Source organism: Paraburkholderia sp. Ac-20342 (assembly GCF_017104985.1).
Taxonomy (GTDB): domain Bacteria; phylum Pseudomonadota; class Gammaproteobacteria; order Burkholderiales; family Burkholderiaceae; genus Paraburkholderia.
Genome location: NZ_JAAGPQ010000044.1, coordinates 1 through 57,671 on the forward strand (window position 1 = coordinate 1; position 57,671 = coordinate 57,671).

Annotated in this window: 46 protein-coding genes, 3 tRNA genes and 1 pseudogene (1 of these 50 running past the window's edge); 21 read left to right on the plus strand and 29 right to left on the minus strand. The window is 64.7% G+C overall.

Features of this window, described 5'->3' with window-relative positions; translation table 11 throughout:
• Positions 1-28: 28 nt before the first annotated feature.
• Positions 29-214 (plus strand): annotated as a pseudogene (locus tag G3N58_RS19345) (glucose-6-phosphate isomerase); the annotation flags it as partial.
• Between the two features lie 122 nt (positions 215-336).
• Positions 337-1,959, plus strand: a complete 1,623-nt coding sequence (pgi, locus tag G3N58_RS19350) for a glucose-6-phosphate isomerase (protein WP_205999954.1) — start codon at positions 337-339, stop codon at positions 1,957-1,959.
• 200 nt (positions 1,960-2,159) lie between these two features.
• Here the strand turns inward: pgi and G3N58_RS19355 are convergent, their stop codons facing one another.
• The gene (locus G3N58_RS19355) at positions 2,160-2,846 is read right to left on the minus strand and encodes an ABC transporter ATP-binding protein (protein WP_167038264.1); all 687 of its coding nucleotides are present in this window, start codon (positions 2,844-2,846) and stop codon (positions 2,160-2,162) included.
• Between G3N58_RS19355 and G3N58_RS19360 the strand changes: the two genes are divergently transcribed.
• Together G3N58_RS19360 and G3N58_RS19365 are read left to right on the plus strand one after the other, a co-directional pair.
• Positions 2,845-3,549 carry an arylesterase gene (locus G3N58_RS19360; RefSeq protein WP_167282885.1) on the plus strand — a complete coding sequence of 235 codons (705 nt, stop codon included), beginning with the start codon at positions 2,845-2,847 and terminating at the stop codon, positions 3,547-3,549. The two genes, G3N58_RS19355 and G3N58_RS19360, sit on opposite strands and share 2 nt — an antisense overlap.
• A 117-nt stretch (positions 3,550-3,666) precedes the next feature.
• Complete coding sequence (locus tag G3N58_RS19365) at positions 3,667-4,008, plus strand: hypothetical protein (protein WP_167282886.1); 342 nt, start codon at positions 3,667-3,669, stop codon at positions 4,006-4,008.
• Between the two features lie 183 nt (positions 4,009-4,191).
• Here the strand turns inward: G3N58_RS19365 and G3N58_RS19370 are convergent, their stop codons facing one another.
• The 8 genes from G3N58_RS19370 to tig all read right to left on the minus strand — a co-directional run bounded on the left by G3N58_RS19370 (position 4,192) and on the right by tig (position 13,463).
• Complete coding sequence (locus tag G3N58_RS19370) at positions 4,192-6,126, minus strand: SurA N-terminal domain-containing protein (RefSeq protein ID WP_205999955.1); 1,935 nt, start codon at positions 6,124-6,126, stop codon at positions 4,192-4,194.
• 86 nt (positions 6,127-6,212) lie between these two features.
• Positions 6,213-6,289: transfer RNA gene (locus tag G3N58_RS19375), tRNA-Asp, on the minus strand.
• A gap of 57 nt (positions 6,290-6,346) precedes the next feature.
• A tRNA-Val gene (locus G3N58_RS19380) sits at positions 6,347-6,422 on the minus strand.
• Between the two features lie 114 nt (positions 6,423-6,536).
• A complete protein-coding gene (locus G3N58_RS19385; RefSeq protein WP_167038272.1) occupies positions 6,537-6,809 on the minus strand; it encodes an HU family DNA-binding protein in 273 nt (90 codons plus the stop codon).
• 372 nt (positions 6,810-7,181) lie between these two features.
• Positions 7,182-9,602, minus strand: coding sequence for an endopeptidase La (gene lon / locus G3N58_RS19390; protein WP_167038274.1), 2,421 nt, complete (start codon positions 9,600-9,602; stop codon positions 7,182-7,184).
• 200 nt (positions 9,603-9,802) lie between these two features.
• Positions 9,803-11,074, minus strand: coding sequence for an ATP-dependent Clp protease ATP-binding subunit ClpX (clpX, locus tag G3N58_RS19395; protein WP_085481416.1), 1,272 nt, complete (start codon positions 11,072-11,074; stop codon positions 9,803-9,805).
• Between the two features lie 197 nt (positions 11,075-11,271).
• On the minus strand, positions 11,272-11,925 hold the full coding sequence (gene clpP, locus G3N58_RS19400; protein WP_167038277.1) for an ATP-dependent Clp endopeptidase proteolytic subunit ClpP: 654 nt from the start codon (positions 11,923-11,925) through the stop codon (positions 11,272-11,274).
• A gap of 191 nt (positions 11,926-12,116) precedes the next feature.
• Entirely contained in the window at positions 12,117-13,463 is a 1,347-nt protein-coding gene (tig, locus tag G3N58_RS19405) for a trigger factor (RefSeq protein WP_167038279.1), read from the minus strand.
• A gap of 521 nt (positions 13,464-13,984) precedes the next feature.
• On the opposite strand from tig, the gene G3N58_RS19410 reads away from it, so the two are divergent.
• The 3 genes from G3N58_RS19410 (at position 13,985) to G3N58_RS19420 (ending at position 16,071) form a co-directional block, all read left to right on the plus strand.
• A complete protein-coding gene (locus G3N58_RS19410) occupies positions 13,985-15,130 on the plus strand; it encodes a glycerate kinase (protein WP_167282887.1) in 1,146 nt (381 codons plus the stop codon).
• 63 nt (positions 15,131-15,193) lie between these two features.
• Positions 15,194-15,643 (plus strand): MarR family transcriptional regulator, encoded by a 450-nt coding sequence (locus G3N58_RS19415; RefSeq protein WP_167038283.1) that lies wholly within the window; start codon positions 15,194-15,196, stop codon positions 15,641-15,643.
• A gap of 140 nt (positions 15,644-15,783) precedes the next feature.
• Positions 15,784-16,071, plus strand: a complete 288-nt coding sequence (locus tag G3N58_RS19420) for a hypothetical protein (RefSeq protein ID WP_167038285.1) — start codon at positions 15,784-15,786, stop codon at positions 16,069-16,071.
• Positions 16,072-16,244: 173 nt separating this feature from the next.
• Here the strand turns inward: G3N58_RS19420 and G3N58_RS19425 are convergent.
• A tRNA-Leu gene (locus G3N58_RS19425) sits at positions 16,245-16,331 on the minus strand.
• Positions 16,332-16,561: 230 nt separating this feature from the next.
• On the opposite strand from G3N58_RS19425, the gene G3N58_RS19430 reads away from it, so the two are divergent.
• On the plus strand, positions 16,562-17,395 hold the full coding sequence (locus G3N58_RS19430; RefSeq protein ID WP_167038381.1) for a squalene/phytoene synthase family protein: 834 nt from the start codon (positions 16,562-16,564) through the stop codon (positions 17,393-17,395).
• Positions 17,396-17,585: 190 nt separating this feature from the next.
• Here the strand turns inward: G3N58_RS19430 and G3N58_RS19435 are convergent, their stop codons facing one another.
• From G3N58_RS19435 to G3N58_RS19445, 3 genes are all read right to left on the minus strand, one after another.
• Positions 17,586-18,848, minus strand: coding sequence for a DUF1501 domain-containing protein (locus tag G3N58_RS19435; protein WP_167038383.1), 1,263 nt, complete (start codon positions 18,846-18,848; stop codon positions 17,586-17,588).
• A gap of 111 nt (positions 18,849-18,959) precedes the next feature.
• On the minus strand, positions 18,960-20,594 hold the full coding sequence (locus tag G3N58_RS19440; RefSeq protein WP_205999956.1) for a DUF1800 domain-containing protein: 1,635 nt from the start codon (positions 20,592-20,594) through the stop codon (positions 18,960-18,962).
• Between the two features lie 301 nt (positions 20,595-20,895).
• The gene (locus G3N58_RS19445) at positions 20,896-21,222 is read right to left on the minus strand and encodes a hypothetical protein (protein WP_167038688.1); all 327 of its coding nucleotides are present in this window, start codon (positions 21,220-21,222) and stop codon (positions 20,896-20,898) included.
• Between the two features lie 236 nt (positions 21,223-21,458).
• On the opposite strand from G3N58_RS19445, the gene ompR reads away from it, so the two are divergent.
• The 3 genes from ompR to G3N58_RS19460 all read left to right on the plus strand — a co-directional run bounded on the left by ompR (position 21,459) and on the right by G3N58_RS19460 (position 24,556).
• A complete protein-coding gene (gene ompR / locus G3N58_RS19450) occupies positions 21,459-22,184 on the plus strand; it encodes a two-component system response regulator OmpR (protein WP_033379433.1) in 726 nt (241 codons plus the stop codon).
• Between the two features lie 262 nt (positions 22,185-22,446).
• Complete coding sequence (locus tag G3N58_RS19455; protein WP_167038387.1) at positions 22,447-23,796, plus strand: ATP-binding protein; 1,350 nt, start codon at positions 22,447-22,449, stop codon at positions 23,794-23,796.
• Positions 23,797-24,007: 211 nt separating this feature from the next.
• On the plus strand, positions 24,008-24,556 hold the full coding sequence (locus G3N58_RS19460) for a peroxiredoxin (RefSeq protein ID WP_205999957.1): 549 nt from the start codon (positions 24,008-24,010) through the stop codon (positions 24,554-24,556).
• Positions 24,557-24,747: 191 nt separating this feature from the next.
• Here G3N58_RS19460 and ispF read toward each other — a convergent pair whose 3' ends face one another.
• Both ispF and ispD read right to left on the minus strand, forming a co-directional pair.
• Positions 24,748-25,227, minus strand: a complete 480-nt coding sequence (gene ispF / locus G3N58_RS19465) for a 2-C-methyl-D-erythritol 2,4-cyclodiphosphate synthase (RefSeq protein ID WP_167038391.1) — start codon at positions 25,225-25,227, stop codon at positions 24,748-24,750.
• Positions 25,228-25,333: 106 nt separating this feature from the next.
• On the minus strand, positions 25,334-26,047 hold the full coding sequence (ispD, locus tag G3N58_RS19470; protein WP_205999958.1) for a 2-C-methyl-D-erythritol 4-phosphate cytidylyltransferase: 714 nt from the start codon (positions 26,045-26,047) through the stop codon (positions 25,334-25,336).
• 122 nt (positions 26,048-26,169) lie between these two features.
• On the opposite strand from ispD, the gene mfd reads away from it, so the two are divergent.
• The 4 genes from mfd (at position 26,170) to mscL (ending at position 32,894) form a co-directional block, all read left to right on the plus strand.
• Positions 26,170-29,652: a transcription-repair coupling factor gene (mfd, locus tag G3N58_RS19475; RefSeq protein ID WP_167284521.1), complete on the plus strand. Its 3,483-nt coding sequence runs from the start codon at positions 26,170-26,172 to the stop codon at positions 29,650-29,652.
• A gap of 280 nt (positions 29,653-29,932) precedes the next feature.
• Positions 29,933-31,156 carry an acetylornithine deacetylase gene (gene argE / locus G3N58_RS19480; protein WP_205999959.1) on the plus strand — a complete coding sequence of 408 codons (1,224 nt, stop codon included), beginning with the start codon at positions 29,933-29,935 and terminating at the stop codon, positions 31,154-31,156.
• 155 nt (positions 31,157-31,311) lie between these two features.
• Entirely contained in the window at positions 31,312-32,346 is a 1,035-nt protein-coding gene (locus G3N58_RS19485) for a pyridoxal-phosphate dependent enzyme (protein ID WP_205999960.1), read from the plus strand.
• Positions 32,347-32,447: 101 nt separating this feature from the next.
• Positions 32,448-32,894, plus strand: coding sequence for a large conductance mechanosensitive channel protein MscL (mscL, locus tag G3N58_RS19490; protein WP_205999961.1), 447 nt, complete (start codon positions 32,448-32,450; stop codon positions 32,892-32,894).
• Positions 32,895-33,111: 217 nt separating this feature from the next.
• Here mscL and G3N58_RS19495 read toward each other — a convergent pair whose 3' ends face one another.
• The 3 genes from G3N58_RS19495 to G3N58_RS19505 all read right to left on the minus strand — a co-directional run bounded on the left by G3N58_RS19495 (position 33,112) and on the right by G3N58_RS19505 (position 37,422).
• Positions 33,112-35,088 (minus strand): response regulator, encoded by a 1,977-nt coding sequence (locus G3N58_RS19495; protein WP_167038403.1) that lies wholly within the window; start codon positions 35,086-35,088, stop codon positions 33,112-33,114.
• Between the two features lie 113 nt (positions 35,089-35,201).
• Entirely contained in the window at positions 35,202-35,702 is a 501-nt protein-coding gene (locus G3N58_RS19500; protein WP_167038405.1) for a response regulator, read from the minus strand.
• 109 nt (positions 35,703-35,811) lie between these two features.
• Entirely contained in the window at positions 35,812-37,422 is a 1,611-nt protein-coding gene (locus G3N58_RS19505) for an ATP-binding protein (RefSeq protein ID WP_205999962.1), read from the minus strand.
• 372 nt (positions 37,423-37,794) lie between these two features.
• On the opposite strand from G3N58_RS19505, the gene G3N58_RS19510 reads away from it, so the two are divergent.
• Positions 37,795-38,286 carry a hypothetical protein gene (locus G3N58_RS19510; protein ID WP_167038409.1) on the plus strand — a complete coding sequence of 164 codons (492 nt, stop codon included), beginning with the start codon at positions 37,795-37,797 and terminating at the stop codon, positions 38,284-38,286.
• Between the two features lie 390 nt (positions 38,287-38,676).
• Here G3N58_RS19510 and G3N58_RS19515 read toward each other — a convergent pair whose 3' ends face one another.
• A complete protein-coding gene (locus G3N58_RS19515; RefSeq protein ID WP_205999963.1) occupies positions 38,677-41,223 on the minus strand; it encodes an AsmA family protein in 2,547 nt (848 codons plus the stop codon).
• 318 nt (positions 41,224-41,541) lie between these two features.
• Between G3N58_RS19515 and G3N58_RS19520 the strand changes: the two genes are divergently transcribed.
• Both G3N58_RS19520 and fetB read left to right on the plus strand, forming a co-directional pair.
• Positions 41,542-42,243, plus strand: a complete 702-nt coding sequence (locus tag G3N58_RS19520; RefSeq protein WP_205999964.1) for an ATP-binding cassette domain-containing protein — start codon at positions 41,542-41,544, stop codon at positions 42,241-42,243.
• Positions 42,240-43,043: an iron export ABC transporter permease subunit FetB gene (gene fetB, locus G3N58_RS19525; RefSeq protein ID WP_205999965.1), complete on the plus strand. Its 804-nt coding sequence runs from the start codon at positions 42,240-42,242 to the stop codon at positions 43,041-43,043. Before G3N58_RS19520 ends, fetB begins: the two co-directional genes overlap by 4 nt.
• A 104-nt stretch (positions 43,044-43,147) precedes the next feature.
• Here the strand turns inward: fetB and G3N58_RS19530 are convergent, their stop codons facing one another.
• Entirely contained in the window at positions 43,148-43,696 is a 549-nt protein-coding gene (locus G3N58_RS19530) for a DUF6013 family protein (RefSeq protein WP_205999966.1), read from the minus strand.
• A 304-nt stretch (positions 43,697-44,000) separates the two neighbouring features.
• Positions 44,001-45,017, minus strand: a complete 1,017-nt coding sequence (locus G3N58_RS19535; RefSeq protein WP_205999967.1) for a zinc-binding alcohol dehydrogenase family protein — start codon at positions 45,015-45,017, stop codon at positions 44,001-44,003.
• Between the two features lie 215 nt (positions 45,018-45,232).
• Between G3N58_RS19535 and G3N58_RS19540 the strand changes: the two genes are divergently transcribed.
• Positions 45,233-46,195: a LysR family transcriptional regulator gene (locus G3N58_RS19540; RefSeq protein WP_205999968.1), complete on the plus strand. Its 963-nt coding sequence runs from the start codon at positions 45,233-45,235 to the stop codon at positions 46,193-46,195.
• 333 nt (positions 46,196-46,528) lie between these two features.
• Complete coding sequence (locus G3N58_RS19545) at positions 46,529-48,232, plus strand: alkaline phosphatase family protein (protein ID WP_205999969.1); 1,704 nt, start codon at positions 46,529-46,531, stop codon at positions 48,230-48,232.
• Between the two features lie 283 nt (positions 48,233-48,515).
• Here G3N58_RS19545 and G3N58_RS19550 read toward each other — a convergent pair whose 3' ends face one another.
• Positions 48,516-49,751 carry a cytochrome P450 gene (locus tag G3N58_RS19550; RefSeq protein WP_205999970.1) on the minus strand — a complete coding sequence of 412 codons (1,236 nt, stop codon included), beginning with the start codon at positions 49,749-49,751 and terminating at the stop codon, positions 48,516-48,518.
• Positions 49,752-50,197: 446 nt separating this feature from the next.
• Between G3N58_RS19550 and serB the strand changes: the two genes are divergently transcribed.
• Positions 50,198-51,037, plus strand: coding sequence for a phosphoserine phosphatase SerB (gene serB, locus G3N58_RS19555; RefSeq protein ID WP_205990489.1), 840 nt, complete (start codon positions 50,198-50,200; stop codon positions 51,035-51,037).
• Between the two features lie 108 nt (positions 51,038-51,145).
• On the opposite strand, the gene G3N58_RS34525 is transcribed toward serB, so the two are convergent.
• The 7 genes from G3N58_RS34525 to rimO all read right to left on the minus strand — a co-directional run.
• Entirely contained in the window at positions 51,146-51,277 is a 132-nt protein-coding gene (locus G3N58_RS34525; protein ID WP_275691476.1) for a hypothetical protein, read from the minus strand.
• A 42-nt stretch (positions 51,278-51,319) separates the two neighbouring features.
• Positions 51,320-51,778: a hypothetical protein gene (locus tag G3N58_RS19560; protein ID WP_205999971.1), complete on the minus strand. Its 459-nt coding sequence runs from the start codon at positions 51,776-51,778 to the stop codon at positions 51,320-51,322.
• Between the two features lie 194 nt (positions 51,779-51,972).
• Entirely contained in the window at positions 51,973-53,157 is a 1,185-nt protein-coding gene (locus tag G3N58_RS19565; RefSeq protein WP_167038431.1) for a cystathionine beta-lyase, read from the minus strand.
• A 220-nt stretch (positions 53,158-53,377) separates the two neighbouring features.
• Positions 53,378-54,028: a hypothetical protein gene (locus tag G3N58_RS19570; RefSeq protein WP_205999972.1), complete on the minus strand. Its 651-nt coding sequence runs from the start codon at positions 54,026-54,028 to the stop codon at positions 53,378-53,380.
• A 102-nt stretch (positions 54,029-54,130) separates the two neighbouring features.
• Positions 54,131-55,315: a beta-ketothiolase BktB gene (gene bktB / locus G3N58_RS19575; RefSeq protein WP_205999973.1), complete on the minus strand. Its 1,185-nt coding sequence runs from the start codon at positions 55,313-55,315 to the stop codon at positions 54,131-54,133.
• 142 nt (positions 55,316-55,457) lie between these two features.
• Positions 55,458-56,399: a sugar kinase gene (locus tag G3N58_RS19580; RefSeq protein WP_205999974.1), complete on the minus strand. Its 942-nt coding sequence runs from the start codon at positions 56,397-56,399 to the stop codon at positions 55,458-55,460.
• Between the two features lie 3 nt (positions 56,400-56,402).
• On the minus strand, positions 56,403-57,671 hold the 3' portion of the coding sequence (gene rimO / locus G3N58_RS19585) for a 30S ribosomal protein S12 methylthiotransferase RimO (protein WP_205999975.1). 117 nt of this gene lie beyond the right edge of the window; 1,269 of the gene's 1,386 nt are visible here — the last part of the coding sequence; the start codon falls outside the window, past its right edge; it ends in the stop codon at positions 56,403-56,405.

Consider the following 57,671-nt stretch of genomic DNA (forward strand, 5'->3'; position numbering starts at 1 on the left):
CCTCGTGCCCCTTGGTTAGACGGACGCTATGACCCAGAACTCGCTCCCCTCCTGGTCCTCGCTGCAGACGCATTACGAGAAGATTCGCGATGCGCATCTGCGCGACTGGTTCGCCCCCGAGAACGATTCCGCCCCCACTCTCGCCGAGCGCCTCACGTTCGGCGGCGGCGGTCTCGCGGCCGATTTCTCGAAACACCCCACTACCGACAAATCCGACGTGTGCTCTTCCGATCCGAACCCGGCCGCGCGGCATCGCTCTGACTGCATCGTCGCATCACTCTCGGCCGCGCTTCAGGCGCGCGCCTTTTCCTCGTGCCCCTTGGTTAGACGGACGCTATGACCCAGAACTCGCTCCCCTCCTGGTCCTCGCTGCAGACGCATTACGAGAAGATTCGCGATGCGCATCTGCGCGACTGGTTCGCCCCCGAGAACGATCCCGCCCCCACTCGCGCCGAGCGCCTCACGTTCGGCGGCGGCGGTCTCGCGGCCGATTTCTCGAAACACCGCATCACCGACGAAACCCTGAAGCTGCTCGTGCAGCTCGCGCGCGAAGCCGGCGTTGAAAAGCGCCGCGACGCGATGTTCGCGGGCGAGGTGGTGAACCCCACCGAAGGCCGCGCCGCGCTGCACACCGCCTTGCGCGCCACCGATCCGAACGCGCCGTTCTTCGCCGAGGTACAGGCCGAGCGCGCCAAAATGGCCGCGTTCGCCGAACAGGTGCGCAACGGCCAGTGGACCGGCTCTACCGGCAAGCGGATTCGCCACGTCGTGAACATCGGCATCGGCGGCTCGGACCTCGGACCGAAGATGGTCGTGCACGCGCTGCATCATCTCGCGACGCCCGAGATCGACACGCACTTCGTGTCGAACGTCGACGGCGCCGACCTCTACAACGTGATGCAGCAGATCGATCCCGAAGAAACGCTCGCGATCATCGTCTCCAAGACCTTCACGACGCTCGAAACGATGACCAACGCGCGCTCGCTGCGCGACTGGTTCGTCGAGAAAGGCTGCCCGGAAAGCGCGCTTGCGAAGCACTTCGTCGGCGTGTCGGCCAATACGGCGGAAGTGGTCAGGTTCGGCATCGCGAAAGAGAACGTGTTCTCGATGTGGGACTGGGTCGGCGGCCGCTATTCGCTATGGTCGGCCGTGGGTCTGTCGATCATGATCGCGGTCGGCCCGCGGCAGTTCGACGAACTGCTCGCCGGCGCCAACGAGATGGACCAGCATTTCCGCAGCGCACCGCTCGAAAAGAACCTGCCGGTGCTGCTCGGCATGATCGGCATCTGGTATCGCAACTTCTTCGGCTCGCAAAGCTACCTCGTTGCGCCGTATTCGGAAGCGCTGCATTTCCTGCCCTCGTATCTGCAGCAGCTCGAAATGGAAAGCAACGGCAAGTCCGCGCGGCTCGACGGCGCGATGGTCGACTATCCGACCTCGGCCGTCACGTGGGGCGAGCCGGGCACGAACGGTCAGCACGCGTTCTTCCAGATGCTGCACCAGGGCCCGACGATCGTGCCGATCGATTTCATCGCGGTGTTGACGCCCGAGCATCCGCTTGCGAGCCATCATCCGAAACTGCTCGCGAACTGCTTCGCGCAGAGCGAAGCGCTGATGCTCGGCCGTACGCTCGACGAAGCGAAGAAGGTGGCCGGCCCGGACAAGCCCGAACTCGCGCCGCACCTCACGTTCCCCGGCAACCGTCCGACCGCGACGCTGCTCGTCGATGCGCTCACCGCGCGCACGCTCGGCGCGTTGATCGCGCTCTACGAGCATAAGGTGCTCGTGCAGGCCTCGGTGTGGAACATCAATCCGTTCGATCAGTGGGGCGTCGAGCTGGGCAAGATTCTCGGCAAGGTCGTCGAGGCCGATCTGGGCGCGGCGAGCGCCGACGTGAAGCAGCATGATTCGTCGACGTCGGAGTTGATCGCACGGGCGCGCGCGGCGTTGAAGCGCTGAAGCATCGGGCGTGGATGGCGTGGGGTTCGGTGCGGGTTCGAGTGCGAGTGCGAGTGCGAGTGCGAGTGCGAACATCATGCGCTCGGGCCACGCGCCGCGAAGCGGATACACGTCCTGAAGCGGAATAACAAAGCGGGCTGCTATAGCCCGCTTTGTTTTTGCATCGACCGCCTTCGGGTCCGGTTACGCCGATGCGCGGCTCACGCCAGCCGCCCCGCTTCGATCGTCACCGTCGTGTCGCAACGGCGCGCGAGTTCGATATCGTGCGTGACGAGCACGAGCGTCGCGCCGTTCGCGCGATTCATCTCGAACATCAGATCGATCACCGCGTGGCCGGTGGCGGCGTCGAGGCTGCCGGTCGGTTCGTCGGCGAACAGGATGGCCGGATGCGTGACGAACGCGCGCGCGAGCGCGACGCGCTGCTGCTCGCCGCCCGACAGGAGCTTCGGATAATGACCGGTACGCTGCCCGAGCCCTACCTGTTCGAGCAGATGACGCGCACGCGCCGCGGCCTCGCGCGTGCCGATGCCGCCTTGCAGTTCGAGCGGCAACGTGACGTTTTCGAGCGCGGTCAGATGCGGCATCAACTGGAATGACTGGAACACGAAACCGACCGAGCCGCTGCGCAGCGCGGCGCGCTCGTCCTCGCTCAATTCGGTGAGTTCGCGGCCAAGCAGCCGAACCGAGCCCGAACTCGCGCTGTCCAATCCCGCGAGCAAGCCGAGCAGCGTAGACTTGCCCGAGCCGGATGCACCGACGATCGCCACGCTGCTGCCGGCGTCGATGGCAAGATCGATGTCGTCGAGAATCGTCAGTTCGCCCGTCGCATCCTTAACCCTCTTGCACAAACCCCGCACTTCAATGACTGGATCAGTTCTGTTTGGCATGGTGAAGCGTAGGTTGAAAGTGCGCGCCATCGCCCCTCGCGCCGCGGCGCTGACTGCGGCATTCGGCGCGACCCTGATGGCTGCCGCCGTGTTTTCGATGTCCTCGCCGGCGCATGCGGCCAATGCGCCGGAACCCGCGAAGCCCGTGATCGTCGTGCTCGGCGACAGCATCTCCGCCGAATACGGCCTGCCTCGCGACACGGGCTGGGTTGCGTTGATGCGCCAGCGGCTCGCCGAAAAGCGCATCGATTATAGCGTTGCCAATGCAAGCATCAGCGGCGACACCACGAGCGGTGGACGGGCGCGCATGCCCGAGCTGATGCTGCGTCTGAAGCCGAGCATCGTGATCGTCGAGCTCGGCGCCAACGACGCCTTGCGCGGCGTGCCGCTCTCCACGACCGCGGACAACCTGCGCACGATCATCGAACAGGCGCAGCAGGGTCACGCGAAGGTCGTGCTGATCGGCATGTACGTCCCACCCAATTACGGCCCCGACTACACGCAGAAGTTCCATGGTCTGTACGGCCAGCTGTCGAAGGAGTTTAACGTGCCGCTCGTGCCGTTTTTGCTCGCCGGCATCGCGGACAAACCGGAGATGTTCCAGGCCGACCAGATTCATCCGGCGGTGCAGGCACAGCCCCTGCTACTCAACAACGTGTGGCCCGCTGTCAAGCCACTCCTTCGCACAAGTTCGCCGCACTGAAAACTGCCAACGACTTGTTTCCGGAACTTGGGGAACACGGATCGCCGGAGTCGTCCCGATACTCCCGCAATCCCGTGCGACCCGGCTCGCTTCCCGAGCGACTCCTGAGGAGATAACGTGAAATATCTACCGTTAATCGCTTTGACCGTTGCCCTTTCGGCCTGTGCCGCCCAACCGCCGGCCGGCGTTCAATCCGTCGGCCAAAGCCAGCAGCCGCCCGGCGCCGTCGCCAGCTGCATCGCGCAGAAATGGGCGGACGCTTCGCAACAACAGGTGGTCTCGCAGAACACCCTCGCCAACGACCAGGCCGTGGACGTCTACGTGCCGGGCCAGCAGCCGCCTAACGGCGCGGCCGCGGTGGTGCGTCCGTCGTACAGCGGCAAGGGCACGTGGGTCGGTTTCCGCTCCAATGGCGCGGCCGGCAGCGAGGCCACCGGCGCGATCAGCGGATGTTTGTGAGGTGAGGCTGTGAGGTGACGCTATGAAGCGGGGATGAGGCCGCGCGTTGCGTGACTCACCGTGCATGCTTCCCGCGCTATCGGCCAATGAAAAAGCCCCGCGATTGCGGGGCTTTTTTGTAGGTGCAAAACGCTGCGGGGCGCTTTGCTGTGCTTCGTTTTGCTCTGCCCTGGCGAGCGCCGCTTACTGGTCGCCCGTCTGCGCGCTGCTGTCGAGCGAGCCGTAGTACTTCACCTTCGAGCGCTCGCGCAGCGCCTTCACGAAGGCTTCCGACTGCGACTGCGCGTCGATCTGCGCGATCTGCTGCTGCGCCGCGGCAAGACGCTGCGGATCGGCCGGCGCGGCGGCCACGACCTGGTTGACGCGATAGATCGCATAGCCATCGTCGCCGAGATCGACACCGACGTAGGCCGGCAATTTCTGCGCATCCGCCTTGTAGATTGCACTCAGTGCGGCGGGCGGCACGCCCTGCGAGTCGTTGCGCGACACCTTCAGCGGCGAGGAGAAACCCGCCGTCGTCTTCGACTTCTCGAACTCGGCCAGCTTCGCGGCGCCATCCTTGTGCGCGGCCTCGTTCGACTGGACCGCGATCACCTTCTGGCGCACCGCATCCTTGACGACATCGAATGCCGGCACCGCGGCGGGCTTGTAGTCGGTGACGTGCGCGGCGATCAGCGTGTTGCCGCCGACGTCGATCGCCTGTGTGTTGTTGTGTGCGGACACCGAATCGCTCGCGAACACGGCTGCGAGGAACTTCGCGTTGTTCAGCGGGCTGTCGGGCGGCAGCTTCGGGTCCGGCTGCGGCGTGACCGTCGCGGTCTGTACCTGCAGCTTGTACTTGTCGGCGGCCGGCTGCAGGCTCTTCGCCTTTTCGTAGACGAGCGACGTGAAGCCTTCCGAGTTGTCGGTGAACACCTTGGCCGCCAGTTGCGTCTTCAGCTCGCCGGCGATCTGGTCCTTCACTTCGTCGAACGGCTTCGTGACCGCCGGCTTCACGTCCGTCACCTTGACGATGTGGAAACCGAAATCGGTCTGCACGATGCCGCTGATCTCGTCTTTCTTCAGCGCGAACACCGCATCGTCGAACGCCTGGCCACCCGCGATCATGCCGCGGCCGAAGTAGCCGAGATCGCCGCCCTTCGCTGCCGAGCCCGGGTCCTGCGAGTTCTGTTGGGCGATCTGCGCGAACTGGTCGGGATGCGCCTTGACTTGTGCGAGCAACTCTTCGGCCTTCTGCTTCGCCTTGGCCTTGTCGGCCGCGCTCGCGTCTTTCGGCGCCGCGATCAGGATATGGCTCGCACGCACTTCGCCTTCGGTGCGGAAGTGCGCGATGTTGTCGTCGTAGTATTTCTTCAGGTCCGCGTCGCTCGGTTGTGCCGATGCGCTGAGCGCGGCCGGCGACATCACGATGTACTGGATCGTCGCGGTGGCCGGCGTCGCGAAATCGTTACGATGCGCGTCGTAATACGCCTGCAGTTGCGCGTCGGTCGGCTGGATCTGCGCGGCATAGTCACGCGGATGGAACGCGATGCCCTGCACTTCACGCTGCTGCTCGGCCAGCTCGGTCAGATGCTGCGCGAGCGTCTTCGAGGTGAACGAGCTTGCCTGAATGCTCGCGGGCAGCTGCTGCATCGACAGGCTGTAGCGCACGCGCTCGTCGTACTGGTCGGGCGTCATGCCCTGCATCGCGAGCAGTTGCTTGTAGCGGTCGAGGTCGATCGAGCCGTCGGGATTCTTCAGCGACGAAATCACCGGGTCGGCCAGCAACGCGCGGCGCACGGCTTCATCCGATGCGGTCAGGTGCAGGCGCTGCGTTTCGTCGGCTAGCACGCGCTGCTCGATCATGCCGTCGAGCATCTCGCGACGGCGCTCCGGCGTATCGAACGCCTTCATGTCGAACTGCGCGCCGAGCATCTGACGCGCGCGGTCGAGCTGCTGACGCATCGCGTCGTCGTACTCCACGCGAGTGATCTTGTGACCGTTGACGCTTGCGACGTTCGTGCTCTCGTCAAAGAAGCCGCGGAAACCCTGAATACCCACAAAACCCAGCCCCGGCAGAATGACGAGGACGAGCATGAACATCATCAGGCGTTGGTGGTTGCGGAAGAAATCGAGCATGCGTGAGGGGGGCCAAAAACAGAACGCCCGATCTTACAACAGCGGGCAATAAAAAAGGCGAACCGGAGTTCGCCTTTCGTGGATACTGGCGGAGTGGACGGGACTCGAACCCGCGACCCCCGGCGTGACAGGCCGGTATTCTAACCGACTGAACTACCACTCCTTATACTGCGCTTTTGCTGCATTCGCTGCCTGAAATACGGCTGCCGAATCATGAAACTGGTGGGTGCTGAGAGGCTCGAACTCCCGACCTACGCCTTGTAAGGGCGCCGCTCTACCAACTGAGCTAAGCACCCGTTTCGTGATTCAGTGCTTCATTCCTTGCTGCCGATGTTTATGCCGATTTACGCGCCCGATCCGCGATCCGATCAAGCAACCTATTTCAGGCGATTCCTCAAGCAGCAAGCCGGTTAGTTTAGCGCATCCTTCAGCGCTTTGCCAGGCCTAAATTTGGGAACTTTCGCGGCCTTGATGTTGATCTCGGCGCCAGTGCGCGGATTCCGACCGGTGCGCGCAATACGCCTGCCGACTGCGAACGTGCCAAAACCGACCAGCGTCACCGAATCGCCCTTCTTCAACGTACCTTTGACGCCGGTAATCACGGCATCGAGTGCACGGCCTGCCGCAGCTTTCGAAATATCGGCCTGCTGCGCAATGTGATCGATCAATTCCGTCTTGTTCATTCCTGTCCCCCGAGAATGTGTATGGAATCGTGATGGCGCTTTCCAGCGCCTGCTTCACGCGACCGGCGGCAATGCCGGGCCGGCTCATTAGAATTAGCCGAAACCCTCGTGTCAAGCGGGGTTGAGCCGGATGAGCGCTGTTTGGGAAGGGCTTTTCGATCAGCCGATATTGCGACGGCTGGCTCGATGGCGTGCGTGTTTGCGATGAATCGCTGTTCGCGCTTTCAGCGTCTCTTTGAGGTGAGCGTGCAAGACACTCACGGGACTTTATGAACTTCACGCAGGCAATAAAAAACCCGCGGCCGTAACCGCGGGTTTTTTGCTTCAGCCGAGCACTTCGCAACCGAATGCTTTAGCGCGTTCTCGCGAGCGTCAGTGCTTCACGACTTCCGTTGCGGAATCCTTGCCTGGCTCGGCCGCGACAGGCGCTGCCGGCTTCGGCTCTTCTTCTGGCAACGGTTGCGGCACACGTTCGAGCGCCAGTTCGAGCACCTTGTCGATCCAGCGGACCGGCACGATTTCGATCGCGTTCTTCACGTTGTCCGGAATCTCGGTCAAGTCCTTGACGTTCTCCTCCGGAATCAGCACGAGCTTGATGCCGCCGCGATGCGCCGCGAGCAGCTTCTCCTTCAGGCCGCCGATCGGCAGCACTTCGCCACGCAACGTGATTTCACCCGTCATCGCGACATCGGCACGCACCGGAATACCGGTCAGCACCGACACCAGCGCGGTCGTCATCGCGATACCGGCCGAAGGACCATCTTTCGGCGTCGCGCCTTCCGGCACGTGGATGTGAATGTCCTGCTTCTCGAACGCTTCGTCCTTGATGCCAAGACGACGCGAACGCGAACGCACAACCGAGCGCGCCGCTTCGACGGATTCCTTCATCACGTCGCCGAGCGAACCCGTGCGGATCACATTGCCCTTGCCCGGCATCACTGCGGCTTCGATGGTCAGCAGATCGCCGCCCACTTCCGTCCACGCGAGACCCGTGACCTGGCCCACCTGATTTTCCTTCGCGGCCAGACCGAAGTCGTACTTGCGCACGCCGAGGAAGGTGTCGAGGTTACTGCCGTCGACCTTCACCGCGCCTTCGGCCTTCTTCAGCAGAAGCATCTTCACGACCTTGCGACAGATCTTCGACACCTCACGCTCGAGCGAACGCACGCCCGCTTCACGCGTGTAGTAGCGAATGATGTCGCGGATCGCGGTTTCCGTCACTTCTATCTCGCCATCCTTGAGACCGTTGTTCTTCTTCTGCTTCGGCAACAGGTAACGCTGCGCGATGCTGACCTTCTCGTCTTCCGTATAACCCGACAGACGGATCACTTCCATCCGGTCGAGCAGCGGCGGAGGAATGTTCAGCGAGTTCGACGTCGCCACGAACATCACGTCCGACAGATCGAAGTCGACCTCGACGTAGTGATCGGCGAACGTGTGGTTCTGTTCCGGATCGAGCACTTCGAGCAGCGCCGACGACGGATCGCCGCGGAAATCCTGGCCCATCTTGTCGACTTCGTCGAGCAGGAAGAGCGGATTGCGCACGCCGACCTTGGTCAGGCTCTGCAGGATCTTGCCCGGCATCGAGCCGATGTACGTACGACGATGGCCACGAATCTCGGCTTCGTCACGCACGCCGCCCAACGCCATGCGCACGAACTTGCGGTTCGTCGCGCGCGCGATCGACTGGCCGAGCGAAGTCTTGCCCACGCCCGGGGGCCCGACGAGGCACAGGATCGGCGCCTTGACCTTGTCGACACGTTGCTGGACCGCGAGATATTCGAGAATGCGTTCCTTCACCTTCTCGAGACCGAAGTGGTCTTCGTCGAGCACGCGTTCTGCATTCGAGAGGTCGTTGTTGACCTTGCTCTTCTTGCGCCACGGCAAGCCGATCAGCGTGTCGATATAGTTGCGCACGACGGTCGCTTCCGCCGACATCGGCGACATCAGCTTGAGCTTCTTCAGCTCGGCGTCGGCCTTCTTCTTCGCTTCCTTCGGCATGCGCGCGGCCGTGATGCGTTTCTCGAGTTCTTCGAGGTCCGCACCTTCCTCGCCTTCGCCGAGTTCCTTCTGGATCGCCTTGACCTGTTCGTTCAGGTAGTACTCGCGCTGGCTCTTCTCCATCTGACGCTTCACGCGCCCGCGGATGCGCTTTTCGACCTGCAGGATGTCGATCTCGGCTTCGAGTTGCGCGAGCAGATGCTCGAGCCGCTCGATCACCGGGAACATCTCGAGGATGTGCTGCTTCTGGTCGAGCTTGAGCGGCAGGTGCGCCGCGATCGTGTCGGCAAGACGCCCGGCCTCGTCGATGCCCGACAGCGAGGTCAGGATCTCCGGCGGGATCTTCTTGTTCAGCTTCACATACTGGTCGAACTGCGACACGATCGCGCGGCGCAGCGCTTCGGTTTCAGCGCTGTCGGCGTGGTCGGGTTCGAGCGGCATGACTTCGCACGAGAATTGCGTTTCCTGCTCTTCGATGGAAAGCGTCTTCGCGCGCTGCAAGCCTTCGACGAGCACCTTCACGGTGCCGTCGGGCAGCTTCAACATCTGCAGGATGTTGGCAACACACCCTACTTCGTACATGTCCTTTTCGGTCGGCTCGTCTTTCGCAGCCGTTTTCTGGGCGACGAGCATGATGTGCTTGCCGCCTTCCATCGCTGCTTCGAGAGCCTTGATCGACTTCGGGCGGCCTACGAAGAGCGGAATCACCATGTGCGGGAAAACGACTACGTCGCGCAGCGGGAGCAGCGGCAGCGTAATGCGTTCCGGCGGGAGGAGTTGGGTTCCTGACATTTCATTTCCCCATGAGTGGAATCAGTTCGTTCGATAGGTGAGGCCAGCAGAAAATATTGCAAGCCTTCGCGTGTGGGAAAAGTTCAGAGACTCCGAAGATTCAATGACTCCATAGTGAAAACAATCAGCCTGACCACACGATAAACGAAAAAGCCGTTCACGTCGCCATGAACGGCCTTTTTGCAGAACTCTAAAGCCGATCAGTTCGAACCCGCGACCTTCGGCGCGTCTTCGTAAATCAGCAGCGGTTTGCCGTCGCCATCGATGACGTTGTCGTCGATGATGACCTTGCTGACGCCTTTCATTTGCGGCAGGTCGTACATCACGTCGAGCAACGCCTGTTCCAGAATGGAGCGCAGACCCCGCGCGCCCGTCTTGCGGCGGATCGCCTTGCGCGCCACGGCCTGCAGCGCGGCGGGCCGGATCTCGAGTTCGACACGCTCCATGTTGAAGAGCTTGTGATACTGCTTGACCAGCGCGTTCTTCGGTTCGACGAGAATTTTCATCAGCGCCGCTTCGTCGAGCTTGCCGAGCGTGGCAACCACCGGCAGACGGCCGATCAGCTCGGGAATCAGACCGAACTTGATCAGGTCTTCCGGTTCCACTTCGCGCAGCACTTCGCCGGCGTCGCGGTCCTGCTTGCTCTTCACGCTGGCGCCGAAGCCGATGCCGGTCTTCTCGGTGCGATCGACAATGACCTTCTCGAGGCCGTCGAACGCGCCGCCGCAGATGAACAGAATGTTCGTCGTGTCGACCTGGATGAAGTCCTGGTTCGGATGCTTACGGCCACCTTGCGGCGGCACCGATGCCATCGTGCCTTCGACCAGCTTCAGCAGAGCCTGCTGCACGCCCTCGCCCGACACGTCGCGCGTGATGGACGGGTTGTCGGACTTGCGGCTGATCTTGTCGATTTCGTCGATGTAGACAATGCCGCGCTGCGCCTTGTCCACTTCGTAATTGCAGTTTTGCAGCAGCTTCTGAATGATGTTCTCGACGTCTTCGCCGACGTAGCCGGCCTCCGTCAGCGTGGTTGCGTCGGCAATCACGAACGGGACGTTCAGAAGGCGTGCCAGCGTCTGCGCGAGCAGCGTCTTGCCGGAGCCGGTCGGGCCAATCAGCAAGATGTTGCTCTTCGAGAGTTCGATCTCGTCTTTCTTGTCGAGATGCTTGAGACGCTTGTAGTGGTTGTAGACCGCGACGGCGAGAATCTTCTTCGCGCGCTCCTGGCCGATCACGTATTGATCGAGAATTTCGCGAATTTCCTGCGGAGTCGGCAGGTCGGACTTCGACAAGCCCGCCTCGATTCCCGCACCCGCCGCTTCGTCGCGAATGATCTCGTTGCACAGGTCGATACATTCATCGCAGATGAACACCGACGGGCCAGCAATCAGTTTCTTTACCTCATGCTGGCTCTTGCCGCAAAACGAGCAATACAACAGCTTTTCGCTGTTAGAACCTTTCTTGTCCGCCATAGATGTGTGAGCCTCCGGACACCGGATTACATGATACGCCGTTTGCCCCCGCCTCGCAGTTCGGGCAAGACAGGGCTAGTGAGCAAGATAACGGCGTTTGCCGCAGACGCCCGGACGGATGTTGACCATTTCACAACCGAGCCGATGACGTTTTTGCCCCAATTCTGGACAAAACAGCGGAGCAAAACCGTACCAGATCAAGGACGCTTGTGCGCGACCTGATCGACGAGACCGTAGGCTTGCGCATCATCGCCGGACATGAAATTGTCGCGATCCGTGTCGCGCGCGATGCGCTCCACGGGTTGACCCGTATGGTGCGCGAGCAGATGATTCAGCCGATCCTTCAAATACAGAATCTCGCGTGCCTGGATTTCGATGTCCGACGCCTGGCCGCGCGCGCCGCCGAGCGGCTGGTGAATCATCACGCGCGAATTCGGCAGCGCAAAGCGCTTACCCTTCGCGCCGGCTGCCAGCAGGAACGCGCCCATGCTCGCCGCGAGCCCCATGCACAGCGTCGACACGTCGGGCTTGATGAATTGCATCGTATCGTAGATCGCCATACCCGCCGACACGGAGCCGCCGGGGCTGTTGATGTAGAACGAGATGTCCTTGTCCGGATTCTCGCTTTCGAGAAACAGCATCTGCGCGACGACGAGATTGGCCGTCTGGTCGTTCACTTCGCCCACGAGGAACACGATGCGTTCCTTCAGCAGACGCGAATAGATATCGTACGAGCGCTCGCCCCGGCCGCTCGTTTCCACGACGATCGGCACCAGACCGAGTGCCTGCGCTTCGAGATCCCGGGACGACTGGGAGGTCAACGTGTCCAGCATTTGGGCGCGAAAGGTCATGCAATGGATCCTTGTCTGGAAATATTCTGGATGTAGATGCTAGACAGGTTGGTGCGACGAGCCCGTATTCAAGTGCACGATCGGTGCGTGCGCGCCGCGCGATCGCATGCGGCACTACGCATCTTCACAGCACAAAAAAACGGCGTGCGGGCCGTCGCTCCGACAGCCGGCACGCCGCGTTGCAGCGACGCTTAAGCTTGCGCCGTTGCGTTTGCCAGTTCTTCGAAGCTCACCACCTTGTCCGTTACCTTGGCCTTGCCGAGGACGAAATCGACGACGTTGGCTTCAACGACGTACGCTTCCATTTCAGCAAGACGTTGCTGGTTGGAATAATACCAGCGGACGACTTCCTTCGGGTCTTCGTAGCTTTTCGCGAATTCGTCGACTTCGGCGCGGATCTGCTCCGGCTTCGCCTGCAGTTCGTTAGCCTTCACGAGTTCGGCCAGCACGAGGCCCAGCTTGACGCGACGCTCTGCCTGCTCCTTGAACATCGCGGCCGGGATCGGCGCGTCCTTCGCGTTCGGCACGCCGCGCTGCTCCAGATCCTGGCGAGCCATCGCCACGAGGCGCTCCTGATCCTGTTCGATCAGCGCGTTCGGCACGTCGAGTTCCGAGATCTTCAGCAGCGCGTCCATCACCTGGTTCTTGACGATGGCTTGCGTGCGACGCTTCGCTTCGCGTTCGAGGTTGTCCTTGATTTCGGTGCGCATCTTGGTCAGATCGCCGTCTTCGATGCCGAGCGACTTCGCGAATTCAGCGTCGACTTCCGGCAGGTGCGCCCACTCGATCTTCTTCATCGTGACCGTGAATTGCGCCGTCTTGCCCGCCACGTCCTTGCCGTGGTAGTCGTCCGGGAACTTCAGGTCGAATTCCTTCGCCTCGCCGACCTTCAGGCCGAGCGCCGCCGTTTCGAACTCCGGCAGCATGCGGCCTTCGCCGAGCACGAATGCGAAGTCTTCGGCGCTGCCGCCCTGGAATGCTTCGCCGTCGAGCTTGCCGACGAAGTCGACCGTCACGCGGTCGCCGTCTTTAGCCGCCGTGTCCGCGCCGCCGTCGCCGTGCTCGCCGGCTTCGCCGCGAGCGTGGAAGTGCACGCGCTGCTTGCGCAGGATGTCCAGCGTGCGGTCGATTTCTTCTTCGCTGATCGTGGTCGTGGTGCGCTCGATTTCAGCCTCGGCGACGTCGCCCAGCTTCACTTCCGGATACACCTCGAAGGTCGCGTCGAACGCGTAGCTGCCTTCCACGGCCTCGGCCTTCGGCGCGAAGCTCGGCTGGCCCGCGACGCGCAGGTTCTCCGTGCGGCTGATGTCGAAGAATTCCTTGCCGACCTTGTCGCTCAGCACTTCGGCTTCCACCTGACCCGAATACTGTTGCGTCACCATTTTGAGCGGCACCTTGCCCGGGCGGAAACCCGGCATGCGCACGTTCTTCGCGAGTTGACGGATACGCGAATCCACTTCCTTCTGCACGGCATCCTTCGGCAGGGAAATCGTCACGCGGCGTTCGAGCTTGCCGAGGTTTTCAACAACGTTTGCCATGGCTTCAATCGTCCTAAAATTATTCGAGCGAATCAGTTATATCTTCTCCGTGCCGCTGCTCGATGTCGCTTCGCGCCGATTGCGCCGCGATTGCATCGATCTCGCGCCTGCGCCGCGGGCTGCAGGCCGCCAGCAGCACGGTTGAGTCCAAAGAGCCGAATATTTTAGCAAACTATTTGCGCGCTTAGCCGGGATTCGATGATTGCATCGATTTTTCCCCGCATTCAGGCCGCTTTGCGGGCCATTTCGCGGTGTTTTTCGCCTGCATGGCGCCGTTTTTCGAATGCCCTCCTGATGTCGCCGAGCAAGCCCCTCGTACTCGTGCGCGAGCGCTTGACGAACTTGCGTTCGAGCGCATGTGGCCGCCGTGTCTTTCCGGCCGATTCCGCCTATGCCGTTCGACATATTCAGCCGACGCGCCCATGCTGCTAAGCTAACGACCTCGGTTGGGCCTGCCCATCGCCGACTCGCTTCACCCGCCGCGCCATTGCTCACAACGACTCAAATTTTTCAGAGACACCATGCCGAACTCGTCGCCCTCGCCCGTCGTCGTCATCGCTCCCGATTCATTCAAAGGCTCGCTCAGCGCAGAACAGGTCGCGCAGGCGATTGCATCCGGCATCCAGCGCGCGCGCGCCGACGCCAGCGTGCGCATCTGCCCGATGGCCGACGGCGGCGAAGGCACGCTCGACGCCATGCTCGCGAGCGGCGGCGAACGCCGCTCGCTGAGTGTGCGCGGCGCGGCGGGCCCCTTGCGTGAAGCGCTTACGGGCTTGCTCGCGGACGGCAGCGCGATCGTCGAAACGGCCGAGATCGTCGGCATTACGGACCCCGTGGGAATGGGCGTGCCCGTCGAGGCGCGCAGCACCTACGGCATGGGTGAAGCGATTCGCGCGCTGCTCGATGCCGGCGTGCGGCGCTTTTTCGTTGCGCTGGGCGGCAGCAGCACGAACGACGGCGGCGCGGGTCTCCTGACCGGCCTCGGCCTGAAGCTGTTCGACGCGCAGGACAACGAGCTCGAGGGTACGCCCGAACAGCTCGCCCATGTGGCGCGCGTCGACGTTTCGCAACTCGACGCGCGGCTCGCCGACACGAACTTCGTCGGCATGTCGGACGTGGACAATCCGCTGACCGGCGAGCACGGCGCAACCGCCGTCTTCGGCCCACAGAAAGGCGTCAAACCGGAACAGGTCGCACCGATCAACGCCGCGCTCGCGCGTTTTGCCGATCTGCTCGAAGCCGCGCTCGGGCGCACCGCGCGCGATCAGCCGGGCGCGGGCGCGGCCGGCGGCCTGGGCTTCGCACTGCACATGCTCGGCGCGCAGTTCGAGCCCGGCGCGGAAACGGTCGCGCGGCAACTCGGGCTCGATGCCGCGCTCGCGGGCGCCGACTGGCTAATTACGGGCGAAGGCCGCTCGGACGTGCAAACGCTGCACGGCAAGGCGCCCTTCATCGCCTGCGCCCATGCACGTGCCGCGGGTGTGCCCGCCACGCTGCTCTCGGGCGCCGTCGATCCCGCCGCGTTGCCGCGCCTTGCCGAACACTTCAGCGGCTGCTTTTCGCCGGCACCGGGGCCGATCACGCTCGACGTGGCGATTCGCGATGCGGCACGCCTGCTCGCCAACGAAGCTGAACAGCTGACCCGATTGAAATACGGCGTGCGTTGACCCGCGCAACGGCTGCGGCAACAATCACGACGCCACGACCGCTCCACTCACTACGGGACGACCATGAAGGACTCCGTTAAAGCCGGGCTCGAGCAGTTCCTCACGTACCGTCTGCATGTGCTGACCAAACTGGCCGAGCGCGGCATCGGCGAGCGCTATCAGGCGAAGCTCGGCGTGACGCTGCCCGAGGCGCGCGTGATTGCGTCGGTGGGCTCGTTCGGGCCGTTCTCGATCATGGAACTGGCGCGGCACGCCAATCTCGACAAAAGCCAGGCGAGCCGCGCCGCCGAAGCGCTGATCCGCCAGGGGCTCGTGCAACGGCAGCCGAGCGCCGACGATGGCCGCGTCGTGCTGGTGTCGCTCACGCCCGAGGGCCGCGCGCTGTATCGCAAGGTGATGCCGATCGCGCGCAGGTGGAACGGCGATATGTTCGCCTGTCTCGACGACGACGAGAAAGCCGCGTTCGGCACCGCACTCGACAAGGTCATCGATGCGATGCTAGCGCGCGAGTAGCGCTTGCACGACGCGCGGCGAGTGCAAGTGCAAATGCAAGCGCGGGCATAACGCGCCACCGCGCGACAACCGGCCACGCATGTCAGAATCCGGCCTTGGCCAGCGCGCCTTCATTCGTTTTTTCATCCAGGGAAGTTGTAGTGGACATCAACAAACAGCTCGCGGCACTCACCGCGTCAGAACTCCAGACCGCCGGCGCGAGCCAGGCGACAGCGATCGCGCTCAGCGTCGTGCTGCGTCATCTTCGTTCGCCCGAACTGGCGAAACTGCTGTCGTCGGCATTCGAAAACCATCAGGCAGTCATGCTGCAAACGCCGTGGCCGGATCAGATGCTGCAGGCTTTCGAATCGACGCGCCGTTTCCTCGAAGGCGCCGCTCAGGCGGAGTTGCCAGGCTCGCAGCAGCAGCCGGGAACGCCGGACGCCTGAATCGCGCCTGCAGCGCTCGCTCGGCGCCAGCGGCCACCTGGCACAGCGCCCGCGCCCGCATGCATGCAACCGCGGGCAGAGGCCGTGTGACAAGCCAGGCACAAAAAGCCTGAACGCAAAACAAAAAACCCCGTCGGTCCAAAGACTTGACGGGGTTTTTCGCTACAGATAAATGGTGCGAGGGAGGGGACTCGAACCCCTACACCCTTGCGGGCGTCAGGACCTAAACCTGGTGCGTCTACCAATTTCGCCACCCTCGCAGCCGGGCACGCCGCGATGCGTCTTGCCCGCTTGTCCTGTTCGCTCAAAAGCACGCACAAGGCGCGCCCAAAAGCGTAAGCGCGAGATTCTAACCGATTGATTCGCGCTTGTCTGCCCCTGCCGATATCTGCGCGAGCGGCGCCGATGCTACAATTTTCGGCTCGATGCAAAGGCGCCGCGACATCCGCCGAGCACTCTTCCCGTCAGTCCTTCCTCACACGCCAAGCCAGTGAATTTCGACGAATACTGCCAGCAGAAAGCGGCGCCGCCAGGATCGGGCACCTACTATGCGCTTCGCCAGGCGCGCGCGGCCAGTCAGCCGCTGTTGACGGCGCTCTTCGCATTGCGCCGCGAGTTCGAGGAGACGGTCAAGGAAACGAGCGACCCCACCATCGGCCGCACGAAGCTCGCCTGGTGGCAAAACGAAATCGCCGCGCTGGCCGGAGGCTCGCCGTCGCATCCGGTATCGAAGGCGCTGGCTGCGTATCTGCCCGATGTGAAGATGGAATATCCGGCATTGCAGGAACTGCTCGGCGGCTTCGAGATGGACCTCGACCAGGCACGCTATCTCGACTATCCGAATCTGCGGCGCTACGTGCGCGGCGTCGGCGGCAGCTTTGCGGCGCTGGTTTCACGCGCCGCGGCGCCTGCCGCCCACGACGCCGCACCGGATTCGAACTGGGCCGCGCCGCTCGGCGAGGCGCTGATGCTTGCGCAGTTCGTCGCGGAAACGGGCAACGACGCACGCCACGGGCGCATCTACATTCCGATCGACGAGATGCAGCGCTTCAACGTCACCGCGGCCGATCTGATCAACCGCAAATACACCGACGCGTTCACGGAGCTGATGCGCTTCGAAACGAGCCGCGCGCGCGATGCGGTGCAGACCGCGCTCGCCGCAGTGCCCGCCGGCGCGCGCCGCGCGCAGCGCACGCTGCTCGCGCTGGCCGCGCTCGCCCTGGCGTTGCTCGACGAGATCGAACGGGACGGCTATCACGTGCTGCATCAACGCATCGCGTTGACGCCGATCCGCAAGCTCTGGATCGCCTGGCGCGCCAAATAGGCTCCAGTCAGCACCAATCAACATCAATCAGCACGAACGGTCATGGCGAACTCGCAGCGGCGACTCGATAAAACCGCAATAAGCCCGCGATAACGCCGCAATCAGAACGCCACCGCAACGCAACACCGGCACGCAGCATCGAGGTGCGTCGGATCGCGCGCAAAACCCGAACGGCCCCGACCGCGCCAACTCAAACGCGCAGCAGCGGCAGCGGCTCGAATCGCTGCTGCAGAATCGCCGGCGCATCGAGCCCCCACCAGGGGCCGAGCACCGTCGCATAAAGCTCGCGAAAATCGACGCCGACCGGCAGATTGCCGTTGCCATCGAGCCGCGCCAGCATCGGCGGCACGCCATACAGGCCGCCGCGCACACGGCCGCCCGTCACGAAATGCGGTGCCACCGTGCCGTGGTCGGTGCCGTTGCTCTGGTTCTCTCGTGGACGGCGCCCGAACTCCGCATACGTCATCACGAGCGTATCGTTCCAGCGGCCCAGTTCGACGAGCGCCGCCTGCATCGCCGCGAGTCCTTCCGCGAACTGCCTGAGCAGCGCGGCCTGCTGACCCGGCTGGTTCTGATGCGTATCGAAACCGTTCAGCGTCAGGCGGATCACGGCCACGCCCTGCCCGCCCCGTGGCTGCCGTCGCGGCGTGCCGGCAGGGGGCACCGGCTGCGCCGCCTCGCTCGCGGCGAGCACCTGCATCGCCGTTCTGATCGAACTGCCGAACGCGCCGCCCGGAAACGCGGTCTTCAATGGCGGCTGCCCCTGCACTGGACGCAGGCGGTCCGCGGCTTTCACGATGTCGTTTTCGACGTCGAGAATATGCGCGAGCTCCGGATTGCGCTCGTGCAGGGACACCGGCACCGCGAGCCGCGACGCCCTGACGAATTGCACAGGATTGACGAGCGCAATCGCGCGCGCGCCATTTGCGAGCGGCCCCATTTCGGCGCTGCCGATCACCACGCCATCGGCTGCAAAACCGGCCGGCACCGGCTTCATCGCGAACGCGCGCGTGAGCCAGCCGTCGCGCAGATATTGATCGGAGCGCGAAGCCGTGTCCCAGATCTCGATCGAGCGGAAATGCGAAAGATTCGGCTGCGCGTAGCTCACGCCCTGCACGATCGCGAGCTGGCCGCCGCGCCACAGCGGCATGAGCGGCTGCAACGCGGGGTGCAGCGCAGTGCGCTCGTCGAGTTGAATCGCCTGCTCGCGCCGGATGGCGATGTTCTTGCGCAGCGCGTAGTAGGTGGGATCGGCGAACGGAATCACAGTGTTCAAGCCGTCGTTGCCGCCTTTCAGCTCAATCAGGATCAGCAGATTGTCGTAGCCGCGCCCCGTCGAAGCCGGCGCGCTCGCGACATTCGGCGCATCGGAGAACCCCGCGCCGAACGCGCGCGGCAGCCATAGCGAGGCACTCGCTGCCGCGCTCATCGAAAGAAAGCTGCGTCGTTTCATGCTGCACCTCGTCGTGATTGTGCCGGCGCGAGTTTCACCGCCGCGCGGCCGGCGCCGACAATCTCCAGGCACCGCTCGCTTGAACTCCTGCTTCAATTCCTGCTTCAACGCTTACTTCAGCTGATAGGCCGGGTCCATCAGCAACGCTTCGAGATACGCGCTCGCAGTCGAATCGGTTGCGATCGCATCCACCGGCGTGAACGGCAGCACCGCGTGCTGCAACTGCAATTCGGCCGACAGCCCGAGCTTCACGGTCGGTGAAGTGTTGTAGTGCGCAAGCCAGCTCGCGATGTCAAAGCGTACGCCACCCTGCCCCTTGCGCGCCATCGACATCGTGCGTGGCGGCGTCGCGCTTACCTGACTGGCTGCCGCTGTCCGCGCGCCGCGCGCCTCGTTCTTCGCGCTCGCCGGGGCGCTCATGCGCGCGGGCATCGCGGTTTCGGTCGCGCGAAACAGTTGCTCGACGAACTGCTTGCGCGCAAGCAGCGTCGAGCTATTGATCCACGTCGTGCCACCCGGCCAGCCTCTGACGTTCGGCGGATAGAACAGGTTCTCGCCGAGCGTGCGAACCTGCGCGGCGAACGGCTCGGTGTTGTCGTAGCCGATATCGAATGCGCGCAGCGTGCCGACCACGAACTCGACCGGCGACTTCACGAGCACGCCGCGATTGTCGTCGCTCCAGAACGCGTCGCTCAGAAAGAGCCCGCGCAGCGCGACCTTGATGTCGTAGCGGCTCGCGCGAAACTGCACAGCAATCGGCTCGATGAGCGCGGGGTCGGGCGTGTCGGAGACGAATTCGCGCCAGAGCTTCGTGGTGACGAACGTCGCCGTTTCGGGCTGTGCAAGCAGGATGTCGAGCACCTGATCGCCGTCGAACGTACCGGTTTGCCCGAGCACGGTCTTCTCGCCGTCGTCATGCTGGTTGGCGCGCCACACGTACGTCTGCGTATCGGGATCGAGACTCCAGCCCGTGTAGGCGCGCGCGGCTTGCGCGACGTCGCGCTGCGTGTAATGCCCCTCGCCGAGCGTGAACAGCTCCATCACTTCGCGCGCGAAATTTTCGTTGGGATTGCCTTTGCGATTGCTCGCGCCATCGAGGTATTGCAGCATGGCCGGGTCTTTCGCGACATCGTGCAGCAGCTCGCCGAAATGACCGAGCGCGTGACGACGCAACAACATGTTTTGCTGCGCCATCTGCTGCGGAAACTGCACCTTGTCCAGCCCCGACGTGAAGTGGTTGTGCCAGAAAAGCGTCATGCGTTCGGTCAGCGGCGAAGGGGTGTTCAGCATCTCGCGCAGCCACCATGCTCGTAATAGTTCGTAACGCTGGGTACGCAGGCGTTGTTGCTCGATGCGCTGTTCCGGCGTCCATGCCTGACGTTCGGCTCGGGTCGGAATCGGTTCGGCGATCCAGTCGGGAGGCGGCACGAGCGCTTCGCTTCGGGTTCTCGCGAGCAGCTTGTCGACGGCCTGCTCACGCGTGAGTCCCGCGTATTGAGCGAGCTCGGCGTTATCGGGCGCGAAGCCGACACGCGTCAGAAAAAAGCGCGCGTCGTCGGGATCGAGAATGCTTTGCGCGCTTCCGGCCGCGGGCAATGCGGTCGCCGCGGCCGCCGGCGCGCGATGCGCGCCGTGCACGACGCGCTGCTGCGCGAGCGCGTCCGTTGCACCGTAGGTCAATGCGGCCAGTGCCGTCGTCGAAACGAAAAACCACGGCTTGCAGCCAACACGTCGAAGAAGTTTCATGATCGCTGATCCGTGTTTTCACGACGTCACGCGTCGAGGCTTTCGCGCAAACGTGCAGGCGAAATGGGCCATGCACTGACGGCTCAACGGCACAACGGAACAGGAAGTTGACGCTGAAGATGCAACAGGATTTTTCAGGCGGCGCGATTCGTATCGGGCGGATATCACGCAGGCATCAAGCCGGCATGGCCGGAAGCATCGCTTGACACAAGCACCTTGAAACACACCGGTACGCGAACGTTTGCGTGGATGGAAAATGCCTCTGCGCAGGCACAAACCGGGCACCCACGCCCGCGCTCGGCTAGCGCTTATACAGCTCGCGCACGGCGTCTTCGATATGCTGACGTAGCAGACGCCGCTCTTCGGGCGTCATATGGCCGTCGCGACGGCGTTGATCGAGATCGGGGGGAACCACGGTGCGCATCATCACGTCTGATGCAGGATGATCGATGGCCATGTTGTGGTGATTGGCTCGGCCATTGCCCGGGTGGGGCGCGCGTTCACTCGCGGCTCTGTCGGCGAGCGGCTGCGCATGGGCGAGCGTCGGGCTCAGTGATCCTGCGAGCGTACCGGCTACCGCCAGTGCAATCACGCTCAGGCGCACATTTGGCCAAACCCCTCCCTTCATGTTGTTCCCTTCGTGGCGCGGCAACCGGCTACCTCAGATGCGTGTACAAACCCCGGTAACAGCCGGGTACGAAAGTTTTGTCGAGTGAAGTATCCACCGAACGGCCGCCTTCAGTAAAGAAGTCTAAACGCCCCTACTTTACGTCGTGCCACACCGCGGGTAAATTTTGTAACTGACTGTAACCCCAGAAATGGTGTAACCGCGCACCACTTTCTAATCGCGCTAAGATGCCGACCATGGAAACCAAAAACCCTTCGAAAATCCTCGTCGTCGACGACGATCCACGCCTGCGCGATCTGCTGCGCCGCTATCTCGGCGAACAAGGCTTCAATGTCTACGTCGCCGAAAACGCGCCGTCGATGAACAAGCTGTGGGTACGCGAGCGCTTCGATCTGCTGGTGCTCGATCTGATGCTGCCCGGCGAGGACGGCCTGTCGATCTGCCGCCGTCTGCGCGGCAGCAACGACCGCACGCCGATCATCATGCTGACGGCCAAGGGTGAGGATGTCGATCGCATCGTCGGCCTTGAAATGGGCGCGGACGATTATCTGCCCAAGCCGTTCAATCCGCGCGAGCTGGTCGCGCGCATTCACGCGGTACTGCGTCGCCAGTCGCCGTCCGAATTGCCGGGTGCGCCCTCGGAGACGACCGAAGTATTCGAGTTCGGCGAATTCGCGCTCAATCTCGCGACCCGCACGCTCACGAAGGCCGGCCAGGAAATTCCGTTGACCACGGGCGAATTTTCGGTGCTCAAGGTGTTCGCGCGTCATCCACGTCAACCGCTTTCGCGTGAAAAGCTCATGGAGCTCGCACGCGGCCGCGAATACGAAGTTTTCGACCGCAGCCTCGACGTGCAGATCTCGCGTTTGCGCAAGCTGATCGAACCCGATCCGGGCAGCCCGCGCTTCATTCAGACCGTGTGGGGTCTGGGCTACGTGTTCATCCCCGACGGTGCAGCCTGACCATGCACCCCACGGCGGTGTCGATCAGAGTTGGCGCTTCAGCGCCTACTCTGATCCCATGCGCTTTGTCGCGGTCGACCGGAGTTGGCGCTTCAGCGCCTACTCTGATCCCATGCGCTTTGTCGCGGTCGATCAGAGCTGGCGCGTCAGCGCCTACTCTGATCCCATGCGCCCCGCCGCACTCGACCGGAGCAAGTGCAAAGCACCCGCTCCGATCTCACACAAAATAGTTGCTGTCCTTGATCTCTCATAAGAAGGGCCCATGCGGATCGACCGGCGCCTCCTGACGCTCGCGTTCGGCGGCCTTTTCTGGCGGACTTTTCTGCTGATCGCGCTGTTGATCGCAGTCAGTCTCGCCGCGTGGTTCCAGAGCTTTCGCGTGATCGAGCGCGAGCCGCGCGCGCAGCGCGTAGCTTTGCAACTCGTCGCGATCGTCAAGCTCACGCGCACCGCACTCCTCTATTCCGACCCCGACCTGCGGCGCGCGCTGCTGCAGGATCTGGAGAGCAATGAAGGGGTGCGCGTGTATCCGCGCGAAGCCACCGACAAATACAAGCTCCAGCCCGACGAATCGCTGAACCGCCTGATCGAGCACGACATTCGCGGCCGTCTCGGCGACGACACCGTGATCGCGCAAAGCGTGAACGACATCAACGGCGTATGGATCAGCTTCAAGATCGACGACGACGACTACTGGGTCGCGCTCGACCGCGATCAGCTCGACAATGCCACGGGCCTGCAATGGGCCGGCTGGGGCGTGTTCGCGCTGGCGCTGTCGCTGTTCGGCGCGGCCTTCATCACGAGTCTCGTGAACCGGCCGTTCGCGCGTCTCGCGATGGCCGCGCGCAAGGTCGGCTCGGGGCAGTCGCCCGAGCCGCTGCCGGAGCGCGGCATGGGCGTGGCCGCCGAAACCAATCGCAGCTTCAACCAGATGGTGCGCGACCTCGAACAGCTCGAAGCCGACCGCGCGCTGATGCTCGCGGGCATCTCGCACGACCTGCGCACGCCGCTCGCGCGGTTGCGCCTCGAAACCGAAATGAGCCCGTCCGATCAGAGCACGAAGGACGCGATGGTCGACGACATCGAGCAGATGGACATGATCATCGGCCGCTTCCTCGATTACGCGCGGCCGGTGCAGCGCGTGCCGGAGCCCGTCGATCTCTCCGTGATCGCGGGCGAGATCGCCGCGCGCATGCAGAGCGAGGACAGTATGCGGCTCATCACGCGGCTCGCGCCGTCGGCGGTGATCGAGGCCGACGAAACCGATATGCGGCGCGTGGTCGGCAACCTGCTTGAGAATGCGCGCAAATACGGCAGCAGCGACGAGGACGGCATTCCGCACGTGATTCTCGAAACGCGTGTCTCGCATTCGCGGGTGGAACTGTCGGTCGTCGACGAAGGCCCCGGCATCCCCGAAGACCAGCTCGCGCTCGTCACACGGCCGTTCTATCGCGTCAATTCGGCGCGCACCCAGGCCAACGGCACGGGCCTCGGCATGGCGATCGTGCAACGGCTCGTCGCGCGCTATCGCGGCGCCTTGCGGCTGCGCAATCGCACGCCCGGACCGGGGCTCGAAGTCACGATCGAATTTCCGCTCGCGAAAGGCGCCTGAGCCGACGCGCGCGCGGCGCCATGCCGCCCCGGCATGAAACCCGAATCGCGCGCAATGCGGCTCGACGCCCGCCGCCGCGTACCGATTCGTCGGCAGCCGGCTCTTGAAGCGACGGCCCGATAAATCTAGAGTGAACCCGGTGGCACCCGCCGCGCGGGATGGCCCGTGAACTTCCAGGCATGCCGTTGTCGACTTCCGAAGGAGCACCCGCATGAAAACCGTTGGCGATAAACTCGAAGCGTTCACGGTCACTGCCGCCAAGCCGGGCTTCAATCATCACGAGGAACACGGCGTCTCGGCGTTCGAGGACATCACCGAGCAGTCGTTTCCAGGCAAGTGGAAAATCATCTACTTCTATCCGAAGGATTTCTCGCTGGTCTGCCCGACGGAAATCGTCGAGTTCGGCAAGCTGGTGAGGGAATTCGAGGACCGCGAGGCGGTGCTGCTCGGCGGCAGCGTCGACAATGAATTCGTGAAGCTCGCGTGGCGCCGCGAGAACGAGGAGCTCGACCGGCTGAACCACTACTCGTTCGGCGACGTGAAGGGCGAACTGATCGACCAGCTCGGCGTGCGCGACCAGGAAGCGGGCGTCGCGCTGCGCGCAACCTTCATCGTCGATCCGGACAACACGATCCAGCATGTGTCGGTCAATAATCTGAACGTCGGCCGTAGCCCCATGGAAGTGCTGCGGATTCTCGACGGCCTGCTCACGGACGAATTGTGTCCGAGCAACCGGACGATCGGCGGCGCAACGCTGTAAGTGCTGCCGCCGGCCGCACAGCACGACATGACAAAGGCCCACCGGTCTGCAATAACGGTGGGCCTCTTTATCCATTCCCCTGGCGGGAAAAAATCTCGGGCGAGTTGCGCCTGATGACAGGCACGCGCGCTCGTGTTGTCGCTCGTGCTGTATTTCCCGGCAGCGCGCGATGCCGCTGCCGGCAGACCCGCTCACTTCCTGACCAGCAGCACCGCGGCCTGCGCCTCGATCCCCTCGCCCCTGCCGAGGTAGCCGAGCTTCTCGTTCGTCTTCGCCTTGACGTTGACGAGCTCGATCGGCAAACCGAGATCGGCCGCGATATTCGCGCGCATGCCGTCGATATGCGGCGCAAGCTTCGGCGCCTGGGCGATCACGCTGCTGTCGACGTTGCCGATCGAAAAGCCCGCCGCCCTCACGCGCGCCACGCATTCGCGCAGCAGCACGCGGCTGTCCGCGCCGGCGAACTGCGCGTCGGTGTCGGAGAAATGGCGGCCGATATCGCCGAGCGCGGCCGCGCCGAACAGCGCGTCGGTGATCGCATGCAGCAGCACGTCCGCATCCGAGTGGCCGAGCAGCCCGCGCTCGTACGGAATCGTCACGCCGCCGATAATCAACGCGCGCCCCGGCACCAGCGCATGCACGTCATAGCCCTGCCCAATCCTGAAATCCATTTGCGTCACATCCTCAAGTACTGAAGCTTTAAAGCTTTTTTGAATCGTCGTCGATGCCGGCCGGCGAACCGCCGACCCGGCACCGATCCAACGCCGACGAGCAATCTCACGACGCCGCGCCGCGGCTCAGAATCGCCTCGGCCAGCTCGAAATCCTCGGGATACGTCACCTTGAAATTGCGCAGGCTGCCTTGCACGAGCTTCGGCGCATGGCCCGACCATTCGATCGCGCTGGCCTCGTCGGTCAGATCGTGGCCCTCGGCCTGGGCGCGCAGGATCGCCTCGCGCAGCATGCCGATGCGGAACATCTGCGGCGTCTGTGCCTGCCACAGCCCGCCGCGCGCTTCGGTGCGGGCGATGCGGCCATCGTGGGACGCGCCGTCGATGCGCTTCAGCGTATCGGCGACCGGCAGCGCCATGATGCCGCCGACCGCGTCGTCCTTGAGCGAGCCGATCAGCGTGCGGATCAGCGCGGGCGTGATGCCGGGACGCGCGGCGTCATGCACGAGCACCCAGTCGTCGTCGTGAGCGCCGAATTCGGCGAGCGCATGGAGGCCGTTGAGCACCGACGCCTGGCGCGACGCACCGCCCGCGCGGCGCACCGCGAAACGCAGGCCGCCGAAGCGGCGCGCGTCGAAATGCTGGTCGTCGGGCGCGATCACGACGAGGGTCTGGGTGAATTCGCTGCACGCATCGAACGCGGCGAGCGAGTAATGGAGCATGTCGCGACCGGCGACAGTGCGATATTGTTTCGGCATCGCGGCGCCGGAACGGCTGCCGGTGCCTGCGCACGGAATCAGGGCGAAGAGACGGGAAGTCACGAGTGCGGATGCCGCGAAGTCAAAGTAAAGGACGGATTTTATAATAGGTCCTTCGCCATCCATGCTCCGACACGCGTAAACTTGGCCGTTCGTGTGAGACCGAGCCGCTTTTTCTCTTCTTTATGTCAGACATCGCCGCATCCTCGCAGTCCTCCCCGCCCGTCGCGCTCGTCAAGGCCGGCCAGCGTTTCGCCTTCGACGGCACGCGCGGCTCGTCCGACGCGCTGCTGATCGCCCGCTACCATCTCGCCTATCGCGAGAAGATGCCGCTGCTGGCCGTCGTCTGCGAAAGCGCGGTCGATGCGCAGCGGCTCTCGCAGGAAATAGGCTTCTTCGCACCTGAAGCGCGCGTGCGTCTGCTGCCCGACTGGGAGACGCTGCCTTACGATACGTTTTCACCGCACCAGGACCTCGTCTCCGAGCGCCTCGCGACGCTGCACGATCTCGGCGAGGGCCGCTGCGACATCCTGCTCGTGCCGGCCACGACCGCCCTGTACCGCATGCCGCCCGCCTCGTTCCTCGCGGCCTACACGTTCTCGTTCTCGCAAGGCGAACGCCTCGACGAGGCAAAGCTGAAGGCGCAACTGACGCTCGCCGGCTACGAGCACGTGAGCCAGGTCGTGCGGCCCGGCGAATACTGCGTGCGCGGCTCGCTGCTCGATCTGTTTCCGATGGGCTCGCCGCTGCCGTACCGGATCGACCTGTTCGACGACCAGGTCGACTCGATCCGCGCGTTCGATCCCGACACGCAGCGCAGCCTCTATCCGGTCAAGGACGTGCGCCTGCTGCCGGGCCGCGAATTCCCGTTCGACGAAGCCGCGCGCACCGCATTCCGCAGCCGCTGGCGCGAGACCTTCGAGGGCGATCCGAGCCGCGCGTCGATCTATAAGGACATCGGCAACGGCGTGCCGTCGGCGGGCATCGAATACTATCTGCCGCTGTTTTTCGACGACACGGCCACGCTCTTCCACTATCTGCCCGACGGCTCGCAGCTTGCGTTCATCGGCGATCTCGACGCGGCGATCCGGCGCTTCACCAACGACACGAAGCAGCGCTTCAATTTCCTCGCGCACGATCGTGACCGGCCGATTCTCGAACCGCAGAAGCTGTTTCTGTCGGACGAGGATTTCTTCACGCTCGCCAAGCCGTTCGGGCGGCTCGTGCTGCCCATCAACGGCGGCGGCGCCTGGTCGGTCGCGCTGCCGAACCTCGCGATCGACCGCCACGCCGACGACCCCGTCGCGGCCTTGCGCGCGTATCTGGGCACGACGCCGAACCGCGTGCTGTTCGCCGCCGAATCGGCGGGCCGCCGCGAAACGCTGCTGCAGCTGCTCGCCGACAATCATCTGAAGCCCGCCTCGGCCGACAGCTTCCAGGACTGGCTCACCGGCGACGCGCACTTCTCGCTCGGCGTCGCGCCGCTCGCGAACGGCTTCGCGCTGCCCGGCGACGGCCTCGCGATCATCACCGAAACCGAGCTGTACGGGCCGCTCGCGCGCCGCGCGGGACGCCGCCGCCAGGAACAGGCGAGCAACGTCGATTCGATGGTGCGCGACCTGTCCGAGCTGAAGGTCGGCGATCCGGTCGTGCATTCGCAGCACGGCATCGGCCGCTATATGGGCCTCGTGACGATGGACCTCGGCGAAGGCGAAACCGAGTTCCTGCACCTCGAATACGCGGGCGACAGCAAGCTCTACGTGCCGGTCGCGCAGTTGCACGTGATCTCGCGCTACAGCGGCGCCGATCCCGAAAGCGCGCCGCTGCACTCGCTCGGCTCCGGCCAGTGGGAAAAGGCCAAGCGCAAGGCCGCGCAGCAGATTCGCGACACCGCGGCCGAACTGCTCAATCTCTACGCGCGCCGCGCCGCCCGCTCGGGCCACGCATTCGGGCTCGAACCGAAAGACTACGTGAAGTTCGCCGAGAGCTTCGGCTTCGAGGAAACGCCGGACCAGGCCGCCGCGATCGCGGCCGTGATCGGCGACATGACGAGCGGCAAACCGATGGACCGGCTCGTGTGCGGCGACGTCGGCTTCGGCAAGACCGAGGTCGCCTTGCGCGCGGCCTTTATCGCGGTGATGGGCGGCAAGCAGGTCGCGCTGCTCTCGCCCACCACGCTGCTCGCCGAGCAGCACACGCAGACTTTCAGCGACCGCTTCTCCGACTGGCCCGTGCGCATCGCCGAACTGTCGCGCTTCAAGTCGGCCAAGGAAGTCAACGCGGCGATCCAGCAGATCAACGAAGGCTCGGTCGACATCGTGATCGGCACGCACAAGCTGCTCTCGTCGGACGTGCAGTTCAAGCGGCTCGGGCTCGTCATCATCGACGAGGAGCATCGCTTCGGCGTGCGCCAGAAGGAAGCGCTGAAGGCGCTGCGCGCCGAGGTCGACGTGCTGACGCTGACCGCGACGCCGATCCCGCGCACGCTCGGCATGGCGCTCGAAGGCCTGCGCGATTTCTCGGTCATCGCGACCGCGCCGCAAAAGCGCCTCGCGATCAAGACCTTCGTGCGCCGCGAGGAAGACAGCGTGATTCGCGAGGCGATGCTGCGCGAACTGAAGCGCGGCGGCCAGGTGTACTTCCTGCACAACGAGGTCGAGACGATCGAGAATCGCCGGCAGATGCTCGAAGCGCTCGTGCCCGAAGCGCGCATCGCGGTCGCGCACGGCCAGATGCACGAGCGCGAACTCGAACGCGTGATGCGCGATTTCGTCGCGCAGCGCGCGAACGTGCTGCTGTGCACGACGATCATCGAAACCGGCATCGACGTGCCGAGCGCGAACACGATCCTGATCCATCGCGCCGACAAGTTCGGGCTCGCGCAATTGCACCAGTTGCGCGGCCGCGTCGGGCGCTCGCATCACCAGGCGTATTCGTATCTGCTCGTGCACGATCCGCAGGGGCTCACCAAGCAGGCACAGCGCCGCCTCGAAGCGATCCAGCAGATGGAAGAACTCGGCTCGGGTTTCTATCTCGCGATGCACGACCTCGAAATTCGCGGCACGGGCGAAGTGCTCGGCGACAAGCAATCGGGCGAGATTCACGAGATCGGCTTCCAGCTGTATACCGACATGCTCAACGACGCGGTCAAGGCGCTCAAGAACGGCAAGGAGCCTGACCTCACCGCGCCGCTTGCCGCGACCACCGAGATCAACCTGCACACGCCGGCAATCCTGCCGTCGGACTATTGCGGCGACGTGCAGGAGCGTCTGTCGCTCTACAAGCGGCTCGCGAACTGCGAACACAACGATTCGATCGACGGCATCCAGGAAGAATTGATCGACCGTTTCGGCAAGTTGCCGCCGCCGGCACATGCGCTCGTGGAAACGCACCGTCTGCGGCTCGCCGCGAAGCCGCTCGGCATTTCGAAGATCGATGCGGGCGAAGCGGTGATCGGGCTGCAGTTCATCCCCAATCCACCGGTCGACGCGATGCGGATCATCGAGATGGTGCAGAAGCACAAGCACATCAAGCTCGCGGGTCAGGACAAGCTGCGCATCGAAACGCGCAGCCCCGATCTCGCAGTGCGCGTCGCGACCGTCAAGGAGACCTTGCGCGCGCTCGGTTCGCCGAGCCGCGATACGGCAGCCGCCACGGCTGCGCGTTGAGGCGCCGGGGTGTGCGCAGGCATGGTGCGCACATGGCCGATGCGTCAAGTTGAGTTGAGTCGAGTCGAGTCGCGCATGAGAGGCGGATCGTGCAACGAAGCATATCGCTCACGCACGCCGCATTACGTACGCCACGTACGGACGATGCAGAAAACGGGGGACGTCCCCCCGTTTTCTGCCTGTCGATGCTGCGCTGCGCCAATGCCGCTTCAGCTGACGAATGCGCTTGCCCGCTTTCGTTTGGGATATGATCGACAGACTAAAATGCCGGAGTCCAGTCATGTCTCATGCCGCTGAAGCAGCGCAATCCTCCACGTCTTCTGCTCCCGCTTCGCCGATTTCCCTCCCCTGGGTCACCCGCCTCGTCTCGATGGACACCGTGAGCCGCAACCCGAATCTCGGCCTCATCGAAACCGTGCGCGACGCATTGCGCACGGCCGGCATCGACGCGACGCTCACGCACGGCAAGGGCGGCAAGTGGGCCAATCTGTTCGCGACGATTCCCGCGCACGATGGCGAAACGAATGGCGGCGTGGTGCTGTCGGGCCACACCGACGTGGTGCCGGTGGACGGCCAGCAGTGGGACAGCGATCCGTTCAAGCCCGAGATTCGCGGCAACAAGCTCTATGGCCGCGGCACCTGCGACATGAAAGGCTTTATCGGCGCGGCGCTCGCACTCGTGCCGGACATGCAGCGCACGAAGCTCGCGAAGCCGATTCACTTCGCGCTGTCGTTCGACGAGGAAGTCGGCTGCGTCGGCGTGCCGCTGTTGATCGCCGATCTGATGAAGCGCGGCGTGAAGCCGGACGGCTGCATTGTCGGCGAACCGACCAGCATGCGCCCGATCATCGCGCACAAAGGCATCAACGCGTATCAGTGCTGCGTGCGCGGCCAGGCCGCGCATTCATCGCTGACGCCCAAGGGCTTGAACGCGATCGAGTACGCCGCGCGCCTGATCTGCTATATCCGCGACATGGCGGACCAGTTCCGCGAGCAAGGCCCGTTCGACGAACTGTACGACGTGCCGTTCAGCACCGCGCAAACCAGCACGATCTCGGGCGGCAACGCGATCAACACGGTACCGGCCGAATGCCAGTTCCAGTTCGAGTTCCGCAATCTGCCGACGCTCGATCCCGAGCAGATTTTCGCGCGCATCGAGACCTACGCGCGCGACACGCTGCTGCCGAAAATGCTGCGCGAGCATCCGTCGGCCGCGATCGAGATCACGAAGATCGCCGCGGCGCCCGGACTCGATTCGTCTGAACAGGCCGCGATCACGCAGCTCGTGCGCGCGCTCACCGCCGATCAGGACAAGCGCAAGGTCGCCTACGGCACCGAAGCCGGACTGTTTTCTAACGCGGGCATTCCGAGCATCGTGTGCGGCCCCGGCGACATCCAGCAGGCGCACAAGGCCAACGAATTCGTCGAACTCGAACAGCTCGCGGCCTGCGAGCGTTTTCTCGGCAAGTTCATTCATAGCATGTCGGTCGAGGCGGCTCGATGAGACGCGCGAAGTAGCGGTGCGCGCAGCAACGGTGCACAAGACAGCGCGGCAAGGCAACGCCGGGCGGCACAAAGTCGTGAGGCAAGGCCCGTCGCACTGAAACTGCACGCCGCGAAACGGGTCTCAGCCATATCGACGACGCCGGAGCTCACGCCATGTCAAGCGCCATGCCGCAGCACACGGATCACACGATCGACGGCGAACCGATCCCCACGCTCGACGAAATCGCCGCGCAGCACTTTGCGTTGACGCCGTGGGTCGTGCGCACGCCAGTATTCGACCGGCTCGATTTTGCATCGCTGCAAGGCACGCCGGTGAATTTCAAGTTCGAACTGTTGCAGGCGGGCGGCAGCTTCAAGGCGCGTGGCGTATTCACGAACCTGCTCGCGCTCGACGATACGCAAAAGAGCGCGGGCGTGACCTGCGTGTCGGGCGGCAATCATGCGGTGGCGGTGGCGTACGCGGCGATGCGTCTTGGCATCGGCGCGAAGGTCGTGCTGTTCAGCGCGGCGAATTCGGCGCGCGTCGCGCTATGCCGCGAGTACGGCGCCGACATCGTCTATGCGGAAGATCTCGCCGAGGCATTCGAACTGGTGCGCCGCATCGAAGCCGAGGAAGGCCGCTATTTCGTGCATCCGTTCAACGGCTATCGCACGGTGCTCGGTTCGGCCACGCTCGGCTACGAATGGGCGACGCAAACGCCCGACCTCGAAGCGGCGATCGTGCCGGTCGGCGGCGGCGGGCTCGCCGCCGGTGTCGCCACGGCGCTGCGGCTCGCGAACCCGAACATCCACGTGTACGGCGTCGAACCCGAAGGCGCGGACGTGATGAGCAAGAGCTTCGCCGCCAACCATACGGTCAGAATGGGCCATATGCACAGCATTGCCGACTCATTGATGTCGCCGCATACCGAGCAATTCAGCTATGAACTCTGCCGCCGTCATATCGATCGGCTCGTCACCGTTTCCGACGATCAATTGCGCGCGGCGATGCTGATTCTCTTCCAGCAACTGAAGCTCGCCGTCGAACCCGCTTGCGCCGCCGCCACGGCGGCATTGCTCGGACCATTGCGCGAACCGTTGCATGGCCGGCGCGTCGGCGTCCTGCTGTGCGGCACCAACACAGACCCGGTCAGTTTTGCCGCGCATCTCGAACGCGCGCGTCATAGCGCGTCACAGTTTCCGCACTAGCGCGTGCCATCTGAAAGCGTTGCTCGTATTGCGGCTAAAACACTAGCCTATCCGCCTCAGATTGGTATTATTCGGCTATTCATATCTGGGGAGGTACTTCTATGAGCATAGTTAAAGAATTTAAAGAATTTGCCCTCAAGGGCAATGTGATGGATCTCGCTGTTGGTGTGATTATCGGCGGCGCTTTTTCCAGCATTGTTAATTCGGTCGTCAAAGACCTGATCATGCCGATCGTCGGGCTCGCTACCGGCGGCCTCGACTTCTCCAATATGTTCATTCGCCTCGGCGATATTCCGGCAACCTATAAAGGCAGCCCCGGTTCGTACAAGGACCTGCAAACGGCCGGCGTCGCGGTGATCGGCTATGGTTCGTTCATCACGGTGTTGATCAACTTCATCATCCTCGCGTTCATCATTTTCCTGATGGTCAAGTTCATCAACAATCTGCGCAAGCCGGACGAAGCCGCACCGGAAGAACCGCCGGCGACGCCCGAAGACGTGCTGCTGCTGCGCGAGATTCGCGATTCGCTGAAGAATCAACAGCATTGAAGAGGCAGTGAAACTCCGGTTCGCGGTTTAAAGACTGAAAGCCGGAGTCGAAGCAATACAAACACAAAGGCCTGTTGCGATTGCCGTCGCAACAGGCCTTTGTGTTTTTCCCGATTTTTTCTGCACGAAGCAGCCGGTATGCACCAGCCGTCGCGCCACGCGTACGCCAGCGCATGCCGAAACGTTAAACGTTACGTCAGATCAAAGCACGGACCCCTCAGCCGTCCTTGCGCGCCTTCAACTGCGCCGCGCTGTCGATCATCGTTTCGAGCTGGCCGAAATTGACAGGCTTGGTCAGATGCGAGGTAAAGCCCGCGCTCAGGCAGCGGCGCACGTCCTCGTCGGTGCCGAAGCCGGTCAGCGCCACGGCCGGCGCATCCGAATGCTCGCGGAACGCCTTGACGAAATCGAGGCCGGTGCCGTCGGGCAAGCCGACATCGCTGACGATCAGATCGAAGCGCTGCAATTGCGTCGCGGCGAGCGCGTCATCGACGCGTCCGACCACCGTCACCTCATGGCCGAGGCTGTGGATGAGCTGCGCCATCACCTCGGCGGTATCCGCGTGATCTTCGATCAGCAGCACGGTCAGCGGACTCGCCGGCTGCACGGTGCTCGGCACCACCACGGGCCGCGCCGCGGCGGGCGCGGCCGCGGTCGGCAGCGTGATCGTGAAGGTCGCGCCGCAGTGCGGGCCGGGGCTCTGCGCGATCACGCTGCCGCCATGCACGTCGGTCAGCGCCTTGGTGATCGCGAGGCCGAGACCGAGGCCGCCGAATTGCCGCGTCATATTCTGGTCGCCCTGCTCGAACGCATTGAACAGCTTGCCGATCTGCTCCGGCTCGATGCCGATGCCGGTATCCTCGACCGAGATCTGCACGTGCATGCGCTCGTCGCGCGTGCGCACGTAGATGTGGCCGCCGTCCGGCGTGAACTTCGCGGCATTGCGAATCAGGTTCCACAGCATCTGTTGCAGACGCGCGCGATCGGCGAGCACGTAGTGATGCGCCGCGTGCTTGTCGATATGCACGTCCTGCTGCTTGACCTGAATCTCGCTGCGAAAGAGCTCGAGCACGCTGTCGATCACTTCGTGGACGTCGACGGTTTCGAGCGACAGCCGCAGCTTGCCGTTCGCGACGCGCGTGAGATCGAGCAGATCGTCGATGAGCCGTGCCTCGAGTTCGACGTTGCGGCGAATCATGCGCACGCTGCCGCGCGCCTGGTCGGGCAGATCGGGGATCATCTCGAGCACGCTCGCGCCCGCGAGCACCGGCGTGAGCGGCGTGCGCAATTCGTGCGACAGCATCGCGAGAAAGCGGTCTTTGGCGCGGTTCGCTTCCTCGGCGGCCTGGCGCGCGGCCTGCTCCGACGCGAGCAGCCGCTCGCGCTCCTCGATCGCCTCGCGCTGCGAATGAATGTCCGTGCAACTGCCGAACCATTTGCTGACGTTGTGCTCGGCGTCGCGCATCGCCACCACGCGCACGTCGAACCAGCGGTACTCGCCATCGTGACGGCGAATCCGCATCTCGTGGCGATAGTCGCCGCTCTGGCTGGCGACGGCCTTGAGCCAGCTGCAGCGAATCTCCTCGCGATCGTCGGGATGCACCGCGTCGAGCCATGCGAGACCGTGAGCGGGACAGGGCTCGGCCATGCCCGTGTAGTCGTACCACTGCTTCGAGAGGAAATCGCAATCGCCGGCCGCGTTGCAGGTCAGCACCAGATGCGGCAGCGCCTCGGACAGCGTGCGGTAATGCAGCTCGCGATCGCGCAACAACCACGCTTCGTCCGAGGCGCGTTGCAGCCGCACCTGCGACAGCACGCGCTCGACGGCCTCGGGCAGATAGTCGAGATAGTCGCCGGACTTCGGCACCACGTCGGACACCCCGGCGCGCAGCGCTTCGATCACGCGCGATTCGTCGGTGAAGCCGGTCACGAGGATCGCCGGAATGCGCACGCCTTCCGCGCGCAGGCGGCGGAAGAAATCGAGCCCGGTCTCCGGCCCGCTCAGCTGATAGTCGAGCACCAGCAGATCGGGGGCGCCGTTCGCGAGCCGGTCGCGCGCGGCCTCGATGCCGGCGCAGATGGCCACCCGGCAGCCGGCGCGTTCGAGCGACTTGCGCGCGAGCCGCAGGATACCTTCGTCGTCGTCGACGACGAGCACATAGGCGGCATGCGGCGTGGATACTTCGTCGGTCATGCAGGTCTTCTCTGGCTAGGTTCGGTGCTTATCTTGTCACGAATGGCTTTCGGTCAGCTTCATGCGGCCTGTCCACGGACTTGTCCCATAGACCGTGGGCGCCGGCGGCCGGGTCAGGACGGCGCCAACCGATGCCCCGGCGGCAGCTTGACCACTTGCAGGAAAAAGCCGAGCCGGCGTACCGCTTCGATGAACACGTCGTATTCGACCGGCTTGCAGATGTAGACGTTGCAACCGAGCTCGTAGCAGCGCGCGATTTCGCGCGGATCGTCGGTCGTGGTCAGCACGATCACCGGCACCGCAGCGGTTTCGGGCGCTTCCTTCAGACGCCGCAAGACCTCGAAGCCGTCCACGCGCGGCATTTTCAGATCGAGCAGCACGACGAGGTTTTCGAGCGTTTCGTGCGGCGGAAAAGGATTGCCGTCGGTATCGCGCGGGGCGCCCGCGGATGCCGGGCCGAAAAAATAATCGAGTGCCTGCTGGCCGTCGCGAAAGCGCACGAAACCGTTCGAAATGCCGGCGCGACGCAAATTACGCTCGACGAGCGTCGCATGGCCGTCGTCATCTTCGATCAGCACGATGCTGACCGTTTGCGCGTGACTCGCGTGACTCATATGCTCTCCCTGCTGAACCGTGCCGGCGACCGGTCAGGCTGACTGCTGCCGACGTTCGCATCGCTTCTGTGCTGCGTTTGTGCAACATTTGTGCTGCGTTCGTTCTGCCTCAAAGCCGTATCGGCTGCTCGGGCAGCACCACGAAAAACGTCGAGCCCGCGCCTTCGGCCGACTCGACCCATACGCTCCCGCCATGCCGCTCGACCGTGCGCCGCACCACCGCGAGGCCGATGCCCTCGCCGCTCGCCACGTCGCCATGCAGACGCTGGAACGCGCGAAACACCTTCGACAGATACGCCGCCGGAATGCCGAGCCCGTTATCGCGGACGTAATACGTGCGCATGCGCACCGCGCGCGGCTCGCTGGCGTCGACGGGTTCGAGTTCGAGCGCGCCGATCTCGATGCGCCCGCGCCGCGCCGGGTCCAGAAAATTCAGCGCATTGCCGATGAGATTGCCGAAGATCTGCTCGACCGCCGCCGGATCGCCCCACGCGGGCGGCAGATCGCGCACCGTGACGACCGCCTCGCGCTGACTGATCGTCCCCTGCAGCGCCTCGACGACCCGGTCCACCGCACGCCCGACGCTCACGCGCTGCCACTGGTATTCGAGCCGGCCCGCGCGCGAAATGCGCAGCAGCGCGTCGATGATCGACGCCGCGCGCGCCACCGCGGTGCGCAGATAGTACAGCGACTCGCGCACGTCGCCATCGAGAATGTGCTTCATGCGGTGCTCTTCGCTCGCGGGCAGTCTGGCGCTCGCGACGATGCCGTCCAGCTCGTCGCACGAGACGTGCAGCTCCTTCGAAAAACCTTGCAGGTTCACGAGCGGCGAGCGCAGATCGTGCGACACGCTGTAGATGAACATTTCGTTGTCTTGCGTTTCCTGGCGCAACTCGTCATTGACCGCCGCCAGTTCGTGCGCGCGCGCTTCGAGTTGCGCCTTCAGCGCAGCCTGCTCGGCCTCGGCCTCGCGCAGACGCGCCTCGGTCTGATGCAGCACGACGTCGAGCGCGGCGATTTCGTCGCTGCCCGAGAGCGGCGCCGCGAGCGGCCGCCCACTGCCGAGACGCTCGGCATTATCGGTCAGCACTTCGAGACGCCGGCCGATGCTGCGCGCGAACACGATCGCGGTGGCCGCCCAGATCAGCATCGAGCCGAACACGGCGGCGATCAGCGCGTATTGCTGGCTCTCGCGCCGCTGCGCGAGCGCGATCGAGCGCTCGACGTCGAGCCGCGACGCCTCGGCGCCGAACGCGGCCAGCTCGTCGCGAAACCCGGCGACCTGCTGCGGCAATGGGCCGCTTTCGAGCGCGAGGTAGGGGCTCAGACTGCGGCGCTCGTGCAGCGCCTGCGAGATCGCGACGCTCTGCTCGCGGTAGGCGTCGATCGCGCGCCGCATGTTATGCACGCGCTCGGCCTGCTGCGGCGTGTCGGCGACCAGCGTGTCGAGCTTCGCGAGCCGGTCGCTGAGGTCGACCCACACCGCGCGGCGGTCGATCAACGAAGCGTCGCCGGTCACCATGGCCGTGCGCACGCGCGCCGCCTGGCGCAGCAGCGGATCGACGATGGCCGACGACTGGTAAAGAATCTGCTTGCTGTTATCGACCCATTGCGCGGCCTGCGCGGTCTGCTCCTGCGTATCGAAGACGATGCCGAGCAGCGCGAGTTCGACCACGCTCGGCACCGCAATCAGCAGCAGACCCTTGGTGAATAGTTTCATGTTCCCGCAAGCGCGTTCAGACGGCCGTTTAAACCGTGGCGGCTCGCGCGCGCCCGTCGCGCCCGCGATGCTGGCGCAGCGCGACCAGACGGGCCATTATCGACGTGAATTCGAGATATTTCAACGTAGCGTCAAGAAGCGCTCTCGCACACAAAAATGACTTTTTTATTGGCACGGGATGTTTTTTCGGCGCCTCGTGAGTCTATGATGGAGAGAACATGTGCTGGGAAGCGAAAGCGCGCAGCAAGGCGATTCGGCATGATTCGTGCGGGAAACGGTGAGGCGACGCAGGCAGTCGAATCATCGTGAATCCGGCCTTCTCGTATGCTATAAAAGATCGACGTGCGGCGCGCGAAAGCCGGGAGTGGTCGCATGAGGACGCAGCGTTTCTTGCAATTCTTTTTCAGGCGAATTTTTATGTCCTTCCCGAAAAAGCGTAGGCGCGCGAAGGTGGACGGCGACGAGTCGTTCCTCGCGGTCCTACGGCATTTCAAGCCGTTCGGTCAGCTCGACACCAAGATTGCGCGTGCCCGCTCGCAAGACGAGCCGGTTCTCTATGCGCATGTGCTGCCCGGGCTCGACGTGCTTCTGTGCAGCGTACGCGGCGCGCAGCCGCCCTATCCCGCGCCGGCCGAATTGCGGCGGCGCTGCATCGAATCGATCACCAACGCACTGGAACAGCCGCTCGACGGGCTCGAGAACGGCGGCTACTGGTACGAGGCGGATGGCTTCGGCTTCCTCGTGTTTGCCAGCCGCGCGCGCAGCAAGATCCTGACCGAATTCGGCGCGACGCGGGCCGGCACCCGGCGCGGCGTGCGGCGCCTCGATGCGGCGGGAGACGCCACGCCGCGTTCGCTCAGGTAGCGTGCTCGGGTAGCGTCTTTAGCGCGACACGTCAGCCAACACTTCGGGCTGGCGAAGGTCAGGGCTACCGGCGTGGCGCGGCCGGCTGTTGCGTGCTGGGGTTTTCCCGCGTTGCCGTTTCTCTTATCGTTCCTCTTCGAGCAAGGCCGCCGTGTCGAACACCGCGGCCTTGTTTTTCTCTTTCGCTGTGCTCTGTGTCCTGCGCCGCAGCCTCCGGCCGAAACCGTGACGGTGCCATCCGATAGCCGTGCGTCCCTTGCTCGCTCATGGCATCATCGACATGATCGCGCGCGGACGGCACGCTGATCGGCCACGGAAACACGACACCACGCCCACCGCCCACGCTCCATCTCAACCCGTGCGCGGGCCAACTGCATAGCAGCGACGCCATCAGCTGCCCTTGTATTCGGCGGCGGTCGCGGGCGGCAGCGTCACGGGCTTGCGATCCGCGCCCCGCTGCGAGCGCGGTGCGGCCGGCGCCGCCGCACCGCCCGGGGACTTGCCGGCCGGCGCGCCATCGAGCGAAAGCGGCGCCTTCGGCTGCTGGCGGACACCCGGCGGCGGCGCGGTCGGCCGCTGCCTGACCTGCGCGAGCAGTTCGCCGCACGGCAACGGCTTGTTGTTGCTCGGCGCGAGCAGCGGAATCAGCGCCGCAAACGGGTTGATGAGCCCGAGGCCGATCGCCGCGCCGCCGCGCAACGCGAGCGCGGCCGCGTCCACACCCACGTGCGGGTCCTTGAAGGTGCCCTTCACGTACAGCGGCGAGCGCAGCGAAAAGACCCGGAAACCCTTCGTATGCGGATGCACGCCGAGGTCCAGCGTCTCGTCGCGCAAGCTCACGTGACCGTCGATGTTGATGACCGCGTCGTCGGTATCGAGCGCGAACACGCGCGGTTCGAGCACGCCATTGGTCGCGACGAAATCGGCGGCCGCGCAGTTGATCTTCACGTCGCGATTGCCGAACAGCTTTTCATAGACGACATTCGCGACATTGAGCCCCGCCGCTTCCATCAAGAGACGGCTCACGGTGCCGTCGGTGACGAGCGCCTTCACCTCGCCGTTCGAGGTCGCTGCGAGCGCCGCCGGCGAGTTGCCGGTCGCGGACAGCGAGGCATCGCCGTTGACCTCGCCGAGCGCGTTCTGCATCGTCTTGAAGTCCGGGAACAATTGCTTGAGCTTCAGATGCCGCGCCGAGGTCGAGAAGCGGCCCTTCAGCGGCGTCGCGCTGCCGTCCAGATGAATGTCCGAGGCGAGCGAGCCGCCTGCGACGCCGAACTTCAGCGGTTCGAGCGACAGCACGCCGTTGCTAAGCACGACGTGCGTGTAGAGGTCCGTGATCGGCAGCTTCGAACTCTTGACGATGCGCCGGCCCGTGAACTTGACGTCGGCGTCGATGGCCTTCCAGCGGTCGGTGCGGAATTCCTCGACCGGCAACACGCGGCCGCCCGGCTGCGCGGTGGCGTCGCCGCGCTTCGCCTTGCTCGCATTCGAATCGGCGCCGATCACGGGCGCGAGATCGGCGAACTGCAACAGATGCGAGACGAGTTCGCCCTGCAGCAGCGGACGCGGTTCGCGCGCCGTATAGGTCAGCGAGCCGTTCAGATCGCTGCCGCCCACCCGGCCCGTAAAATTTTCGTAGGTAAAGACGTTGCCGCCCGACCTGAAGTGGCCGATCAGATGTCCTTCGGTCGCATACGGCGGCGTGTCGGGCAAGGTCACGCCGGTCAGCGCATAGAGCCGCGCCATGCTGTTGCCTTGCAGCCAGAGGCGCAGATCGAGCGCGGCGAGATGCGCGGGATCGCTGATCGTGCCGACGAACGCGACGTGCAGATCGCCGGCCTTCACGTCGGCCTGCACCGGGAACGGCCGGTCCGCGTCCTGCAGCGCGAGCACGCCGCCGACCTTGCCGCTGCCCGACACCGGCGTCTTGTTGTAGCTGCCTTTGACGGTCCACGCGATCGCGTAGAGCGGCGTCGCGCGCGGGGCGGCGGGGACGCTCGCGGCTGAGTTTGTTTCGGCTGTCGCTACACTAGCGCCTGCGCTTGTGCTTGTACCCGCACCGACACCCGCACTCGCGCCACCGCTCGCCCCGGTCGCCAAGGCACCGCTCTCGGCGGGCGCGCCAGAAGTCGCGGACGTGGCCGCCGCGCCCGCTGCCCCGTCAGCCCCCGATACCGCCGACGCATTCGCCGCAGCCGCCGAAGCCGCCGCCTCGGACGCCGCCTTCGCTTCCGACGCCGCCTGCGCCTCGGCCTGCGCAGCGAGCCTGCTCGCGCCGGCCTTGCCGATCGCCTGCGCCGACGCGCTGCGCGACGCCGCTTCCTGCTGCTTCAAGGCCTCGCCGAGCGGAATCGGCTGACCGAGCGTATCGACGGCCATCCGCAACTCGACCTTCATCTGCTGATCGGACAGCGCGATATTGCCCTTCGCGAACGCGATGTCGTGCAGATCGAGCGTCCATTCGGACGGCCCGCTCGAGGACGGCAGCTTGAAGGTCCAGTTGTTGCGCCCGTCGAGCATGCGTTCGAGATCGACGGACGGATTCACGAGATTGATCGCCGGGATCACGATGTCGTGCGCGAGCAGCGGCAGCACCTCGACCTCGAAGTCGATCTCGTCGAGCGTCGCGAATTGCGGCTGTTTGGCCCAGTCGGGATTGCCGAGCGTGATGTTGGCCGCCGAGAAGCGCGGCCAGGGCACCCAGCCGCGCCAGCCCGTTTCGCCGGCCGGCTTCTGCCAGCCCACCTTCAGATCGCCGTTGATCGCGAACGGCCGGCCGATCGCCTGCGTCACCTTGTCGTTGATGTAGGGCCGGGCGCGATTCCAGTCGAAGCTCAGAATGAAGATGACGAGTGCGGCAATCAGGATGACGAGCGCCGCCAGCAGCCATGCGATGATTTTTCCGATCCGTCGTCCGATGCTGCTCGACACTGCCATTGAGAGGCTCCGCGTGTTGTTCTATGTTGTCGGGCAGCAGATAGCGTGCCCGGACGTGAGCGATGAGTCGCCCTGTCTGTCGCCTTGTCTATCGCGGCGCATGCGTCTGAGCCGGCACTTGTGTTCGTTCTCGTGCCTGCGTTTTCGCTTGTGTTTGCGTTTGCGTTTGCGTTCGACCTTGCCGTTTTATCATGGCGCACGGTTCGGCGACAGATTGCTCTGCAGATTGCCGCTCGCGCCAGCCACAACGCACCACGCACACTTCAAGCACACATCAAATAACGCATCGTGCCTCACGCTCCCCACCCCGATCCAACCATGCCCGACGTTCCCCTCGTTCTCGCCGACGGCATCGCGCGGCGCGATGCGCAGCGCGCGCAGACGCTGTTGCAGCCGACCACCTTCGCGCTGCGCGCCGGCGAGCGCGTCGCGATCACCGGGCCGTCCGGCTCGGGCAAGAGCGTGTTCCTGCGCGCGCTCGCGCTGCTCGATCCGCTCGATGCCGGGCGCATCCTGTGGCATGGCGCGCCGCTCGGGCGCGCCGCGCTTCCGCGCTACCGGCGCAACGTCGCGTATATCCGCCAGCGGCCCGCGCTCGTCGACGGCAGCGTCGAGGACAATCTGCGCTATCCGTTCGAGCTCGGCGTCTATCGCGACGTGCGCTTCGATCGCGAACGCGCCGCCCTGCTCGCCGAACAGGCCGGCCGCGGCAGCGACTTTCTCGGCAAGCCCGCGAGCGAGCTGTCGGGCGGCGAAGCGCAGATCGCCGCGCTGATCCGCGTGCTGCAACTCGCGCCCGAAGTACTGCTGCTCGACGAGCCGACCGCTGCGCTCGATCCCGCGTCGTCGCTCGCGATCGAAGCGCTCGTGGAAGCCTGGTTCGAGGCCGCACCGGGACGTCACGCGTCGGTGTGGGTCTCGCACGATCTCGCGCAGGCCGCGCGCATGAGCGGCCGGCATCTGACGATGCGCGCCGGCGTGCTCGAAGAAGCCACCTCGCCCGAGGAGTCGCCTCGATGAGCCTGCAGAATCTGGGTTTGTGGGACGTCGCGATCGCGGCGCTGCTGATCGTCGTGAACGGCGCGGTGTCGGTGTCGCTGAAGCTCGATCTCGAACGCAAGCTCGCGTGGGCCGCGGTGCGGACCGTGGTGCAACTGCTCGCGATCGGCTATGTGCTCGGCTGGGTGTTCCAGTACGACCGCTGGTACGTCGTGCTGCCGCTCATGATCGTGATGACGCTGATCGCCGGCTTTGCCGGCGCGCAGCGCGGCAGCCGCACCTATGCCGGGCAACGCGCGGACAGCGTGCTGTCGATCTGGGTCAGTTCGTGGCTCGTCGCGGCCGTGGGGCTCTTCGTCGTGATCCGCATTCACCCGTGGTACGAGCCGCAATACGCGATTCCGATTCTCGGCATGATCCTCGGCAATACGCTGACCGGCGTCTCGCTCGGCATCGAACGCATGACCGAGGAGCTGACCGCGCGGCGCGATCGCGTCGAGATGGCGCTCGCGCTCGGCGCGACGCGCTGGGAAGCGGCTCAGGGGCCCGCGCGCCAGGCGGTGCGCGCCGGCATGATGCCGACCCTGAACCAGATGGCGGTGGTCGGCGTCGTGAGCCTGCCCGGCATGATGACGGGCCAGGTGCTGGCCGGCCAGTCGCCGTTGCAGGCGGTGCGGTATCAGATCGTCATCATGTTTCTGATCGCCGCGTCGTCGGCGTTGGGCACGGTGGGCGCGGTGCTGCTCACGTACCGGAGGCTCTTTTCGGCGGAACACCAGTTTCTGCCGGCGCGGCTCGTGGAGCGCGCGGCGAAGCGTTAGGCGAAACGTTGGGCGAAGCGGTACACGAAGCGGCACGCGCGGGCCGAGGCGGACCCGCGTTTGCGGTTCACGCGGTCAGCCCCCGCTCCAACCCGCGAAGCCGATCAGCGCTTGGCGCTGATCGCCACTTCGGTGCCGTCGCTGAGCGTCAGCGTTTTCGTGGTGCCGTTGACCGGCATCGTGAAACGCACGATCTGGCTCATGCGGACATCGTTCGGACACTTGAGCGTCTTGCCGCCGCTCGTCACGCTCTTGACACCGCGCGGCGTCTGCGCCTGGAAGCTCAGCTGCACGTTCGCGGTGCCGTCCTTGGCGACGACCGGCGCGAAGCGGATCTGCGTCTGCCGGATCATCGCGCCGTTCGCGTCGAGCGCCAGCGACGCATAGTTCGGGCACGTATCGGTCGCGGCCACGGGACCGCCCGGCGGCACGGTCTTCCAGGTGAAGTCGTCCGATTCGCCGGAGCGGATCGTGCGGGTTTCCTGGGAATTGCCGAATTGCTTCGACGTGACGCGCACGGTGTAGCGGATCGGACCGTCGAGCGCGGACTGGGACGTGACCGTGATCGGCGTGGCGGCGTGCGCCGCCGGTACGAGCGCGCAGGCGAGAGAAGCGACAACGGAAACGGCGGAGAGTTTGAAGCTGAAGCCCATACTGTCACCTCGTTGTTGTGCCGCTGCGCGCCCGCCTTCGCGCGACTGCCCGCGCCCTGCCCGGCTGGATCGAACCGGTGCGGCCGGCCAGCCTGGCCGCGGGACACGCAACCGTTCTGGAGCATGATGCACCGCCAGTCTAACGCCAAGCGCGACGCCGCGCGTGTCGCGCAAGCTCGGGTGTTAACCCGCTTGCGGTGCGGCGGTTTCTGCGCGTGTCGGGCCGGCGCGGCGAGGCGTCATCTCGCTGTCATGGTCAACGCGTCGCCGTCCGTGCCCGACCCGCTCGAATCGAATCGCCGGATCAGAACCCGCTCAACACCAGTTTGCCGATCGCGCGCCCCTGCTCGAGCTGCCGGTGCGCGCGGCGCAGATTCTCCGCGTTGATCCGGCCGAGGTTCTCGCCGAGCGTCGTACGCAGCGTGCCCGCATCGACCAGACGCGCGACCTCGGTCAGCAGCTTGTGCTGCTCGATCATGTCAGGCGTGCCGAACATCGAGCGCGTGAACATGAACTCCCAGTGAAACGCGGCGCTCTTCGCCTTCAGCAGTTCGACCGGCAGCGGCGCGGCGTTTTCGACGATCGTGCAGATGCCGCCCTGCGGCTTGACCAGTTGCGCGGCAGCCGGGAAATTGCGGTCGGTGTCGTTGAAGATCAGCACATAGTCGACCTGCTCGACGCCGATTGCCTTCAGTTGCGCGGGCAGATCGCCGAAATGATCGACGACGTGATCGGCGCCCAGCTCCTTCGCCCACTTCGCCGATTCGGGCCGCGACGCGGTCGCGATCACCTTGAGCTTCGCCAGCTGTCTGGCAAGCTGGATGCCGATCGAGCCAACCCCGCCAGCGCCGCCGAAAATCAGTACCGTGCGGCCCGCGTCGGCGCCTTGCGGCGACACGCCGAGGCGGTCGAACAGCGCTTCCCAAGCGGTGATCGCGGTAAGCGGCAACGCCGCCGCGTGCGTGAAATCGAGCGAGGCCGGCTTGTGCCCGACGATGCGCTCGTCGACAAGATGAAACTCGCTGTTGGCACCCGGCCGCGTGATGCTGCCCGCGTAGAACACCGGATCGCCGACCTTGAACAGCGAGACCTCGGGCCCGACCGCGACGACCGTGCCGGCGGCGTCCCAGCCGAGCACGCGCGGCGCGTTCTCGACGGTGTCCTTCGGCGCGCGCACCTTGGTGTCGACCGGGTTCACGGAAATCGCTTCGACCTTCACGAGCAGATCGTGTCCGCTTGCTTCGGGTTGCGGGATCTCGACATCGACGAGCGCTTCGGCGTGATCGATCGGCAAATAACGGTAAAGTCCGATGGCTTTCATGGCTGCTCCGGGGGTTCGGTTGAAGTGAGTGAAGTGAAATGAAGTGAGGTTGGGGTTCTGATTCGGCTTCGGTGAGGACAGGAACCGGCCGCCGCTGCGTTTCGTGTTTCGCACCGCGTGCCGTCACCGCCGAATCCATGAGCGTCATCGTAGGCGGGTTCTTATTCTGATAAAACAGTCATAATGACTGAAACATTTTTTTGATTTTCAGAATAATGAATACCCCAACTTCCACTGACCGGGCGCTGCCCGGCGAGCGCGCGCGACTCGATCTGCTCGACGTCGCGCTGTTCGTGCGCGCGGCGCTGCTGGCGAACGTGTCGGCGGCCGGGCGCGAGTTCGGCCTGTCGGCGGCGGTCGCGAGTTCGCGCATCGCACAGCTCGAAAAACTGCTCGGCGCGCGCCTGCTGCATCGGACCACGCGCCGCATCAGCCTCACCCAGGACGGCGAAGTGTTCATGACGCGCGCCGAGGCGCTGCTCGACGCGGCCGCTGCCGCGCGCGCCTCGGTGGGCCGCGCGCAGACCGAACCGCAAGGCCGCCTGCGCGTGACGATGTCCTCGTCGTTCGGGCGCCAGCATATATCGCCCGTCATCGGCGAATTTCTGCGCCGCTATCCGGGCGTGAGCCTCGATTTACGGATGACCGATCAACTCGTCGATCTCGTCGACGCGGGCATCGACGTCGCGATCCGGGTCGGCGCGCTCAAGGATTCGTCGCTGGTCGCACGGCGCCTCGCGGCGAACCGCCGCGTGCTGTGCGCCGCGCCCGCGTATCTCGCCGCGCATGGCACGCCGCACCATCCGTCGGACCTCGCGCGGCACGAGTGCATCATCCTGTCGGATCAGCGCGACTGGAGCTTCGTGACGCCGGCCGGCACACTCGACGTGCGGGTCGGCGGACGCCTCGCGACCGACAACGGCGAGGTGATCCGCGACGCGCTACTCGCCGGCTTCGGCATCGCGCTCAAATCGACATGGGACGTCGCGCCGTATCTGCGCAGCGGCGCGCTGGTCAGCGTGCTCGACAGCTATCCGCTCGCCGACGACGTCGCGATCTGGGCCGTGTATCCGAGCCGTGCATTCGTGCCGCCGAAGACGCTCGCGTTCATCGACTTTCTCGCCGCGCATTTCGGCGATCCGCCGTATTGGGATCGCGAGCCGGATGAACGAGGTTAAGGCGTGGGGCTGAGGTGCGAGCGAAGCGGCCGTGTGGGTTCTGCCGAGTCGCTACCGGAACGCTTACCGGGTCCCTGCAGAAGCGACGCTATTCGTCAGGACTGTCAACCGCCAAACCACTACGCCGCACGCTTGACCCACTCCATCGCAACGCGCCGTATACCAACGACCTGCATCGATCTGTCAGCCTGCCCAATCAGCCTGCCAATCTCGCGACGCCCCCACTCGTAACATTGTGTAATTGAAAGTTCGCGTTCATCGCTCCGCCGCAATACGCTTGCAACATTCACCGCGCTTCACAGGACTTCCCCCAACCAGCAAACGAGGTGAACGATGAAAGCAATAAAAAAATGGTCGACTGGTCTGACGGCGCTCAGCGCGGGCGTGCTTGCATTGAGCGGCGCCTTCTCGCCCGCCCAGGCCCACGACCATGACCATGACCATGGCCATGGCCATGGCGAAGGAGACGCGGGCGTCAAGCATGTTCTGCTCATCAGCTTCGACGGCTTGCACGAACAGGACGTCGCGCGCTGCATCGCCGGCAATACCTGCCCGAATATCGCGCTCCTCGCCAAATCGGGCGTCACCTACACGAACGCCTACACGCCGGGCCTCTCCGATTCGTTCCCGGGCCTCGCCGCACTCGTCACGGGCGGCTCGCCGAAGTCCGCCGGCCTCTTCTATGACGTGTCCTACGACCGCACGCTGTACTCGCCGAGCGACACGAGCTGCACCGGCAAGCAGGGCTGGAACGTCGTGTTCGACGAAACCACCGGCATCGACGGCGAGAACGGCGGCCCGCTCACGCACCTCGACGGCGGCGGCGCATTCAATCCGCAAGCCATTCCGCACGCGCTCGTCAACGGCCAATGCGTGCCGGTCTATCCGCACAACTACGTCAAGACGAACACGGTCTTCGAGGCGGTCAAGCAGGGCATGCACGGTGCGCGCACCGCATGGGCCGACAAGCACGCATGGGGCTACGACTGGCTGAACGGACCGTCGGGCCATGGCGTGGACGACCTGGCCCGCACCGAGATCAATTCGATCGACCCCGCGACGAACACGTACTACCTCGACACGTATACGCACACCGAGAAGTTCGACGACTACCACGTACAGGCGCTCATCAACCAGATCGGCGGCATGGACTCGACGGGTACGCACAACGAACCGGTGCCGACGGTGTTCGGCGCGAACTTCCAGACGCTGAGCGTTGCGCAAAAGGCCACGGTAGCCAGCGGCGGCGGCTATCTCGATGCCAGTTTCACGCCGGGTACGCAGGTGGCCGGCGCGATCACCTATATCGACAATTCGCTCGGCCGCGTGGTGGCAGCGCTCAAGCAGCAGAACCTGTACAAGTCGACGCTCGTCATCGTGACGGCCAAGCACGGCCAGTCGCCGACCGATCATACGAAGCTCGTGAAGAACGGGGACACGCTGTCGAAGCTGCTTGAAGCGAACAACTACCTCGACCCGAACGGCAACTTCGGCCAGAACAGTACGAAAAGCGGCAACCTGAACGACGGCACGGGTCTCGTCGACACCGGCATGGTGCAGACCGACGACGTGGGCCTGATCTGGCTGCGCGATCAATCGCAGCGCAACGCCGTGATCCAGACGCTCGAGCAGAATCTGTCGTGCAATGCGCCCGGCATCTGCGCGGACGGTCCGCAGGCTTACATCCTGTCCGGCAAGCAACTGGCGGCGCGCTTCGGCGATCCGGCGCAAGGCCGTACGCCCGACATCATCGTGCAGCCGAATCCGGGCGTGATCTACACGTCGAGCACGGCGAAGGATGAAGAGCACGGCGGCAACGCACCGGACGACAGCCACCTCGGCCTCGTCATCGGCTACCCGGGAATGCATGGCGCCGGTCGCCAGATCGACGAGCGCGTGCTGACGACGCAGGTCGCGCCGACCATCCTCGCGGCGCTCGACCTCGATCCGCGCCTGCTGCATGCGGTGGTTGCCGAAGGCACGCGGACGCTGCCGGGGCTTCACCTGAAGCAGGGTGACGAGAGAGACGATAAGTAATACGCCGTAGTGCGCCTGGCCCGGTGCTTTTCGCGAAGTGCCGGGCCTGATTATGTGTGGTGCCTGGTGGGGAATCGGTTGCGGCGTGCCGCGAGTTGGAGCACCTGAAGCACCTGAAGTACCTGAAGTACCTGAAGTACCTGAAGTACCTGAAGTACCTGAAGTACCTGAAGTACGAGCGCGGCCGGTGTCCCGAAGTTCGCGTTCGAAGTCCTCTCACACCTGCTTGCCGACATTTCGCGGATTGCTCCGCGGCTCGCGCCCCGTCACGCCGCACCGCGCATCACGGCTCCAGTTCGACCGGCACCGCCGCGAAGCCGCGAAACCGCACGCGCCCGCCGCGCGTCGGCACACCGTCGAGCCGATAGTCCGGAAAGCGCTGCACGAAGCGCCCCATCGCGATGCGCGCCTCGAGCCGCGCGAGCGACAAACCCGCACACTGGTGAATACCGAAGCCGAACGCGAGATGCCGGTTCGGGTCGCGGCGAATATCGAAGCGATCCGGTTCGGCAAACTGCTCGGGATCGCGATTGGCCGCGCCGATGCACAGCGTGACCGGCGTACCGCGCGCGACCGCGACGCCGCCGATTTCGGTGTCCGTGGTGCTCATACGGTTGCCGAGCTGGTTGGAACTCTCGAAGCGCAGGCACTCCTCGATCGCCGTATCGATCAGCGCCGGCTCGCGCAGCAACGCGGCGCGCGCGTCGGGCCATTCGGTCAGCGTGACGAGACCGTTGCCGATCAGGTTCGTGGTCGTCTCGTGCCCGGCGTTGAGAATGAAAATACAGTTCTGCAGCAACTCCGCTTCCGACAACTGTTCACCCGGTCCCTCGCCCTGAATCAGCCGCGTCAGCACATCGTGCTGCGGATCGCCCGGCTCGCGGCGGCGTCGCGCGACGAGTCCGCGCAGATAGTCGACGAACTCGCTGACCGCGCGGTTGCCGCGCTCGAACTGCGCCTCGCTCAGCGACGGTTCGAGCGCGCCGAGTATGGCGAGCGACCAGTTGCGCAGCGGCGCGCGTTCGGCATGCGGCACGTCGAGCAGATTGCCGATGATCTCGACCGGAATCGCCGAGGCGAACTCGCCGATCAGATCGATGCGCCCGCGCTGCGCGGCCGCATCGAGCAAGCTGTCGACGAGCCGGATCAGCCCCGGCTCCATCGCCGCGATCGCGCGCGCGGTCAATGCGCCGGCGATCAGCTTGCGCACCCGCGTATGACGCGGCGGATCGTTGAACACGAGACTCGTCGTGTGATGCGCATAGAGCGGCGAATCGCCGTACTTCGGGCGGAACTCGACGGTCTTGTCGGAGCTGAAGGTCTTCGGATCGCGGTAGACCGCCTGCACGTCGCGAAAGCGCGTCAGAAAGAGCGAACCGTCCGGCATGCGCTTGACCGGCTCGCAAGTGCGTAGCGCGTGGTAGACCGGATAGGGATCGGCATAAAACGCCGGGCTCAGATGGCGCAGATCGAAGTCGCGGGCAAGAGAGGCTGCGTCGCGGGCGGTCGCCTGGGTCATGCGTTGTCTCCGTGAAGGCGTCTTGTTGCGCCCCGGTTGATGCGGCTCGCACCGATACGTCGCGATATTGCGTTGTGCGTCGCGATTCGTGGTGACTCGTCAGGATTCGTCAGGATTCGTCAGGATTCGTCAGGATTCGTCGCAATTCGTCGCAATTCGTCGCAATTCGTCAATACACCGCCGCGATCCTGGTCCGACTGGTTGCAGCGGCTTCGTGCGCCAATCGCCGCACGTCGCGATTCGCTTTCGCCCTGACACAACGGCCAGGTGCAGTCGCTTCGGTGCATGCGCTCGATGCGCCAGTATGAACCGCGCGCTACCAGATTGCACGCCGGCCGGACTGCCGCATGCGACGGCGCCGCGCGCGGAACCGCTACAATAGCGGGATTTTCCGCGCGCGCCGCGCGGCCACTGATTCGTCCATCTATTCGCGTCACCGGTCGTCCATGAACCTCGTCATTCAAAGCACCGCGCCCTTCTCCGCCGACCATCACAAAACGCTCGTCGCGCTCGCGCGCGGCTCGCAGGCTACCATCGTCGACGCGCACGCCATTCGTATCGCCAATGCGCACCTTTCTCAGCGCGCCGACATCGAGGTGTATTGTCAGACACATCGGCTCGATTACGCGTTCGTCGACGCCGGCCGCGCGTTGCGCGACTTCGGCCTCGTCGCAATGGACATGGACTCGACGCTGATTACGATCGAATGCATCGACGAAATCGCCGACTTCTGCGGGCTCAAGGCCGAGGTCGCGGCCATTACCGAGGCATCGATGCGCGGCGAGATCAAGGACTTCAACGAAAGCCTGACACGCCGCGTCGCTCTGCTGAAAGGGCTCGACGCGAGCGCGCTCGAACGTGTTTACGAGGAGCGGCTGCAACTGTCGCCGGGCGCCGAAACGATGCTTGCCGGCGCGAAGCAGGCCGGTCTGAAAACGCTGCTCGTCTCGGGCGGCTTCACGTTCTTCACCGAAAAACTCAAGGCACGCCTCGGCCTCGATTTCACGCGCGCGAACACGCTGGAAATCGTCGACGGCAAGCTGACCGGCAAGGTGCTCGGCGAGATCGTCAATGCCGACGTCAAGGCGCGCACGCTGCGCGAGACCTGCGCGACGCTCGGCATCGAACCGTCCCGCGCGATTGCGATGGGCGACGGCTCGAACGACCTGAAGATGATGGCCGAAGCGGGACTCTCCGTTGCGTTCCGCGCGAAGCCGGTGGTGCGCGAAGCCGCGAGCGTGTCGTTCAATTGGGTTGGGCTGGATGGCTTGCTGCGGCTGTTTTGAGGCGGATGCGTTGAGGCTGTGTTTGGGGTTGCATTGCGGTTGCATTGCGGTTGCGGTAGCGCGTCGGGACACCAGCCACCGCGCTAACAAGCCGGGCAGGCCACAGGGTTATCTGCTGAAGGTGCCGGGCAGGAACGCCACAAACATGACGATGGAAATCAGGATGCTGACGATCAGCCCTCCTTTTACGATGCGCTCATGATTTTTGTCCGATCCCAAGGACAAGATAAATTGCTTCATCAGTTCCTCCACAAGAAGGAATCAGTATAAACGCTGCACTATCTAAAAAAAGTGATTCAGGTGCATGTGCAGGAATGCGAATAGAAGGGCCACCAGCCAGGTCATGGCAATCGATGCGCCTATCGCGACACGCGAGAATGCGCCATCCGCATGCTCCCTCTGCGCGTGACCCTTCGTTGTGCCCGAACCGTCGTGCCACGCCTTGAGCAAGCTCGACGTCACAACCATGGAACCCACGAACGCCAGCCCGCAAAACCCGACAATCCCGAGCGCAAGCAGCGACGTTTCCCGACTGCCCTGCTCCAATGCCGCCACCGCCTCGTAGATCGCGGCGGCACACAATCCAATCGCACACCAGAACAGTTGCCCGTCCTTCACCGACGCCGCAATCAATCGCCACGAAACGCGCCAGCCATACGCGGGCGCGACGAGCGCAAGCGTGAAGAGCGGGCCCGCAATCGGCACGGCAAGATTCAGCAACATCCAGAAGAAAAGATTCATCGAACCTCACGCGCGCCGCAATCGTTGATCGGAATGCACATCATCGTAGCGGCGCCGCAAGGCGTCGGCCATTCGGCCGAATGGTCAGGCTTGCTGTCCCGTTCGAGCGAGTCTGCGCCAATAAAAAAACCCGCCGGGAAAGATATCCCGGCGGGTTTCTCAAGCGTAGCCGCGGCGAATCAATCCCTGGCGCGTCAAGCCAGCGCAGCAAGACTCTGTTCGATGTCCGCGCGCAAATCCGCTTCTTCCTCGAGGCCGATATAGAAGCGCACCAGCGTGCCGCGATGCGGCCATTGCGCCGCCGTGCGCATCGACACGATGTCGTACGGCATCGCGAGACTATGTGCGCCGCCCCAGCTCCAGCCGAGCGAAAAGAGTTCGAGCGACTCGCAGAACGTGTCGATCCGCGCCGCGCTGTAGCGTTCGTCGAACACGACCGAGAACAGGCCGCCCGCGCCCGTGAAATCGCGCTTGAACGCCTCGTGCCCCGGACAATCGGCGAACGCGGGATGCAGCACCGCGGCAATTTCCGGCCGGCTCCTCAGCCACGTGGCAATCGCGAGCGCCGCGCGGTCATGCTGCGCGAAACGCAGTTGCATGCTCGGCAGGCTGCGCAGAATCAGCGAGCAGTCGTCGGACGAAACGCCGATGCCCATGCGCATGCGCGCCGCCTTCAGCTTCAGATGCAGTTCGCGCTCGCGTGTGATCGTCGCGCCCATCAGCACGTCGCCGCCGCCCGACTGGTACTTCGTCAGCGCCTGCACCGAGATGTCGACGCCGTGATCGAACGGCCGGAAGGCGAGCCCCGCGGACCACGTGTTGTCGATCGCGGTGACGACGTTGCGCGCGCGCGCCGCCGCCGTGATGGCCGGCACGTCGGGCACTTCCATCGTCACCGAGCCGGGCGCCTCGATCCAGATCAGGCGCGTGTTCGGCTGGATCAGACCGGCAATGCCCGCGCCGATCAGCGGATCGTAGTAGCGCGCCGTCACGCCGAAATCGCGCGCGAGCCAGTCGCCGTGATCGCGGTTCGGCGAATAGACGTTGTCGGGAATCAGCACGTCGTCGCCGGCCTTCAAGAGACCGAAGTACACGTTCGAAATCGACGACAACCCCGACGGCTGCAACAGCGCATGATTGCCACCCTCGATCGCGGCGAGCCGCTGCGCGAGCGCGATCTGCGTCGGCGTCGCGTGCAGGCCGTAGCGCCATTGCTCGTCGTTTTTCCAGTCGAGCGCGCGCATCGTCGCGAGATCGGGAAACACCACCGTCGACGCTCGCGTGACCGGCGTCGAGAACGACTCGAAGCCCGGCGTGATACGGTCCTCGGCGCGCACCGTGCGGGTTTGCAGACCGCGTTTGAGTTTGGATTGGGTCATGGTGAAGTTCGGTGAGAAAACGGGGAATGCCGGGCCAATGCGACGGCCGCGCCGTTGCGTGCGGTGCGTCGGCTACGCGAGCCCGGACACGCCAAGCGGCTCGCGTCGGACGCGCGATGCGAGCCGCGTGCGCGGGGTGAGCGGCCGAGGCGGCCCGAGCAGCCTACGCGACATAGGCTGCCTATACCGCACACGTCCGGCAACAGGGCCAACGGCAACATCAATCGCCGGTTTGCAGGTTGCTGACGCCGCCGACCGCATGACCACCCGCAGCCGGCGCGGGCGCACCGTTCGCCGCAGGCTGCGGCACGGTAGCCGGCTTCGGCGCGGCCGCATTGGCTACACCCGCCCCCGCCACCGGCACCGCCTGCCCCGCCGCCAGCGGCTTCAGATCGAACGGCTGCGGATCGGAATCGTCGACATTCATGCGCTCGCCTTCGAGCGCCCCATCCGCGCCGAACTTGCCGACCCAGTTGCCGGTGATATGCGTGCCGTCGTTCGACTCCTCGACTTCGAGCGTGTCATCGGTGCGGTCGCCGGCGATCAGGATCACCTCGCCGGTATCGCCGTACTGATACTCGCCGTGCACGCCGGACGGATCGTCGGTCTTCGGGCCGAGCCGCAGCACGATCGGACGCTTGCCGAGCGTGCCGGCATAACGCGGAAACTTCGCGAACTCCGGGCTCGGTTTGAGCGGCAACGAGATCGGCGGCGGCGCCGCCAGTGCCTTGACCGCATCGCTCTCGGCCCATGCCTGCGACGGCATCCACAGCACCGTGCCCGCACACAGCAGCGCGGCCACTGCCGCGATCACCCTCGCGCGTTGCCGCGGCGCGCGTCTTGCCGTGCGCGCCGCGCTATCCCTCGACATGCTCGCTGGCGAGCCCTGCGTCGCTTTCGATTCCCGCATCCTTTTCATCCTTGTTGCCTGATCCTGCTTCCTACCCTGCCGGCGACGGCGTGCCGCGCGACCTCAGAGACGCTCGAAGATCGCCGCGATCCCCTGCCCGCCGCCGATGCACATCGTGACGAGCGCATAGCGCCCGCCGATACGCTGCAACTCATACAACGCCTTGACGGTAATCAACGCGCCGGTCGCGCCGATCGGATGGCCGAGCGAAATGCCCGAGCCGTTCGGATTGACCCTGGCCGGATCGAGTCCGAGCTCCTTGCTGACCGCGCAGGCCTGCGCGGCGAACGCCTCGTTGGCCTCGATCACGTCGAGATCGGCGACGGTAAGGCCCGCGCGTTCGAGCGCCTTGCGGCTCGCCGGCACCGGCCCGATGCCCATATACGCCGGATCGACGCCCGCATGCGCATACGACACCAGCCGCGCCAGCGGCTTCACGCCGCGCTTCTCGGCGATGCCACGCTCCATCAGCACGACGGCGGCCGCCGCGTCGTTGATGCCCGACGCGTTGCCGGCCGTCACCGTGCCGTTTTCCTTTGCGAACACCGGCTTCAGCTTCGTGAAGTCTTCCGCCGATGCGTTCATCCGCGTGTGCTCGTCGGTGTCGAACACGACGTCGCCCTTCCTCGAGGGAATCGTGATCGGCAGGATCTGTTCCCTGAAGTAGCCGTTCGTGATCGCGTGCGCCGCGCGGCGGTGCGATTCGAGCGCAAGCGCGTCCTGCGCGTCGCGCGAGATGTCGTACCGGCGCGCGACGTTCTCGGCCGTCACGCCCATATGGATCGACTGGAACGGATCGTTGAGCGCGCCGACCATCATGTCGACGAGGCGCGCGTCGCCCATGCGCTGCCCGAAGCGCGCGGCCGGCATCGAGTACGGCGCGCGGCTCATGTTCTCCGCGCCGCCGCCGATCGCGATGTCGGCGTCGCCGAGCAGCACGCTTTGCGCGGCCGAGACGATCGCCTGCAGGCCCGAGCCGCACAGGCGGTTCACGGTCAGCGCGGGCGTATGCTGCGCGACGCCGCCGTTGAGCGCCGCGACGCGCGCGAGATACATGTCCTTCGCCTCGGTGTGCACGACATTGCCGAACACGACGTGCCCCACTTCGTCGCCCGACACGCTCGCACGTTCAAGCACCTCGCGCACGACGCGCGCGCCGAGATCGGTCGGCGCAAAGTCCTTGAGGCTGCCGCCGAACGCGCCGATTGCCGTGCGCACGCCGCTTACCACCACTACGTCCCGTTGCATCGCTCGCTCCTGTTCCGGTCTCTTCGAATGATTCTGCTGCCTCGCTTGTCGCCTCGCTTACTGCCTCGCTTGCGGCATCAGGTGCCGCCTGCCGCGCGACGCCGCACATGGCGCTCGCGGCCCCCCCGCGGCTTCGTGATGCTCAACCCGCCAGCAGCTTCTCCACCGCCTCACGCGACGGAATCGGCGCGACCGCGCCATAACCTTGCGTCGACAACGCCGCGGCGACGTTCGCATAACGCGCGGCGGCAAACGCATCGTCGCCGGCGACAATGCGCGCGATGAACGCGCCGCCGAAGCAGTCGCCCGCGCCGGTCGCATCGACCGCATTGACGACGTGCCCCGGCACGACGCGCCGCTCGTTCGGCGTCGCGATATACGAGCCGTCCTTGCCGAGCTTCAGCGCAACGACGCGTGGCCCGTGCGACAACAGGAAATCGACGATCTCGTCGCGGCCCGTCAGGCCCGTGAGTTCGGTCACGTCGTCCCAGCTCGGCAGACAGATGTCGGTCTGACGGATCGCCTCGAGCATCACCGCGCGCGCCCGCGCGAGCGGCCACAGCTTCAGGCGCAGATTCGTGTCGAAGCTCACGCGCGCACCGTTCGCGCGCGCATATGCGATCGCCTCGAGCGCGGCATCGCAGGCGCTCACGCTGATCGCGAGACTGATGCCGGACAGATGCACGACCTTGGCCGCCGCAAGCGCCTCGCGCGGCAGATCGGCCGGCGCATAGCGGCTCGCCGCCGAGCCCGCGCGCAGATAGTCGAATGCGTGGCCGTTCGGACCGTGGGACACGAAATAGACGCCGGTCGGCGCCTGCGGATCGACGCGCACGAACGCGGTGTCGACCTGCTCGCGCTGCCACAGATCGACGAGCAGGCGCCCGAAGTGATCGGCACCGACCGCCGACACGAAGCCGGTCTTCGCGCCCTGGCGCGACGCCGCGATGCAGAAGTTCGAGGTGTCGCCGCCGAAGCCTTGCAGATAGTTCGGCTGATCCTTCGCCGACTGGTTGAATTCGATCATCGCCTCGCCGAGCGCGAGGATCTCCGGTGTCCGATTTGCCGCCATGTTTGCCGTCATCGCTCAGACCTCGCCCCACAGATCGTGACCGTCGGCGCCGGTGATCTTCACCGAGACGAAATCGCCGACCTTGTAGCGCTTCGACGCCTTGGTGGTCGGCGCGATATAGACGACGCCGTCGATTTCCGGCGCATCCGCCGCGGTACGGCCGATGCCGCCGTCGGCGTTGATTTCGTCGACGAGCACCTTCAGCGTCTTGCCGACCTTCTTCGCGATGCGTTTGGCCGACACCTGCTCGGCCACTTCCATGAAGCGCGCGCGGCGCTCCTCGCGCACTTCGTCGGGCAGTGCGCCGTCGAGTTCGTTGGCGCTCGCGCCTTCGACCGGCGAGTAAGCAAAGCAGCCCACGCGATCGAGTTCCGCCTCGCGGATGAAATCGAGCAGCGTCTCGAACTGCGCCTCGGTCTCGCCGGGGAAGCCCGCGATAAACGTGCTGCGGATCGTCAGGTCCGAGCAGATTTCGCGCCATGCCTTGACGCGCTCCATGACCTTCTCGGCATTGGCCGGACGCTTCATGCGCTTCAACACTTCGGGATGCGCGTGCTGGAACGGCACGTCGAGATACGGCAGCACGTGGCCCTTGTACGGACCTTCGGCCATCATCGGAATCACTTCGTCGACGCTCGGGTACGGATACACGTAATGCAGACGCACCCATGCGCCGTATTGCGCGGCGAGTTCGCCGAGCGCGCCGACGAGGTCGGTCATGCGCGTCTTGATCGGCTTGCCGTTCCAGAAGCCGGTGCGATATTTGACGTCGACGCCATAGGCGCTCGTGTCCTGCGAGATGACGAGCAGTTCCTTGACGCCGGACTTGAACAGGTTTTCCGCTTCGAGCATGACCTCGGCGACCGGGCGCGACACGAGATCGCCGCGCATCGACGGGATGATGCAGAACGTGCAGCGGTGATTGCAGCCCTCGGAAATCTTCAGGTAGGCGTAGTGGCGCGGCGTGAGCTTGACGCCCGCGGCCGGCACGAGATCGACGAACGGATCGTGCGGCTTCGGCAGATGGTTGTGGACCGCCTGCATCACTTCGCCGACCGCGTGCGGACCGGTCACGGCCAGCACCTTCGGATGCACTTCCTCGATCAGCCCCGAGCCGCTCGCGCTCTTTTTCGCGCCGAGGCAGCCGGTCACGATGACCTTGCCGTTTTCGCTAAGCGCTTCGCCGATCGCGTCGAGGCTTTCCTGCACGGCTTCGTCGATAAAGCCGCAGGTGTTGACGACCACGAGGTCCGCGCCGTCGTAGGTGCCGGAGATTTCATAACC

Coding starts and splice junctions, on each gene's coding strand:
- pgi (WP_205999954.1), top strand. CDS start 337: ATGACCCAGAACTCGCTCCCCTCCTGGTCCTCGCTGCAGACGCATTAC.
- G3N58_RS19360 (WP_167282885.1), top strand. CDS start 2,845: ATGGTGAAGCGTAGGTTGAAAGTGCGCGCCATCGCCCCTCGCGCCGCG.
- G3N58_RS19355 (WP_167038264.1), bottom strand. CDS start 2,846: ATGCCAAACAGAACTGATCCAGTCATTGAAGTGCGGGGTTTGTGCAAG.
- G3N58_RS19370 (WP_205999955.1), bottom strand. CDS start 6,126: ATGCTCGATTTCTTCCGCAACCACCAACGCCTGATGATGTTCATGCTC.
- G3N58_RS19385 (WP_167038272.1), bottom strand. CDS start 6,809: ATGAACAAGACGGAATTGATCGATCACATTGCGCAGCAGGCCGATATT.
- lon (WP_167038274.1), bottom strand. CDS start 9,602: ATGTCAGGAACCCAACTCCTCCCGCCGGAACGCATTACGCTGCCGCTG.
- clpX (WP_085481416.1), bottom strand. CDS start 11,074: ATGGCGGACAAGAAAGGTTCTAACAGCGAAAAGCTGTTGTATTGCTCG.
- clpP (WP_167038277.1), bottom strand. CDS start 11,925: ATGACCTTTCGCGCCCAAATGCTGGACACGTTGACCTCCCAGTCGTCC.
- tig (WP_167038279.1), bottom strand. CDS start 13,463: ATGGCAAACGTTGTTGAAAACCTCGGCAAGCTCGAACGCCGCGTGACG.
- G3N58_RS19410 (WP_167282887.1), top strand. CDS start 13,985: ATGCCGAACTCGTCGCCCTCGCCCGTCGTCGTCATCGCTCCCGATTCA.
- G3N58_RS19415 (WP_167038283.1), top strand. CDS start 15,194: ATGAAGGACTCCGTTAAAGCCGGGCTCGAGCAGTTCCTCACGTACCGT.
- G3N58_RS19435 (WP_167038383.1), bottom strand. CDS start 18,848: ATGAAACGACGCAGCTTTCTTTCGATGAGCGCGGCAGCGAGTGCCTCG.
- G3N58_RS19440 (WP_205999956.1), bottom strand. CDS start 20,594: ATGAAACTTCTTCGACGTGTTGGCTGCAAGCCGTGGTTTTTCGTTTCG.
- G3N58_RS19445 (WP_167038688.1), bottom strand. CDS start 21,222: ATGAAGGGAGGGGTTTGGCCAAATGTGCGCCTGAGCGTGATTGCACTG.
- ompR (WP_033379433.1), top strand. CDS start 21,459: ATGGAAACCAAAAACCCTTCGAAAATCCTCGTCGTCGACGACGATCCA.
- G3N58_RS19455 (WP_167038387.1), top strand. CDS start 22,447: ATGCGGATCGACCGGCGCCTCCTGACGCTCGCGTTCGGCGGCCTTTTC.
- G3N58_RS19460 (WP_205999957.1), top strand. CDS start 24,008: ATGAAAACCGTTGGCGATAAACTCGAAGCGTTCACGGTCACTGCCGCC.
- ispF (WP_167038391.1), bottom strand. CDS start 25,227: ATGGATTTCAGGATTGGGCAGGGCTATGACGTGCATGCGCTGGTGCCG.
- mfd (WP_167284521.1), top strand. CDS start 26,170: ATGTCAGACATCGCCGCATCCTCGCAGTCCTCCCCGCCCGTCGCGCTC.
- argE (WP_205999959.1), top strand. CDS start 29,933: ATGTCTCATGCCGCTGAAGCAGCGCAATCCTCCACGTCTTCTGCTCCC.
- G3N58_RS19485 (WP_205999960.1), top strand. CDS start 31,312: ATGTCAAGCGCCATGCCGCAGCACACGGATCACACGATCGACGGCGAA.
- mscL (WP_205999961.1), top strand. CDS start 32,448: ATGAGCATAGTTAAAGAATTTAAAGAATTTGCCCTCAAGGGCAATGTG.
- G3N58_RS19495 (WP_167038403.1), bottom strand. CDS start 35,088: ATGACCGACGAAGTATCCACGCCGCATGCCGCCTATGTGCTCGTCGTC.
- G3N58_RS19500 (WP_167038405.1), bottom strand. CDS start 35,702: ATGAGTCACGCGAGTCACGCGCAAACGGTCAGCATCGTGCTGATCGAA.
- G3N58_RS19505 (WP_205999962.1), bottom strand. CDS start 37,422: ATGAAACTATTCACCAAGGGTCTGCTGCTGATTGCGGTGCCGAGCGTG.
- G3N58_RS19510 (WP_167038409.1), top strand. CDS start 37,795: ATGAGGACGCAGCGTTTCTTGCAATTCTTTTTCAGGCGAATTTTTATG.
- G3N58_RS19515 (WP_205999963.1), bottom strand. CDS start 41,223: ATGGCAGTGTCGAGCAGCATCGGACGACGGATCGGAAAAATCATCGCA.
- G3N58_RS19520 (WP_205999964.1), top strand. CDS start 41,542: ATGCCCGACGTTCCCCTCGTTCTCGCCGACGGCATCGCGCGGCGCGAT.
- fetB (WP_205999965.1), top strand. CDS start 42,240: ATGAGCCTGCAGAATCTGGGTTTGTGGGACGTCGCGATCGCGGCGCTG.
- G3N58_RS19530 (WP_205999966.1), bottom strand. CDS start 43,696: ATGGGCTTCAGCTTCAAACTCTCCGCCGTTTCCGTTGTCGCTTCTCTC.
- G3N58_RS19535 (WP_205999967.1), bottom strand. CDS start 45,017: ATGAAAGCCATCGGACTTTACCGTTATTTGCCGATCGATCACGCCGAA.
- G3N58_RS19540 (WP_205999968.1), top strand. CDS start 45,233: ATGAATACCCCAACTTCCACTGACCGGGCGCTGCCCGGCGAGCGCGCG.
- G3N58_RS19545 (WP_205999969.1), top strand. CDS start 46,529: ATGAAAGCAATAAAAAAATGGTCGACTGGTCTGACGGCGCTCAGCGCG.
- G3N58_RS19550 (WP_205999970.1), bottom strand. CDS start 49,751: ATGACCCAGGCGACCGCCCGCGACGCAGCCTCTCTTGCCCGCGACTTC.
- serB (WP_205990489.1), top strand. CDS start 50,198: ATGAACCTCGTCATTCAAAGCACCGCGCCCTTCTCCGCCGACCATCAC.
- G3N58_RS34525 (WP_275691476.1), bottom strand. CDS start 51,277: ATGAAGCAATTTATCTTGTCCTTGGGATCGGACAAAAATCATGAGCGC.
- G3N58_RS19560 (WP_205999971.1), bottom strand. CDS start 51,778: ATGAATCTTTTCTTCTGGATGTTGCTGAATCTTGCCGTGCCGATTGCG.
- G3N58_RS19565 (WP_167038431.1), bottom strand. CDS start 53,157: ATGACCCAATCCAAACTCAAACGCGGTCTGCAAACCCGCACGGTGCGC.
- G3N58_RS19570 (WP_205999972.1), bottom strand. CDS start 54,028: ATGTCGAGGGATAGCGCGGCGCGCACGGCAAGACGCGCGCCGCGGCAA.
- bktB (WP_205999973.1), bottom strand. CDS start 55,315: ATGCAACGGGACGTAGTGGTGGTAAGCGGCGTGCGCACGGCAATCGGC.
- G3N58_RS19580 (WP_205999974.1), bottom strand. CDS start 56,399: ATGACGGCAAACATGGCGGCAAATCGGACACCGGAGATCCTCGCGCTC.